Genomic DNA, 57,671 nt, shown 5'->3' on the forward strand with positions numbered 1-57,671 from the left:
GTCAGCTCGCGCTTGAGCACGCTCATGCTTTCCGGGTTGCTCAGGTCGAGCTTCTCGTCCAGACCGCAAACGCCCACTTCCAGGCCGCGCAGGGCTTTCTGCAGGGACTCCTGGAAGGTCCGGCCGATGGCCATGACTTCACCGACCGACTTCATCTGAGTGGTCAGGCGGGCGTCGGCTTTCGGGAATTTCTCGAAAGCGAAGCGTGGCAGCTTGGTGACGACGTAATCGATCGACGGCTCGAAGGAAGCCGGCGTTGCGCCGCCGGTGATTTCGTTCTGCAGCTCGTCCAAGGTGTAACCGATCGCCAGCTTGGCGGCGATGCGCGCAATCGGGAAGCCGGTAGCTTTCGATGCCAGCGCCGAAGAACGCGATACACGCGGGTTCATCTCGATCACAACCATGCGGCCAGTGTCCGGGCAGATGCCGAACTGGACGTTGGAGCCACCGGTTTCCACACCGATCTCACGCAGCACCGCCAAAGAGGCGTTACGCATGATCTGGTATTCCTTGTCCGTCAGGGTCTGTGCCGGCGCAACGGTGATCGAGTCACCGGTGTGCACGCCCATCGGGTCGAAGTTTTCGATCGAGCAGACGATGATGCAGTTGTCCTTCTTATCGCGGACAACCTCCATCTCATATTCTTTCCAGCCGATCAGGGATTCGTCGATCAGCAGCTCTTTGGTCGGAGACAGGTCCAGGCCGCGGGCGCAGATTTCTTCGAACTCTTCACGGTTGTAAGCGATACCGCCGCCGGTGCCGCCCATGGTGAAGGACGGACGGATGATGCACGGGAAGCCCAGGCGCTCCAGGACCGCGTTGGCCTCTTCCATGCTGTGGGCGATACCGGAACGCGGGCAATCAAGGCCGATGGACTTCATGGCCTTGTCGAAACGCGAACGGTCTTCAGCCTTGTCGATGGTGTCGGCATTGGCGCCGATCATCTCTACGCCGAACTTCTCCAGGACGCCTTCGCGCTCCAGGTCCAGTGCGCAGTTCAGGGCGGTCTGGCCACCCATGGTTGGCAACAGTGCGTCCGGACGCTCTTTCTCGATGATCTTGGCAACGGTCTGCCACTTGATCGGCTCGATGTAGGTGGCGTCGGCCATGTCCGGGTCGGTCATGATGGTGGCCGGGTTGGAGTTCACCAGGATGACGCGGTAGCCCTCTTCGCGCAGGGCTTTACAGGCCTGGGCGCCGGAGTAGTCGAATTCGCAGGCCTGGCCGATCACGATCGGGCCAGCGCCGAGAATCAGGATGCTTTTTATGTCTGTACGTTTTGGCATGGGTTTGTCACTCAAATCCGCAGGTCAGTCGGCAAGCCGTCTTGAACAATCTTTGAAGAGCCCGAGGGGGCCGCCGGTTTCCCGGGCCGCCCTCAGGCCGCTCAGTTAGCGTCGCTTGGCCATCTCATTGATGAAACGGTCGAACAGCGGCGCTACGTCGTTCGGGCCCGGGCTTGCTTCAGGGTGGCCCTGGAAGCTGAACGCGCTCTTGTCGGTGCGCTCGATACCTTGCAGGGAACCGTCGAACAGCGACTTGTGAATCGCCCGGACGTTGCCCGGCAGCGTCGCTTCATCCACCGCAAAACCGTGGTTCTGGCTGGTGATCATCACGACGCCAGTGTCCAGGTCCTGCACCGGGTGGTTGGCACCGTGGTGGCCGTGACCCATTTTCAGGGTCTTGGCGCCGGAAGCCAGGGCCAGCAGTTGGTGGCCGAGGCAGATGCCGAACACCGGGATCTCGGTTTCCAGCACTTCCTTGATCGCCTTGATGGCGTAGTCGCAAGGCTCCGGGTCACCCGGGCCGTTGGACAGGAACACGCCGTCCGGCTGCAGGGCCAGTACGTCGTTGGCCGGGGTCTGCGCAGGCACCACGGTCACGCGGCAACCGCGCTCGACCAGCATGCGCAGGATGTTGTGCTTGATACCGTAGTCGTAGGCCACGACGTGGTACGGCAGTTCGGAAGCTTCGATGGTCGCGTGGCTGTCGGTCTTCAAGTCCCAGACGGTGGAGCGCCACTCGTACGTTTCCTTGGTGCTGACGACTTTCGCCAGATCCATGCCTTTCAGGCCAGGGAAACCTTGGGCCGCTGCAATCGCTGCTTCTTCGGAGATGTTGTCACCGGCCATGATGCAGCCGTTCTGCGAGCCTTTTTCACGCAGGATGCGTGTCAGGCGACGCGTATCGATACCGGCGATCGCCACAACGTTGTTGGCTTTCAGGTAATCGGACAGGGACATCGTGTTACGCCAGTTGCTCGCTACCAGTGGCAGGTCACGAATGACCAGGCCAGCCGACCAGACACGATCAGACTCGGCGTCTTCCGGTGTAGTACCGGTGTTGCCGATGTGCGGATAGGTCAGGGTAACGATCTGTTGGGCGTAGGAAGGATCAGTAAGGATTTCCTGATAGCCGGTCATGGCGGTGTTGAACACCACCTCTCCAACGGTCTGACCGTCGGCTCCAATGGCTTCGCCGCGAAAAATGCTGCCATCAGCAAGGGCGAGTATGGCTGGCTTAGTCAAGAAGACCTCCCGTAAATAAAGCCTGAAAGGGCGATCGCAGGTTGTAAAAAAGCGGAGTGACGTATGGACACGTCACCCCGCTTCTTCACTGAATTATTCTGCGCGCTTTTAGTGGACACACTAAAGCTGTAGCTTACAGAAAAAGGCTTTTTTGGTCCACCGCTAATGAGCCTTAAAGGCAGGGGAATGCGACAGGACGTCGCCTAGCGGGTAAAAACGGGGCCTCAGCATATTCCTGAGACCCCGTTTTAGCTACTTCTTAATGCAGGTCCAGCACGTCGCGCATGTCGTACAGGCCCGGCGCACGACCCTCCAGCCACAGCGCCGCACGTACAGCACCCTTGGCGAACGTCATGCGGCTAGACGCCTTGTGGGTGATCTCAAGACGCTCACCCTCGGTTGCGAACAGCACGGTGTGATCGCCCACCACATCACCGCCGCGAACGGTGGCAAAACCGATGGTGTCGTGGGCGCGGGCACCGGTATGGCCTTCGCGGCCATACACCGCCACCTTCGACAGGTCACGACCCAGGGCATCGGCAATCGCCTCGCCCATACGCAATGCCGTACCGGACGGCGCATCGATCTTGTGCCGGTGATGAGTCTCGATGATCTCGATGTCAGCCTCATCACCCATCACCCGCGCCGCCATGTCGAGCAGCTTCAGCGACAGATTGACGCCGACGCTGAAATTGGCCGCGAACACGATTGGAATATCCTTGCCCGCCTCCACCAGCAGCTGCTTTTGCTCGGCGCTCAGGCCAGTTGTGCCGATCACCATGGCCTTGCCCGCCTTGCGGCAGAACGCCAGGTTTTTCAGCATCACGTCCGGCAGGGTGAAATCGATCAGCACGTCAAACTCGTCGGCAACCTGCTCCAGATTGCCGGACAACGAAACACCGATCCGCCCCAGGGACGCCAACTCACCGGCGTCCGCACCAATCAAGGTGCTGCCGGGACGAACAATCGCCGCCGTCAGCCCGGAGGCCGGCGAGCGTGCCTGCACAGCCTCGACCAGGGTCTTGCCCATGCGCCCGGCAGCGCCCATCACCGCGATACGTCGCATACTCACTTCCTTACAGGTCGCCGAAGAAGCGCTTCACGCCTTCGAACCAGCCGGTGGTTTTTGGCGAATGAGTGTCATCGCCGGCCAGGGAGCTGCGGAACTCTTCCAGCAGTTCGCGCTGACGACGCCCCAGGTTCACCGGCGTCTCTACCGCCACACGGCACATCAGGTCACCAGCACCGCCACCGCGCACGGGCGCAACGCCTTTGCCACGGATACGGAACTGCTTGCCGGTCTGCGTACCCTCAGGGATCTTCAGCTTGACCCGACCGTCCAGCGTCGGAATCTCAAGCTCGCCACCCAAGGCCGCATCGACAAAGCTGATCGGCACTTCACAGAACAGATGCTTGCCGTCGCGCTGGAAGATCGAGTGCTCGCGCACATTGATCACCACATACAGGTCGCCCGTCGGACCGCCCTGAGTGCCCGCCTCGCCTTCGCCCGACAGACGAATGCGGTCGCCGGTATCAACACCCGCCGGCACTTTCACCGAGAGGGTCTTGTACTCTTCGACACGCCCTTCGCCGTGGCACGAGTCGCACGGATCGGAAATGATCTTGCCCTGGCCGTGACAGCGCGGGCAGGTTTGCTGCACCGAGAAGAAGCCTTGCTGCATGCGTACCTGGCCGATACCGCCGCAAGTCGGGCACGTGATCGGCGAGGAGCCTTTCTTGGCGCCCGAACCGTCGCACGGCTTGCAGTTGACCAGCGTCGGAACACGGATATTGACGCTGGTGCCACGCACCGCTTCTTCCAGGTTCAGTTCCAGGGTGTAACGCAGGTCGCTGCCACGCTGGGCACCGCCACGCTGGCCACCGCGGCCGCCGCCAAAGAAGTCGCTGAACACGTCGCCGAAAATATCGGAGAAGTTCTGCCCGCCGAAACCGGCACCGCCGCCACCCATGCTTGGGTCGACACCGGCATGGCCATACTGGTCGTAAGCGGCGCGCTTGTTCGGATCACACAGACATTCGTAGGCCTCATTGGCCTCTTTGAACAGCTCTTCGGATTCTTTGCTATCCGGATTACGGTCCGGGTGGTGCTTCATTGCCAGGCGACGGTAAGCCTTTTTCAGGTCCGCCTCGCTGGAGCCGCGCTCCACACCCAACACTTCGTAATAGTCACGCTTTGCCATAAGTCTTTGCACTCTTAAGGACGTCCGGCAAAACCCTCCTGAGCCTTGCCAAACTCGTTGAGCCCCAATACAGGCCCGGACCCAACTCACGTCAATTCAACGATCCTGGTCGTTACTGCTTTCAACCGGAAACCGGCCAAAAACGCGGTGACTGTCGTCCGGAAAGCAGGAGCATTCCCGATCACACCGCCAGCATCCGAGCGTTGTCGCATGCTGTAAAAATTCGCGTACCCCAGACACGCCAACGCGGGAGCAAGCTCCCGCGCGGCGACATCCTACCAGTCACCGCTTGTGAGCGGTCAACCGGGCGACCAAGTTACTTCTGGTCTTTGACTTCTTCGAACTCGGCATCGACAACATCGTCGTGCTTGGCTTCAGGTTCTGCCTGGTGTGCAGCACCATCAGCCGGCTGGCCTTGTTCGGCGTACATTTTCTGAGCGACTGGTGCAGAGACTTTCGACAGCTCTTCAACCTTGGCTTCGATGGCGGCCTTGTCGTCGCCTTTAACGGCGGCTTCCAGGGCAACTACTGCGGCTTCGATTGCAGTTTTCTCTTCGGCAGTCACTTTGTCGCCAGCGTCAGTGATCATTTTGCGAGTCGAGTGAACCAGTGCATCACCCTGGTTACGGGCAGCGGCCAGTTCTTCGAACTTGCGGTCTTCGTCAGCGTTGGCTTCAGCGTCACGGATCATCTGCTGGATTTCTTCCTCGGACAGACCCGAGTTAGCCTTGATCACGATCGACTGAGTCTTGCCGGTGGCCTTGTCTTTGGCGCCTACGTGCAGAATGCCGTTGGCGTCGATGTCGAAGGTCACTTCAATTTGTGGCACGCCACGTGGTGCTGGTGGAATCTCGGCCAGGTCGAACTTGCCCAGGGACTTGTTCTGACCGGCTTGCTTACGCTCACCTTGCAGCACGTGAATGGTCACGGCGCCCTGGTTGTCGTCGGCAGTCGAGAACACTTGCGATTTCTTGGTAGGAATCGTGGTGTTTTTCTCGATCAGCGCAGTCATCACGCCGCCCATGGTTTCGATACCCAGGGTCAGCGGGCTTACGTCCAGCAGCAGAACGTCTTTCACGTCGCCGGCCAATACCGCGCCCTGGATGGCAGCACCCATGGCAACTGCTTCGTCCGGGTTCACGTCTTTACGCGCTTCTTTACCGAAGAACTCGGTAACCAGCTTCTGAACCAGTGGCATACGGGTCTGACCGCCCACCAGGATCACGTCGTTGATCGCGCCAACGTCGATACCCGAGTCTTTCAGCGCAATGCGGCAAGGCTCGATGGTGCGTTGAACCAGGTCTTCTACCAGCGCTTCCAGCTTGGCGCGGGAGATTTTCACGTTCAAGTGCTTAGGACCGGTAGCGTCTGCAGTGATGTACGGCAGGTTCACGTCGGTCGAATTGCTCGAAGACAGTTCGATCTTGGCTTTCTCAGCGGCTTCTTTCAGGCGCTGCATGGCCAGCGGGTCACCCTTGAGGTTCATGCCGCTTTCTTTCTTGAATTCGTCAACGAGGTAGTCGATCAGACGAATGTCAAAGTCTTCACCGCCCAGGAACGTGTCACCGTTGGTGGCCAACACTTCGAACTGGTGCTCGCCATCGACTTCAGCGATTTCGATCACGGAAACGTCGAAGGTACCGCCACCCAGGTCGTAAACGATCACAGTGTGGTCGCCCTTGGCCTTGTCCATACCGTAGGCCAGAGCGGCTGCGGTTGGTTCGTTGATGATACGTTTCACGTCCAGGCCAGCAATACGGCCGGCGTCTTTGGTCGCCTGGCGCTGGCTGTCGTTGAAGTAGGCCGGAACGGTGATCACCGCTTCAGTCACGGCTTCACCGAGGTAGTCTTCGGCGGTTTTCTTCATCTTTTTCAAGATTTCAGCCGAGATTTGTGGCGGCGACATTTTCTGGCCGTTCACTTCAACCCAGGCGTCACCGTTGTCAGCCTTGGCGATTTTGTACGGGACCATCTTGATGTCTTTCTGTACGACTTCTTCGTCGAACTTACGACCGATCAGACGCTTCACCGCGTACAGGGTGTTATGCGGATTGGTCACAGCTTGACGCTTGGCGGACTGGCCCACCAGGATTTCGCCGTCGTTGGCATAAGCCACGATGGACGGAGTGGTGCGTGCGCCTTCGGCGTTTTCAATAACTTTGGATACGCCGTTTTCCAGCACGGAGACGCAGGAGTTGGTAGTCCCCAGGTCGATACCGATAATTTTGCCCATGATTTACTCTCCCGAAACTTAGATTTTTTTGCCGCAGCAGTGGTGGCTAACTGCGGCAGTACTTAAACGCTTGACTTATAGATGGGGCCGTTACGACTTATTTCAAGCCTGCTCATCAATAGAAGGTGCAACCGGTGCAGGAGCCTTGCTCACCACAACCATTGCCGGGCGCAGCAAGCGACCGTTGAGCTGGTAACCCTTCTGGAACACCTTCAATACGCTGTTCGGCTCAAGATCAGCGTTTTCCTGCATCGCCATTGCCTGGTGATGCTCGGCATTGAACGGCTCGCCGCCTTGCGGATCGATGGCTTCCAGCTGATAACGCTTCAGGGTGTCCTGGAACATTTTCAGGGTCAGTTCGATCCCTTCGCGCATTGGGCGGATGTTTTCGTCGTCCGGATTGGACAGCTCAAGGCCACGCTCCAGGCTGTCGATGATCGGCAACAGATCACCGGCAAATTTTTCCAGGGCGAATTTGTGAGCTTTTTCTACATCCTGCTCGGCGCGGCGGCGGACGTTCTGCAGATCGGCGGCAACACGCAACGATTGATCCTGTGCGCCTGCCAATTGCTCTTCGAGCACTTGCACACGAGCGGCCAGGTCTTCACCTGCGGCCTGGTTGGCGTCTGGATTTTGCGTATCCTGCGTCTGTTCGTCAGCCATAGATTTCTCCTTTCAAAATCATGCGCGAACTCGACTCGCGCTTCTGTTCCGGTATATGGGGCCACAATTTTCAGGTTCAAGGGTTGAGGCGTTACCAAAAGTCTTTCACTTGTCCTGGATCAATTCTTATCAATCATTCCCTGTTGCGCTTAAAAAGCGATTTATTCAAGCAAATCGGACTAAGCATCAGGATTGTCACCTCCAAACAAAACACTGTATAAATAACCAGACCTAAAGCCTGGGAGCGGCCGTCATGCTGGTGCACCTGTCCGTACATAACTACGCCATCGTTGAACATCTGGATCTTGAACTGGATCGCGGGATGAGCGTAATCACAGGCGAAACCGGCGCCGGCAAGTCGATCATGCTCGACGCTCTGGGCCTGACCCTGGGTGATCGCGCCGACAGCGGGGTGGTACGCCCGGGCGCCGACAAGGCCGATATCCTCGCCACCTTTGACCTGGCCGATATCCCGGAAGCCGAGGCCTGGCTTGCCGAGCGCGACCTTAACAATGAAGGCCCGTGCATCCTGCGCCGGGTGATCACGGCCGAAGGGCGCTCCCGCGGCTATATAAATGGCACGCCCTGCCCGCTCGGCGATTTGAAAGCCCTGGGCGAACTGCTGATCGATATCCACAGCCAGCATGAACACCAGTCCCTGCTGAAAACCGACACCCATCGCCGACTCCTCGACGAGTACGCCGGCGCCACGGACCTGGCGCGCCAAGTGCAACTGGCCGCGCAACGCTGGCGCCAGACCCGCCAGGAGCTGGAGCGCCTCTCCAACTCCGGCGACGAGCAGCGCGCCCGTCACCAGTTGCTCAGCTACCAACTGGAAGAACTGGAAAGCCTGGGGCTCGGCGAGACGGAACTGGAGCAACTGGAACAGGAACACAAGAACCTGACCAACGCCGAAACCCTGCTGGGTATCTGTCGGCAAGTAGTGGAGCAGTGCAGCGAAAGTGACTCCGGCAATGTTCTCAACGCCCTGACTGCCAGCCTGAACCGGCTATCCAGCGTGAATAACGCATCAGGCTCGCTGAACGAAGCCACCACCTTGCTGACCAGCGCGCAAATCCAGGTAGAAGAAGCCGTGGGCGAGCTGAACCGCTTCCTCGATCACTTCGATGCCGACCCAGCCCGCCTGCAGGATATAGAAGAGCGCCTGGACACCATCTACACCCTGGCGCGCAAACACCGGATCCAGCCGACCGAAGTCGCAACCATGCAGCAAAAGCTGCTGGATGAAATTGAAACCCTGAACGCCAACGACGAATCCATCGAGCGGCTGGGTGAAGAGCTGGCGTCCTTTGCTCGCCATTATCAAGAGAAAGCCCGAGAACTCAGCGACCTGCGCCATCAGGCAGCGACCGGCCTGGCCAGCGCGGTGGAGCAGGAAATCCAGCGCCTGGGCATGCCCGGCGGGCGCTTCACCATCGAGTTGCACACCAACACCAGCAATGAACTGCTGCCCAACGGCCTTGAACAGGTAGAACTGCTGGTCAGCGCGAACCCAGGCCAGCCACTCAAGGCACTGGCAAAGGTAGCTTCCGGCGGCGAGCTGTCTCGGATCAGCCTGGCGATTCAGGTGATCACCGCCCAGACCTCTCGCGTGCCTACACTGGTATTCGATGAAGTGGACGTAGGGATCGGCGGCCCGACTGCCGAGATCGTGGGCCAGTTGTTGCGCCGGCTGGGCGATCGCGGCCAGGTACTGACCGTTACCCACTTGCCACAAGTAGCCGCCCAAGGGCATCAGCACTTGTTCGTGCACAAGGTGCGAGGCAGCGATGCGACCCATACCGCCGTGTCCAAGCTGAACAAGACCGAACGGGTAGAAGAAGTGGCACGGATGCTCGGCGGCATCGACCTGACCAAGGAGTCCTTGGCTCACGCGAAGAAAATGGTGGTAACCGCGAAGGTCTGAAGCCTGGCTTACTGAGTATTTTCTTTCTATAGAAAGCACGAAGGCGACCCTAGGGTCGCCTTCGATCGTTTCGCAGAGCGAATCTGCGTAGCTTTCTTACTTTTTCTTACGTATGTAGAGAACCAGATTGTGGTCCACCAAATCGAATCCATGCTGCTCAGCGATCATGTGCTGGAGCTTCTCGATTTCCGGACTGGTGAACTCGATAACCTCATTGGTATCCAGGTCAACCATGTGGTCGTGATGACCGCCGTCGGCCAATTCGAACACTGCATGACCGCCGTCGAAATTATGACGAACCACCAGTCCTGCTGCTTCAAACTGGGTCAGAACACGGTAAACCGTGGCCAGGCCGACGTCCTCGTTAGACTCCATCAGCGCCTTGTATACATCCTCGGCACTCATGTGGCGCTGCTCAGCAGAATCGAGCATTTGTAGAATCTTGACTCGTGGCAGAGTCACTTTAAGACCGGCTTTGCGTAGTTCGCTATTTTCAACCATGGTTAGCTTTCTCGCGGATGCTGCTTCGCAGCTTCTCTTAATACGGGTATGATCGGCGTTTACGTTGTCCCAGCCAAGATAGTGGAAGTCGCCCACCGATGCAAAACACCAAGCTCTTGCTAACCAGTTTCACCTTTGTGGGACTGCTCGCACTCGCCGGTTGTTCATTCCCCGGGGTTTACAAAATCGACATCCAGCAGGGCAATGTCGTCACGCAGGACATGATAGACCAGTTACGCCCGGGAATGACCCGACGGCAAGTACGGTTTATCATGGGCAATCCCCTGCTGACCGACACATTCCATGCCGATCGCTGGGATTATCTCTATAGCATCCAACCTGGTGGCGGTGAACGCCAGCAGGAGCGGGTCAGTGTCATCTTCAATGGCAATGACCAGCTCGTCAGCCTGTCGGGGGACTTCAAACCGGGCGTAAGCCGCGATGAAGCCTTGCTGGGCAAGGACAACGGCACCACCGCTCCTGCGCCCGCGCAGAACGAGGAGAAGCCGAAGTCCGAAGTACCGGCCAAGCCTGGCTCGTTGTTGGACGAGATCCAGAAAGGCGTCGACGGCGTGCAAACCGTTCCGGTGCCAACTCCAGAACCTCTGGACGCCAGCCCGCAGTAAGTTTGTAACGCTCGATAAGAAGCCCGGCATGCCGGGCTTTTTGTTGTCTGCCGTTTCTCAAGCTATGAATTCTGCTGTTTTGCCTTGGCAGCCTTGGCCGCACGCAAACGACGTATCTCCATCGGATCTGCGAGCAATGGCCGATAGATCTCGATTCGGTCTCCAGCCTGCACCACACGCACGTCAGCGTCTGCCACCACCTTGCCGAAAATCCCCAAGGGGCAATCCTGCAGATTCAGCTCCGGAAATTGCGCAGCCATCCCCGAGCCCAACGCTGCAGCCCTGAGGCTTGAACCCGGCGCTACTGCCAGGCTCATCAACACCTGGCGATCCACCGCGGCGTACACCACCTCGATTTCAACCAATGGCTCAGCCATGCATTTGCTTGGCGCGCTGGCAAAACGCGTCCACCAGAGTATTGGCCGCCTGATTGAACAGTGGCCCCAGGGTGGCACGCACGATAGGGCCGGCATAGTCGAACGACAGGTCCAGGCTGATCTTGCAGGCTTTCTCGTTCAACGCCTTGAACACCCACACACCGTGCAACTGAGTGAACGGACCTTCTTCGAGATTCATCTCGATGGACTGCCCGGGCACCAGCGTGTTGCGCGTGACAAAGTGCTGGCTCAAGCCGCCCTTTGCCACCCCCACGCTGGCAACCATGTGCTCATCACTGCTCTCCAACACCTCGGCAGTCGAACACCAAGGCAGGAACTCCGGGTAACGCGCCACGTCGTTGACCAGGTCATAGAGCGCCTGTGCCGGATAAGGCAGCAGGGCCGAACGTTGAATATGCGTCGTCATGTGAGCGTTATTTCCACAGCTGAGCGGCAAACATCGCGAAAGGACAACAGGATTCGCGAAAGAAAAAAATCAAAAACCAGCCTGCATTGTCCGGGATTCATTCAACACGCTCAAGCACGCAGGTTGACCGTAGCCGACGCGCTCGCAACTCCCTATAATGCCGCCCCTATGGCTAAACAAAAGAAACACCCAACAGGGACCATCGCGCAAAATAAAAAGGCGCGACACGATTACTTCATCGAACATCGTTTCGAGGCTGGTCTGGTCCTGGCCGGCTGGGAAGTAAAAAGTCTGCGTGCCAGCAAGCTGCAACTGGTCGACAGTTATGTGCTGCTCAAAGACGGCGAGGCATGGCTGCTCGGCAGTCATATCACGCCGCTGATGACCGCGAGCACCCACGTGATCGCCGACCCGGTGCGCACGCGCAAGCTGTTGCTCAATGCCCGCGAGCTGGAAAAGCTCCACGCCGCCGTGCAGCAAAAGGGCTACGCCTGTGTCTGCCTGTCGTGGTACTGGAGCAAGCACCTGGTCAAGTGCGAGATCGCACTGGGCAAGGGCAAGAAGGAATACGACAAGCGTGATACCGAGCGCGAGCGCGATTCCAACCGGGAATTGCAGCGTGCCGTGCGCAACAAGGGCAAGGAAGACTGACTTTCTTGTGACTTGATGTGGATGACGGAGCCCGCTCCCTCATCCACAGCATTTGCTACATCCCTTTGCGCCGCTCCGCCCGGGCCATGCGCTGAACCTCCTGCCGCACTTCCTCCAGCACTTCCTGCACGTACAGCAGGTGACGTGTTGAGACTTCCCGTGCCTGCTCGGCGCGCCCCTCGATAATCGCCAGGTACAGGTCCCGATGCTGATTGATCAGCATGTCGCGGGTCTCCGTACGCTGCTGGTACATGCCGCCAATATTGGTCACCACATTACGCTTGAGCAGGTCGAACAGGCCGCGAATGGTGTGCAGCAATACCGCGTTATGGCTGGCCTCGGCGATGGCCAGGTGAAACCTCGCATCCGCCGCGCCCTCTTCCGCCCGGCTCACTTCATCCGACCGCGTGTAGCAATCCTGCAACTCCTCGAACGCTGCCGTTAGCCGCTCGCGGTCCACCTCAGTGGCACGCAACGCTGCGTAATACGCGCACGAGGCCTCCAGGGTCTGACGAAACTCCAGAAGATCACGCTGAGCCTCCGGATTATTTTCCAGCAGATGCAGCAGCGGATCACTGAAGGTTGAACCCAGCGACTCCACCACATAATTGCCACCACCCTGGCGACTGATCAGCAAACCTTTTGCCACCAGCTTCTGGATCGCCTCACGCAACGACGGACGCGACACCCCGAACTGCTCGGCCAGTGCGCGCTCGGCCGGCAAGCGCTCGCCCGACTTCAGCGTGCCCTCAAGGATCATGCCCTCAAGCTGCTCGACGATGTCGTCAGACAAACGGCGCTGACGCACCTGATCAAACCCCATAACTCACTCTCCACCATCCCGACCACTCGCCGGGGCCCCCTATTCTGGCCTATCGCCGCGTATCCGGCACCTATCAGAACGCCCTCGTTTAAGCCAATCAGCACCCACCAATCCCGACCTACGACCAAAGATTCACAAGCGGCAAATTGACACATCCCCCAGAAGGCTTTTAACCTAGCCAACGGTGATTGTAAATTGGTAATACCAATTACCCAAATCATCCAAGCAGTGCCTGACCAACAACAATTAGGGGCCACCCCATATGCAAACCTGGCAACAGCTCTACAGCCCGCTCGGCAGCCTCGGCCTGTCCGCACTGGCCGCCGTCATTCCTATCGTATTTTTCTTCCTGGCCCTGGCGGTGTTTCGCCTCAAAGGCCACGTTGCGGGCAGCATCACCCTGGCACTGTCGATCCTGGTGGCGATATTTGCCTTCCAGATGCCGGTCGACATGGCGCTCGCCGCCGCCGGTTATGGCTTCGCCTACGGCCTGTGGCCAATCGCCTGGATCATCGTCGCCGCCGTATTCCTGTACAAACTGACGGTCAAGAGCGGCCAGTTCGAAATCATCCGCAGCTCCGTGCTGTCGATTACCGACGACCAGCGCCTGCAAGTGCTGCTGATCGGCTTCTGCTTCGGCGCGTTCCTGGAAGGCGCCGCCGGTTTCGGCGCACCGGTGGCGATTACCGCCGCACTGCTGGTAGGCCTGGGTTTCAACCCGCTGTACGCCGCCGGCCTGTGCCTGATTGCCAACACCGCCCCGGTTGCGTTCGGCGCACTGGGGATTCCGATCATCGTGGCCGGGCAAGTGACCGGGATCGACGCGTTCAAGATCGGCGCCATGGCCGGTCGCCAGCTGCCGCTGCTGTCGCTGTTCGTGCCGTTCTGGCTGGTGTTCATGATGGACGGCCTGCGCGGCGTCAAGGAAACCTGGCCAGCCGCACTGGTTGCAGGCCTGAGCTTCGCCGTTACCCAGTTCTTCACCTCGAACTACATCGGCCCGGAACTGCCGGACATCACCTCGGCCCTGGCCAGCCTGATTTCCCTGACCCTGTTCCTGAAAGTCTGGCAGCCCAAGCGCAGTGCCGGCGCGCAAATCGCTGGCGCAACGTCCGGCACTGCCGTCACTGCCAGCGCCGGTGGCTTTGGCCTGCCTCGCAACACCCTGGCTTCGCCTTACAGCCTGGGGGAAATTTTCAAGGCCTGGTCGCCGTTCCTGATCCTGACCGTGCTGGTCACCATCTGGACCCTCAAGCCGTTCAAGGCGATGTTCGCCGCCGGCGGCGCGATGTACAGCTCGGTATTCAACTTTGCGATCCCGCACCTGGATCAACTGGTGATCAAGGTTGCGCCCATCGTTGCCACCCCGACGGCCATCCCGGCGGTATTCAAGCTTGATCCGATTTCCGCCACCGGCACGGCGATTTTCTTCTCCGCCCTGGTATCGATGCTGGTGCTGAAGATTGATTTCAAAACTGGTCTGACCACCTTGAAAGAAACCTTTTATGAGCTGCGCTGGCCGATCCTGTCCATCGGCATGGTGCTGGCCTTTGCCTTCGTCACCAACTATTCGGGCATGTCATCAACCATGGCCCTGGTGCTGGCGGCTACCGGCGCGGCATTTCCGTTCTTCTCGCCATTCCTTGGCTGGCTCGGGGTATTCCTGACGGGTTCTGATACTTCATCCAATGCACTGTTCAGCTCGCTGCAAGCCACCACCGCGCACCAGATCGGCGTCAACGACACCTTGTTGGTAGCGGCGAACACCAGCGGCGGCGTGACCGGCAAGATGATCTCGCCGCAGTCGATCGCCGTGGCATGCGCCGCCACTGGCCTGGTGGGCAAGGAGTCCGACCTGTTCCGCTTTACCCTCAAGCACAGCCTGTTTTTCGCGACGATCGTCGGGCTGATCACCTTGGCCCAGGCTTACTGGTTCACCGGTATGCTGGTGCACTGAGACCTGCACGCGATAGGGTAAGAACCGACGCCGGGCAGCGATTCCGGCGTCAGCTATTTCTGGAGGACCGATGAGCCTGCCTGCTGCTTTTCTGAGCGACGCCGCACAACTGATCCCGAAAGATCGTCGTTTCGACGATCCACTTTCCACCCTCGCCTTCGGCACCGACGCCAGCTTTTACCGACTGATCCCACAACTGGTGATCCGTGTCGAGTCGGAAGATGAGGTGGTGGCCCTGCTGCAACTGGCCCAGCGCGACCGCGTGCCGGTGACCTTTCGTGCGGCGGGCACCAGCCTTTCGGGACAGGCCATCAGCGACTCGGTACTGATCGTGCTGGGGGACAATTGGAACGGGCGCGAGATTCGCGGCCAGGGCACACAAATTCGTCTGCAGCCCGGCGTGATCGGGGCGCAGGCCAACGCCTGGCTGGCACCGTTCGGGCGCAAGATCGGCCCGGACCCGGCGTCGATCAATGCCTGCAAGATTGGCGGCATCGTCGCCAACAATGCCAGCGGCATGTGCTGCGGCACGGCGCAGAATACCTATCACACCCTCGCAGGAATTCGCTTGGTGCTGGCCGACGGCAGCCGCCTGGACACGGAAGATCCGGCCAGTGTTGCGGCCTTTCGCCAACGTCACGGCGACCTGCTTGAACGCCTGGCAACCCTGGGTCGCGAAACCCGGGCAAACGCTGAGCTGGCTGCAAAAATCCGCCACAAATACCGTCTGAAAAACACCACCGGCTTGTCACTCAACGCCCTGGTGGATTTCGACGAGCCACTGGATATCCTCAGCCATTTGCTGGTCGGCTCCGAAGGCACCCTGGGCTTTATCAGCGCAGTGACCTACGACACGGTGATCGACCACCCGAACAAAGCCTCGGCCCTGATCGTGTTCCCGGATGTGGAAACCTGCTGCAACGCGGTGACCGTACTCAAAACCCAACCTGTTTCAGCGGTTGAACTACTGGACCGCCGCAGCATGCGTTCGGTGCAGGACAAACCCGGCATGCCGGCTTTCGTACAGCAGCTATCGGAAAATGCCTGCGCCCTGCTGATCGAATCCCGCGCCGCCTCGCCCTCGCTGCTGCATGAGCAACTGGCGCTGATCATGGCTTCCCTGGCCAGCTTCCCAGTGGAGAAACAAGTCGACTTCACCGAAGACCCGGTGGAAAACGCCCGCCTCTGGGCAATCCGCAAAGACACCTTCCCCGCCGTGGGCGCCGTGCGTAAAACCGGCACCACCGTGATTATCGAAGACGTGACCTTCCCGGTGGAACAACTGGCCATTGGCGTCAATCGCCTGATCGAGCTGTTCGACAAACATCACTACGACGAAGCGATCCTTTTCGGACACGCCCTGGAAGGCAATCTGCACTTCGTCTTCACCCAAGGTTTCAACAGCGCGGAAGAAGTCGCACGCTACCAGGCGTTCATGGACGACGTCGCCCAGTTGGTGGCCGTGGAGTTTGGCGGCTCGCTGAAGGCCGAGCACGGTACCGGTCGCAACATGGCGCCCTTTGTCGAACTGGAATGGGGCAGCGATGCCTACCAATTGATGTGGCAGCTCAAGCGCCTGCTTGACCCCAACGGCATTCTCAACCCGGACGTGGTGCTCAGCGAAGACCCGCAAATCCACCTCAAGCACCTCAAGCCCCTGCCTGCCGCCGACGAACTTGTGGATAAGTGCATCGAGTGCGGCTTCTGCGAACCGGTTTGCCCGTCGAAAGGACTGACCCTGAGCCCGCGCCAGCGCATTGTGATCTGGCGTGATATCCAGGCCAGGAAACGCGCCGGTATCGACACCACTGAACTGGAAGCGGCCTATCAATACCAAGGCATCGACACCTGCGCGGCCACCGGGCTTTGCGCCCAACGCTGCCCGGTAGGCATCAATACCGGCGACCTGGTGAAAAAGCTGCGCAGCCGCGACGCCGACCGTACGAAAACCGCCGAATGGTTGTCCACGCATTTCGCCACAGCACTGCAAGGTGCGCGCTTCACCCTGCACGTAGCCAACGGCGCACGCATGCTGCTGGGCGCGCCGCGACTGGCGAAGCTCTCGGCCACGGTGACCCGCCTGTCCAAGGGGCAAATCCCCCAGTGGACCAACGCCATGCCGCAACCGGAAAAGGCCATTCGCTTCAGCCCCGCCGTGAGCGATGAGCGACCCCGCGTGGTGTACCTCGCCGCCTGCGTATCACGCGCGATGGGCCCAGCAGCCGGTGACAAGGAACAGATGTCGCTGTACGACAAAACCCGTGGCCTGCTGGAAAAAGCCGGTTATCAGGTAGTCTTCCCCGACAATCAGGACAACCTCTGCTGCGGCCAACCATTCGCATCCAAGGGCTACGCCGAACAAGCCGAACACAAACGCCAGGAACTGATCGGCGCCCTGCTCCACGCCAGCCGTGGCGGCCTCGACCCGATCTACTGCGACACCAGCCCGTGCACCCTGCGCCTGGTCCAGGACCTGGCTGAAACCCGCCTCGACCTCTACGACCCGGTACGCTTTATCCGCACGCACCTGATGGACCGCCTCGACTTCACCCCCCAGGAAGCCCCGATCGCCGTGCACGTCACCTGCAGCACCCAACACCTGGGAGAGAGCCAGGCGCTGATCGACCTGGCCAGGCGTTGCAGCAAAAACGTGGTGATCCCCGAAAGCATTCATTGTTGTGGTTTTGCTGGCGACAAAGGCTTCACCACGCCCGAACTGAATGCCCACTCGCTACGCAGCCTGAAGGACGCGGTGCAGTATTGCAGCGAAGGCATCTCCACCAGCCGTACGTGTGAGATTGGCCTGACACAACATGGCGGGATTGATTACCACGGCCTGGTGTACCTGGTGGATCGAGTGACTCAGGCGCGCGCCCACTAGGGCCGCCCTCTTTGGGTGCAAAACCTAATGATTTCGGGGTTTTTCGACTAATCCAGCGACAAAACAGAACCCCTGCGCGCCGGCGTAGTCATCTGCATAGGCCTCGACAAACGAGGCTCATCAGTGACCTCGCTGGCTGCACGGAAAACCGGCAGCATCGAGCCCTATTTGCACAAGGAGATACCCATGAAGCGTTCCGCTCTTGCTGGTTTGTTCATTACCGCTGCGATGCTGGCGTCCCCCGCGTTTGCGGCCGGAACAAAAGACGATCTGTGCCAAATCAACCTGGACAAAATCAACAACGGTAAAGCGTTGCTCGCCACCGACACCAGCGGCAAATCTGGCGAAATCGACACCGCCGTTTCCCAAGCCAAGGCAGCCCATGCGGCAGGCGATGACAAGAAATGCATCGAGATCACCTCCAAGGCCCTGCAAAGCCTGCAAGACTCGGACAAAGGCGGCAATCAGTAACTCGCTGATTGCCCGAGGCCAACCTTCGGGTTGGCCTTCTGTGACCGATTGACGTACACTGCACAGGCTTGTCACTCACCAAGAAACAACGAGTTACAAGCACGGGGCCGTTTAGGATTCGACGCCGGTTGCGAAACTTTAGGTGCATGCCGAGTTGGTAACAGAACTCGTAAATCCACTGTTGCAACTTCTTATAGTTGCCAATGACGAAACCTACGGGGAATACGCTCTCGCTGCGTAAGCAGCCTTAGCCCTTCCCTCCTGGTACCTTCGGGTCCAGCAATCATCAGGGGATGTCTGTAAACCCAAAGTGATTGTCATATAGAACAGAATCGCCGTGCAGTACGTTGTGGACGAAGCGGCTAAAACTTACACAACTCGCCCAAAGCACCCTGCCCTTCGGGTCGCTGAGGGTTAACTTAATAGAAACGGCTACGCATGTAGTACCGACAGCGGAGTACTGGCGGACGGGGGTTCAAATCCCCCCGGCTCCACCAATTTGTCTTCCCAGGAAGACCCAGAAAAGCCGTAAAGCCTAGAGAAATCAAAGCTTTACGGCTTTTTTCTTGCCCGCGTTTTCCCACCTGCTCCCAGGGCATCCCACGGTTGACGGGGGCATATATGGGGGCATAAAACGCTCATCAGCTCGCTCGGAGAGGATGTGCCCCCAATGCCCCTGAAAGACACCAACTGCCGCAACGCCAAGCCCCAGGACAAGCCCTATCGGCTATACGACGAACAGGGTCTGTACCTTGAAGTGCAGCCCAACGGAGGCCGCTACTGGCGCTTGAAATACCGTTTTCTGGGAAAGGAAAAACGTCTGGCGCTTGGTGTTTATCCTGAGGTCGGCCTACAGGAGGCCCGTCGCAAACGTGATAACGCTCGTGTCCAGCTTGCAAACGGACAAGATCCTTCGCTGCAAAGACGCATGGCCAAGGTGGTCAGCCAACTCGATCACCAACACACCTTTGAATCGGTCGCTAAGCAATGGCTCACCATTCGCGAATCATCCTGGGATCCGGAGTACACCCGCACGGTGTGGCAGCGCCTTGAGCTCAATGCCTACCCCTGGCTGGGAAAACTTCCGATCAGCAGCATCAGCACACCCATGCTGGTCGAAAACCTGCAGCGCATCATCAAGCGCGGTGCTCGCGAGACGGCGCGTCGTGTCGCCCAGATCTACAAACAGATTTTCGAGTTCGCCGAAGCTGCCGGTATCACCCCACCCAACCAAATCGGGAATCTCTCTCGTACGCTCCCAGCCAAACGGGTGAAGCACTTTGCTGCCGTGACCGATCCTGAAAAGCTCGGCGCACTGCTTAAAGCACTGGATAGCTACAGCGGAACGATGCCTGTCTGTTGTGCGTTGAAGTTGGCCCCGTTGCTGTTTTGCCGACCTGGAGACCTTCGACACATGGAATGGTCGGAGGTAAATCTGGATGCGGGCGAATGGTTGATTCCTGGTCACAAGATGAAAGGGCTCACTGTCACCAAACAGGATCGGCCGGATCATTTGGTTCCTCTCAGCCAGCAAGCAATCGCTGTTCTGCGCGAGCTGAAACCACTCACCGGCAGACATCGATACACCTTCCCCTCGGCACGAGGAGGCGACCGGCCGATGTCCAACAATGCCGTACTCAGTGCATTACGCCGCATGGACATCAGCGGCGACGAAATGACTGGGCACGGCTTTCGTGCGACAGCGAGAACCATAGGTGCTGAGGTGTTGGGGTTTCGCCCCGATCTCTTGGAGCATCAGCTTGCTCACACGGTAAAAAATCCACTGGGGCGCGCATACGACCGAACATCATTTCTGCCTGAGCGCCGCGACATGATGCAGCGCTGGTCAGATTACCTAGATGCCCTCAAGGCCTGAGCTCACAACTTGGGCTTGCAATACCAATCTCCGCTCGGTAAAAATCTGGCATTCCCTGGACGCTCCTAGGACTCCGTGGGATCGTCACGCTGCTCCGGTTACGGCGTTAAAAATCCGAAGTCCATCTGCTGTTAGCAAATGGACTTCCCAGCTGCCTCATCGGGGTATCTGTAGCATCTTGCAGGGCCTACCGCGCCTATGCATCTGCAGCAACGCTGCTAAAAACGTGCGGACTCCTATTCCGTACCAGCAGGGTCTCTCCTCTCCCCCACGCCAACGACTCAGCTCCAGCTGTCATCCATCAGCTGTCGCCGGCAATAAAACTCGGAAGCCCTTTGCATGACGGCCTGGCTAACGCCATCTGCATTGCAGCAGGAAAATTCCGAGCGCCATCCCCACACATATGCGTATTGCAGCACCTGAGGATCGCTGCAATGCCACCGCTTGAGCATTGATAAATGTCAGCACGCACTATTACAACTAGCTCTGAGGAGCCGCGCTTCCTTCGCCTGCCCGAGGTTGAGCTCGCGGTCGGGAAAAAGCGATCCACAATCTATCGCGACATAGCAGCGGGAAAATTCCCTGCTCCATATGATCTAGGCAGCAGCAGATCGGTTGGCTGGCTCAGCACGGAGATATCTGCCTGGATCCTGAGCCGCCCGCGTGTGCAGCTCCGCGCCTCTATTTCGACGGAGTGGGAGCAATGAGCAACGAAATAACGCGCGCCATCTGGAAACTCCACGGGATTCCCGCCACTACCAAATTCGTGTTCATCTCACTGGGCGACCAGGCAGATAAAAACGGGCGTTGCTGGCCATCTGTACGTCACACAGCTACACGTACGGGCCTCTCTGAGCGAACCGTTCAGAACGCGATTGCGTGGTTAGTAGATGCGGGGCTAGTCACCAGAAAACTCCGACATGGCCGCTCCTCAATGCTGAGCGTGCACCCTGCAGGATATTCACCACGCAGCACTAACGACTACGCAGCTGAGGACAAACCAGCTGCCAATCCTCTCACCCGCCCCACGCAGGCAGTGCACCCGCACCCCGCAGCAGCTTCACTCATAACCCCCATAGAACCATCAGGTAACCCCCAAACAGCTACAGCGCTCTCCGTCACGGCAATACAGGAGAACACCAATACGACAGTAGCCAGACCCGGGCCGAGACCCACAAATAGCAAAACCTATCTCACCTGGCGTCAGTACGCTGAGGCCTATATCGGGCGCTATGGGGTGTGGCCTGTCTGGAATGGCAAAGCGGCTGGGCAGATTAGTCACCTGATCGACCGACTTGGCCCCGATGAGGCCCCGCCAGTCGCTGCGTTCTACATCGCGATCAATGACGCACGGATTCTGAACAACTGCCACAGCCTGAGCGACCTGCTGGCACGAGCGGAGTCCTACCGAACACAGTGGGCAACTGGACAGCAGATAAATTCGACTACAGCTAGGCAAATGGAGGCAACCCAGGCAAACCTCAATTCAGCGGAGATGGCCAGCCGTATATTCCAAGGGGGAGATCAAAATGCTTTCCTCTGAACAGCAAGCAGCGCTGGCATCCGCCATCTGCGCAACCGCTGAGGCGCTTGGTCAGACGATCAGCCCGACTACCGCGAGAATTTTCGCTCAGGATCTCGTCAAATATCCTGCCGAGGAAATTCGAAGTGCTCTGCTCGCGTGCCGCCGCACATTGACGGGTAGACTGACTCTTGCGGCAATACAACAACAGCTCCACGAACTGGACGGTAGGCCTGAGCCGAACGAGGCATGGGCAATAGCTGTGACGGCGGCGGATGAGGACAACAGCGTTGTCCTCACAGAGGAAGTTCTGCTCGCACTGGGTGCAGCCCGCCCAGTGCTCAACGCAGGGGATGCGGTAGGTGCGAGAATGGCGTTCCTGAACGCCTATCAACGCCTAGTAGCTGACAGCCGCAGTCAGGTAGTTCCTGTCAAATGGCTACTCAGTCAAGGACACGCCGCAGATCGTAGACAGACGGCCATCTCAGATGCTGTGCGTCTAGGACGTATAAGGCCGGCGATAGCCAGCCGTTTGGCTCTGCAGCTAGCGCACACCCCGGAGCCAGGAGGAGCGCTTATGGGCCCTAATACGGCGTCAGAGTCATCACAATCACTACCGCCCAACCACGAGGTCAGAAAACGCCTGGAGTCTCTTCTCAAAATACTGAAGCGGTCTAAATCGCTATCAGTTGCTCCGTGATAGTGCCCGCTCTCCCAACAAACGGGAGGGTAAGTGTCTTGAAGGGTTTGGGGTAAGACGCGTTTTGGCGCATGGCGATCCTTGCGATAAGGCTAATGGTGTCCACGTCATTTCTGTTGGATACCATTGCCTTATTGCAGGGATACTGAAGGTGGGATTGCGGACGGCTACTACTCACTGCATACAATGTCCATATCACACCCTATCGTCTCCTTGAGGTACGCCACAGCAGCTGCCAGCACAAGATTTTGATCAGCGGTACGACTACCCGCAGATAGGCCCGGTTGAACAATGAGAATTTCGGCCTCAATGGGCTTGAAGCGCGCTGTCTTGATCAAATCATTTAGCCTCACCCCATTACCAGCAAGGTAGCGCGTTGGACGGCTTAGAGAGCGCAACCGATCCTCGCGCCCTTGCATGTGCTTGCCGAGCTCAGAAAAGCGCCATTTCCACTTGGCTGACCTAATCGCTTGGGAACAGACCTCCACGACATCCTTCACGCGCTCGCCGGCGGTATCTCCTCCGGAATATTTGCAGTGAATCAGCGCAAGTCGGATACGATCCGACTCCTCCTTGAGACAGACAAGATCCGCAGCCTCACCGGCGCCGTCGTCGTCGAAGACGATATCGAAATCACCCTGAATGAAATGTTGTGCAGCTTTCCACTGGATAGCATCAGCGCGCGCAATGCCGTCCTTCCAGTACGATTCTTTTGTGATGTCGACCCCTGCCCAGTCCCAAGCCTCGAATCGCTCTTCTCCGATTTCAAGATGCCTGGGGTCTTTGGGCTCGATCAGCATATTGCCGTCCAGCTCGCTTAGGTCAACAAACCGCACTAGCGGTGGGTATGAGCTCAGGTATTGGCTGAGCGTTCCTGACGTTCTCCCGATGGTAAGCTCGATTGCGTAACCGCTTGTCTGTGCGACGACGAAGCCTGCCTCTCCACCTACCGTTAAGGTGAATTCGGCAAATTGGCCGTTCTCGTCACAGCTCAGGGCGAACCTCATGCTATCCCCTTGCACATCAAGATATTTCAGGTCGACGAACGTGATAGGAAGGCCGTTTGGTAACGCCGGCGCGGTAAGTACGACCCTGTCTTCTGCAATACCCATAATTTCGGCCGGCCACTCGACCGCAAGTACCCGCCTGTCGCTTGGAAAGGCTGTCACATCTTTTGGAATGAGGACGTTTGCAATGATGTCATCGACAACGATGCTGTCATCGAGAAGTTTGGCACCAGCCGCCGCGCACCAACGAACAAATGCGGGTATGGAACCTTGCTCCCTCGACCAGACCCGCCCTTTATACGAGCAGCCAACAGAAACGCGCTCCCCATTTTCCCAACCGGTGCCACTAACATTGTTCTTAACGGAGCCGCTACGTTCGGCAACACCGAGTGCGATCGCGACGTCGGCCCCTGTGTACATCGCGTAGCTGAGATTACGTCGCCCGTGTTTTTTGACCCCCATATTCTGGAACACAAGGCGGTTTATATGGCCGAGTATTCGAAACATCTGCTCGCCTTGGATCAGATCAGCTTGCCCTGTGACCTGCTCCGCTAGATCGGGGAACAGCGAGCTGTGATCGGTTGAGGAAAGGAAAAGCAATTCGAGTTCCGGATTGTGGTGCAGGACAAAGAGTGTCCACTCACGATCAAGTACACCTTTGGTATTCGTCCAGCGAACCTTGCTTTCAGCACGGGTCACGAAGTAAAGCGTACGCATTTCCCGGTTTAGCCAGACCCCTTCAATGTGAAGATGTTGAGAAAGTCCGTGATGAAAGCGCTCTGGGAAAAACTGTTGGGCCCTGTAAGTTGCCGTACTGAAGACCGGACGAAGCAATTGGGGCGACAGCGATATCTGGGAGTCGCCTTCCTCATCCAGACGTTCGGATGCTTGCAAGAACGCGATCAATTCCCGGTGCTCCCGAACTGCATTGGAGCTAAGCTCGCTCAGCACCTGGTTCCAGTCGGCGTCTTCGCTGTACAGGCGCTCCAGTGAGTGGGCAACGTCCTGGTCGCCAATGTTGGCCACTACCGTCGCCTCACCGATGTCACTCCCCGCCACACGGGTGAACCGCCCGATGAACTGCAGCATGATCGCCAAACTTCGATGACTGTCATGGAGCGCAGCCACTTTGAGCTGAGGCAGATCAAACCCTTCGCCCAACATGTCGACGCAAATCACTACCCTAGACGTCCCTGATCGCAGGTCGGCCAGCCGCGCTTCAGCGTCGCTGATTTTTGAATGAATCAGGATTGGCCGCAACTCAGGCGCGAGCTGTTGGTAAAGACGCTCTACGAAGGTCGCACGGGCGATACTACTGCATCGAGCCATGAGCAGATGATTAAGTCCTGCGTCCAAGTCACGTCGCAGCTTAGCTAACGCTGCCACGGCGATAGCCTGGTCCGCCTGGGTACCACCGCTTGGTTGGTGGACAGGTTCAAAATGTATTGGTTTGAAGTAATCGTCGTGCTGCGCGGCGGCAAGGGGATAGTTGAAAATCACTTTCCCGTCGACGAGTTCGCCATCCCTCCGAAAAGGCGTCGCGGTAAACTGCAAGATGGGCAGCGAGTGAAAGGCTGCTCTCAGCCCACTCCAGGTTTTGGCAGGGACGTGGTGGGCTTCATCCAGTATCAGCGATTTACACCGCTGGGCAATCCCAGCAGCGAGCGGACTATCGGCTTCCACTGCCAGTGAACTGATGGTGGAAACCACCACGTTGCATTGGGTGAATATGTCCAAATCCGCTAGTGTCTTGGGCTTGGATGTGATTAGCCCGACTACCGGATTCATGACGCCGTTTGGCAACACCCCCAAAGCGCGAAGTAGCCCCAGACTCTGAAACTTGTTTGCAGTTTGCTGGCGTAGGAGATCCCAAGGAACGACCACAAGGGTGGGCGATTTACCGTACGCCGTCAGCGTAGCCAGCATAGTTTCTGTTTTGCCCGTGCCGGTAGGCATAACAATCGTTGCGGGCTGTATATCAAGGCTCCAGTGGGCCCCGATAGCAAAGAGCGCGCCCAACTGAGGCGGTCGTAGCCCCTCCTGTCCAATTGGCACTTCACCATTGGAGTCGCGTCGTTCAGCTCGATATGAAAGTTGACTCTGCCAGCTCTCCACCGCGTCAGAGGCGACAGCGGCCCAACTGGATTCGAGAATTCTGGCCTTGAGGTCGATGAGGAGACGATGAGTCCTCCAGACGGCTTTGCCCTCCCGTAGCTGAATGATCCCATCCACGCCGTCGGGCAAAGCGACATTGGGCCGGTCGGTCAGTAGGACACGGCTACCACATTCGAGTAACCACAAGCGTTCCCTGACACGAGGCGAGACATTCACCAAGGTCTCATTGACGACGCGAGTAGTGATGGCTGGCTGTAGCTGATGCCGAATCTTTCCTATAGAACAGCGTTGCTCATAAACCACTGGTGGGAGCACAACCATCAGAATCCTCCTTGAATTACCTTTAGCTGGGTACTGCATAGGGAAAGATTGTAAGCCAGATGGCCTAATGATGGCGCAGCTGACGAATATTCGTATTGATAAGGCTCACTACGCCATCTTGAACAGATAATGCGGACTTTTCCCAAAATAAGGAGCCGTTGGCACCCGACTCATAGTTTGCTTGTCGACATATCAATACAATGACGGGCTGCCACCTGCGGCAGTCGAAGAACTTACCCCACTGTCCGGGATGGGTTGGCCACTACAAGATGATTTCGACGAACCGACGTAGCGGTAAAGCGTTGTTCGAGAAACGCCATACCGTCGAGCTACATCGGTTACCTGTATCTCAGGATCTCTGAGAAGAGCTCGTATCTCACGTACCTGACGATCATCCAGCACAGGCTTGCGCCCACCTTTTCTCCCACGGGCACGAGCCGCAGCCAGTCCTGCACGGGTTCGCTCTCGAATGAGGTTGCGCTCGAACTCAGCCAGGGCAGCGAATACATGAAATATCAGCTTGCCGGCAGCGCTGGTGGTTTCAATTCGTTCGGTTATGGACTCGAAGGCCACCTCTTCCCGCTCCAAGCTACTGACAATCCCAACCAAGTCAGGCAAAGAACGACCGAGGCGGTCCAGTCGCCAGACAACCAGAGTGTCACCACTACGCAGAGCTTTGAGGCAATGCTCCAGCTCCGGCCTATCCGCTGACTTCCCGCTAATGGTCTCTTCGTAAACCACGGAGCACCCAGCCAGGGCAAGTGCATCTCGCTGCAGGTCGAGATTCTGATCATCAGTCGAAACTCGGGCGTACCCAATCCGCTTTCCCATACGTTTTTCTCACACTGATTTTGGTACGGGAAAAATGACAGGAAAGTGGTGAATCCCAAGCCCAAAAGATCATCTGAAATAGACGTGCCATAAACGACCGTTTACGGGATGGATGCGCTCGTCAATTTCAGGCGCTAAATGCGACCGAAAACGAAGCCCAGGATATTTTTTCTCGCTCAACATTTCCTTTAGCAGCTCAGCACCTGAGCTGAATGGAGAAATGACCCATGAAGCAGAGTTTCCACTCACATTTTGATCGGGACTTGACCAAGGCCGGCTCGGCGGTACTCGGGGAGGCAGTCCGACGCGGGCTACTTGGGCAACACGAGGCCATGATCCACGACCAGCAATGGGCGCAGTTCTGTGTTTATGCCAGGGACTCTCATGAGGTGGATATCCTGGAATTCGTCAATAAAAAACTTGTGAGGGAGTACGGGGAAGAGCTGTACATCCAGGCATACCAAGGGAATCTTCCGCAGCAAAACGTAATCGCTCTGCTTGAGACTGTACATTCAGTAATGAGCTTCGCAAGTGATGGACGCTGGAAGGGCTCAGCGGCTGATGCTGGTAGCCGGCTTGGCTTTCCAAGCCATGCACGGATTACGGTACCTCGCGGTCTTGACCGAACTAGGTTTGAAGCCGCGATGGTAGATATTCAGGCTCTCCACTCAGAGCAGCTAGCAACATTGATCAGATTGGTTCGATACCTCGGCATGTCAATGCTAGACGCTTTTTTCTTCGACGCAGAAGATGCTCATAAAGAAGCCGAGGCGGAAAACATCTTTTATGCGTTCAGCAAAGATAAGCGTGAGCATCGGATCATTAATATTTCTGATCCTGAGCAAATTGTCATTCTGGATAAGGCCGCAGCATTTCAAAAACGACATGGCAGCAGGCGCCCGAAGCCTGCAGCTTGGGGTACATGGGAATCAAAGAACCTACCTGCAGCGCAAGAGCTTTTACTTTCTCACGGACTGAACATTGATGACTGTCGCGCAGCATATGCCTGCGAGCTCTACCAGCGGTCGTCTGGTCACCACGCCCCGATTCTTGGAGGAAAAGCACCCGACGATGAGGATCTGGAGGCTCGGAATGACGTCGCCTACGAGTTAGGGCATTTGCATATTTGGGAAACTGATGCGTACGTCGGTGCCAGGGCCTACATGCGGAAAGAGCCTGCAGGCATCGGGCGCAAAGCCGTCACACAGTAGATTTGGGATTCGATCAAAAGCCCCTAACCTTTAGACCTCAAATAAAAGGAGTAAGGGCATGGATCGTTTTGAGCTGCTTGTATATGCCGTGCTTGCCGTCGTCAGTGCGCTGACCATCGCAGGCGCTATTGGCTACATGGTCGCAGCGCGTCTGGACAAAAAGCGTGGCGACGACTGAGTCTTCAGCGGTACGGCCAGCTACCTGCAGCAAACTGCCCGCTGCCTCTTTTGGCAGCGGGCGCTGATCCAAATCCATCGGCAGGGGACCCTACCGCTGCGATACGCAGTATTTTCCCAAGCCTGTGAGGTCATGGGATGACTTCGGAAGGGCTGTCAGTTTCGGCACCCTAGCGAAAGTGAGCAAAACGCCGAAGCGTTTAGATCAGCTACATGCACGCACGCCATGTGGCGAGCTAGCTTGCCCAGCAAGATAAGCTCGTGCGCCGACTCGCTGACAACAGCTGACCTTGGGTTTTCAGGAAGCTACCGGAGAGTGTCTAGCGACCTCATCTATCCGGAGCACCACCATGGAATTTCGTCACCTCGGTAACGGGCAATACTTCCCACCTATTGCACCAAACGGTCGGGTTTACGCTGTACCTCTTGGGCAGGAAACCCAGGTAGAAATTTTTTGCCTGACCCCAGTAGGCATCATGGGCGCGGGCATCCAATCGCACTGGTCAGAAATCGTTGGCTGTTACTACGACGACGAAACATGGGAGATCATCCCGCGCAATTACTCGGGACGAGGAATGCGCTTCCGCAGAGGCCTATCCTGCATCATGGTGATCGCAGGCAATGAGGCCCTCACGACACACATCCAGGGCTACACCATCCCCATGTGCGTAATTAACCGCATTGCATTCGAGCAGCAGCGTGGCAGTGAGAGATAGCGCGTTACCGCCACCACCCGCTACGCGACACAGGTACCAGCTGGAACGGCACCTACCAATGTTTATTTTATGAAAGTGAAGCCTTTCACTACTAATACAAACGAAAGCTGGCCGGCTGACTAGGTCGTAAGCGTCGCTGCTAATAGCAAATACGGCCTCCGCCCCCGCCGCATGGGCCTGCTGGCTGACAACGAGTAGATTTAGCGCCCTACACTGCTTATAGCCCGAACCCGTCGCCTTCCCTGATCAAGCGCAGCAATATATCTCGCCATAGTTCACTGCTGATACGAGAAAGCCCCGCCAGACCAAGCTGCACGGGGCTTTCGGGATTTACAATCGGGTCAAATCTGTTCGGCACTGCTTATAGGTACTCAGCCGCTACCCTGCCGAATAGAGGTCGCCATGATTAAGCGCTTGGTATCTAGACAGCTTCTTCTCATAAGCGACCAACGTCCGACGTAGCTGACGATTCTCGCTCGCAACGCGGCGAATCTCCGCAAGCCGCCCCTCAACTTGCAGAACGAGGTGACGGTATGGATATTCAACAAACTCAAACGAGGAAGCCGGGTATTTATGTTTGCCATTCCCCTTGGCAATAGTCAGGGGCGCGAATTTGTTTTTTTGTCCTTGCAGCGGCACCAGTTTGCACCAGTAGATCGAATACGCATTCGGGCTCACCTGCTTGATTGATACGCCGGCCACAACAGATTTGACCCCGGTCTTTTTGTACAGCTTCATGGACGTATCCACATAGCTTGCTACCAAGCATCTCGCGTCCGTAAGCAGCTGCTCGTACTGCTGATCCAGCAGGGTGACTATCGTTTGTGCTTCTTTGCTCATGACGAAGGCTCTCTTCTTTGTAAGAGCCAAATGGTGACCGATCGCTGAGCACCCGGGATTCGATTTCAGACCGTTCTACCGTCGGAAATCTACGGAAAGTGGGCGGACTGGCTCAGGCTGTGACCCAGCTTCGCATCAGATGACCGACGGATGACGACATGTCAGTCGCAGAAAAACATAACGTGCAAAGGATGCACGATAGATGACGACGGCAGCCTTGACCCTGTGCGAAACAAGGTCGACATGTTAGAAGCAGATGACAGCGAGCGGGCGTGTATCCCTACCAAGCTGCAACTGGCCAATTTCTGCCAGTTACGAAAGGCAGAAATCGGCCAGAAGCGGTCGCTCATACGCATATGATTTCGCTGTGCCTTACGGTAAGGTTTTGTATATTTTATTAAACTAATAAATTGATTTTCAATCTTCGCTGAGACGAACATGCCAGACAAACTCAAGTGGCGTCTTCTATTTTTGAATAAATGGGGGCCAGATCAGAAATTAGTGATGACTGCCTAACTCTATCCCCAATGCCAAATTGTGTAGCAACTGCTTTAGTCGCCTTGACATAAGATCCGCTGCAGTATGGGGAAACAACAATCTCATCGATCATAGAAGAGAAGTCTATAAGAGCCAAGTGCGGCTTATAAGTGTCAGGCTCGTCTATTTTAGCATCTTTAATTTGCATATATGCTCTGATTTCTCTTTCATGTGCATATGAGTGTCTCTTGTAAATTGGGTCAAGTAGTACATTTTGAGCCTGAGCCCCCATTACGGCTTTATAATCCTCCGGCGTAACCCTAGTGTAATTTACGTATAATACCCTTGCTATTCTTCCATCAAATTCGTTACCAAGTGCTTTTGCGAGCTTGCCCACAGTTGTGCGGATTGCTATCGCCTTCCCAGCATCACCATATATCCTCCACATCGCTTCTGATTCTTCATCACCTTGATACCAGCAGGACACAACTCGCGAGTGAAATAGTCTTTCAGCAAATACTTTGAAGTTGTTGATATCTTTCGACTTGCTGGTGTCATGGGAAAAATACATAGAAGGTGGACATTGATTCTTGACTTGCCTGAGTACGACGGGTGGGGGGTACCCCTCATATGGATCGCTTTTACTGTATGCACCCAAGCCAGTCATAAATAACGCTTTATCATCGAATATATTAATAAGCCTATCCAGGGTCATGTAGCGCCAGATGGTTTCTTTACCCGATAAATTGCCCACTAGAGTCGCTGGCATTTCCCCTCCTAAAGATTTTTTTGATTGTTCTAATAGATCAAACTACGGAGTTTTGTGCAAGCCTCTTACCCATAGTGATCTGCCAATGATTTTCTAAGCGAACTCGAGTGACTGCTTTTGGCCATGCCGGTGGCGACGGGCGGCTTTCGGTTGAATGCGAGCGCCTACAGGGTATGGCCGACGACTACACCCTGATCCCCTGGCGCGGCAAGCCTGCCAGCGAATGCCCCGACGGCCCCCGCTATAAGGCGATCGACAACAGCAAGGCCGTTACCGTGGTTCGCTGGATCGGCCGGCGCCTTCTACAACAACTCGGGGTCAACTAGAAAAAAGCTGGTGGTAGGCGATTTCAGCCTTGGAAATTACTGCAGGCAATTCTGCTGCGATGAAGCCATTAATGCACGCCCTGGTTTTTGGCACGTTGAATCGACTACCTCGATCCCTCATCTCGGCCAGCACAGTTACTGAAATTAGATACTTCCCACAGTCCGGGCATTCGACATCCCTGAACTCGCCTACTGAATACCGCTCGTTGCCCTTACCGCCGCAGATAACACATACGTAATTATCCATCACCACCTCCGTTTGGCTGATCGCTGAACTGTAGCTGATCCCTTCCGAAACTCCACCGCCCGGGCATGGCCCGGCAAGGAACCCGCTGTGTCCGCAAAACAGAAGATCCCGGTCGCCTAAGTGGCTGGCCCTTACCGCGCAGCAACCCGCGAACTGATCGCCGAGAACATTGCTGAGGCCAGGTCGGTAGCCGTCGCCAGCGCCCGCATCGGCTGGCTCCCGCTCTGCCCCCACACCAATACCGCGCACTTCGATGACGACCTGCCCGGTCAAGACCAGTTCTTCCTCGACGGCACCCTAGCGCTGATGGAGCGTTGCGACGCGGTTGTCCTGGTCAATGGCTGGCGTTACAGCGCCGGCACACTGGGCGAGGTCCACCGCGCACGAGAGCTGGGCATGCCGATCTTCGCCTGCCTGGAGGATTTGCCAACAGCCGAAGAGTTCTCCGGCATGACGGTTGTGAATGCCAATGATCTGGTAACGAGGGAGGCTGCATGAGCCGATTCTGTTTTTGTAACTGCCCTGCAGGCTTCTCCGCTGATCCTGAAAGCCACGCACAGGATTGTCCCGGGCGATCCGGCGCGGGCAACGCACGAACTCCAGTGCCGGCCACACTTACCGCTTCGCAGCCGGTGGACAGTGGCGTGGATTTCGGAATTGAAGGGCGATCGGTGCGCGTATCTCAGGAGGTTTACTCGATCTTCCTGGCGCGTGAAGCGGCCGGACGAGAAAAGATCGCAGCCCTGCAACAGCGCCTGACCGCAGCGGATGATAAAATCGACATATTGTCCGGCGGACTGCGGCTAATTATGTCGTTCGGATCAGGTACAAATATCGCCGCGGGTGAAGACCGTTGCCAAGCAACCCCTCAACAGAGCCGATGGTCTCGCCAACACACCGACTCGTTGAAAATTTTGCTCTCTACAGGGCTTGCCAAATATGCTTCAGAAAGGTGAATGATAGGAGCCTCTACGGTATAGAATATAGAAAATCTATTCGCTCGCATCATGTCAAAAACCTGCGGCCCCCATTGTGCAACCTGCAAAATATGGAGCGCGGCTGCCGCGTCCAAGACTGAACGATAAGTACTACTGGAAAAACATCCTTCTCGATCATGTTTAACTTTATTGTAAGCGTCATACCAATTGATTGAAGCGGTCGGAAGTAGAACATTCCAGTATTTGAATGGCTGGAAAACTCTACCAGGGTAGTCTTTCAGCTCCACCTTCCATTCTGTCAATCGCAGAGGGTTGCCAACTCTGACGTAGTGCTTTGTGGAATACCGCCCCTTGGCCTCCTCTGCTAACTGGTTTGATCGAAGGACTCCAGCCCAGCAGGCTTCCACCTCAGTACAGAGCAAAATTAGAAGTTCGCGCAATCGGTGTCCATAACAGAGGTCATTAGCACGATTAGGCTCAACAACCCGAAATAAATCTTTAACCTCAAGCAATAAACTTTCAGTCGCAACAACGGACTCCAAGTAAGTCCTACCATAAATATTGCGTGGACTTAACTGATCGTAGTTATTCGACCAACCATCATCGAGAGATATTCCGCGCCATATTCTAGGATAGTACTGACCTGGCTTAAGATGCAGCTTATGAAATTCGTCAGGCAAATGGCGGGCATTCTGCCTAAGAACCTGCCGAATAGCGTCAAGGCCGACCTCTTCGGAAACATCAGCCTCTCCGGTTGCATTCTGAACTTGTACTGTTGCGGTTTGATACCAACCACCATACTGACTAAACCAACAACGCGCCTCTTGGCGATCATAGGAGGCAAAGGCCAAACTACCATCAATCGAAATAAAGCCGTAATAATGAGCCATAACAATCCGTGTCTTATGAAATTGTTTAGCATTCTAGCTCGAGTCTGATCTAGAACAAGGCCTTTAACTCGGCCACCTCTACCCCAAAAAATCATCATTGCCCCCTTGATTAGGCGGGCGAGGAATTCCTATGTCCGCAATTCTTGAGCATTTACACCAGGCCGCGAACGACGCACTGGTCAGTATCAGCGAACACCTGTGGCCAGGCGCCAAGCTGGCTCTCGTGGTTTACGAACCAGGAAAACCCAAGCTGGATATCGTGCTCAAGGATAAAGGTATTGATCTAAACGAAGTGGTCAGCGCCCTGCGCCGTCGCGGCAGCATCGACGGCGACAACGCCTACAAGCGCGATCTGTGCGACGCGATTGTCGGGGCGCTGGCACTGGGCGCCCAGAGCACCAACCCGCCACCGGCGGATCACTGGGGTCAGCGCTTCTGGGATATCGGCCGGGAGGAGCGCGCCAGCAGCGAGCAACTGCTGAAAGCACTGACGGCGCTCACCCAGATACCAGGCGAAAGCCGCCAGCGAAATCCTTGATCTGGGGGATGCAAGTCGACTGCTGGGGCACACGGACAAGCGGATAACCGAGACTGTTTATCGACGGGTCGGGGAGATCGTGAAGCCCACCCGATGACTCCGAAATTTGGAAGAGTTGCGGAAACCGCCCGAAATGATGCGGAAACGATCAGGCGCTTAACTGAAAGCATCGCCAGAGGCCAGAAACACAAAAGCCCCGCAATCGCGGGGCTTTCGTTTGAATCTTGGCGGGAAACCAGGGATTCGAACCCTGGAGACGCTATTAACGTCCGCCGGTTTTCAAGACCGCGATGCAAACTCAAGCGGGCCGGTACCTTGGCGGCCTTAGGCGCTCCATTACTCGCAACCACCAACCAAGCTACAGGCGGCATTCAGCAAGGGGGGCGGTTTTGGTTTGGGAACTGTTTTTGCCCTTCTCTGGGTTCTGCCGTTCTAAGTCAAGTACCTTCGTTTCACCAGCTGCTACGCTTCTCTCCATACGGAGAATCAGCTATGCCAAAATCAGACCTACTTCCCTCCCTTCTCTCAAAACTTTATGAAAACCAGCTGGCCCTCGAAGCTTCTATTATGGAGCTATCGAGTTGGATTGAGCAGCGCGGCTCCGCCGAGGTGGCTGAGAATGTGCGTGGTGCTCTGCACACCCTTGACGAGAACGAAGAGTTCATAAAGCTCACTCTGGCCGTCCTTATGACATCAGAATGATCGAAGCTCAAATCTAACACGTAGCCTCAACCGCCTTTATCAGAAACCGGTAAAGATTTGATGCTCAGGGTGTGTGGGTTTTAAGCCCTTCCGCAAACCAAAATCCCGAAGACGTGCACCGCTTCTTGAAGGAGATGAAACAAGTAAAAATGGCGACCTTCCGCTAGGTAGCGCCCAAACCTTCTCATTCAATTGATCCACGGATCAATCTCCCGTACCCTTGCTTCAACCGAATTTAAACATGAATGGACCTCATAAAATGAAGATTTTGGACGACATACTTTCGTCTATCTCAGGGAATACAAAAACCAGGATAAGCGACCCATTGCTTGGGGCCTTTATCATATCCTGGATCACTTGCAACTGGAATCATCTAGGAGTCTTAATATGGGGCGAAGGAAGTACTTCTGACAAAATCCATAATTTCTATATTTTCTTAACTGAAACTAAATTCATAGCTTTCAATACATTGTTTACGATACCCGCACTACTAACAATATTTTATCTTTTTCTTCTACCGTGGATATCACTTGTTGCAAAATTGATTTTAGAGTTCGCCAACAACAAACTACATCACCAAGCTGTCACAACCGAATTAAACCAAATAAACTCACAAAAAGATTTAAACAAAGCAAGATTACTATCAAACCCCGACAAACCTTTTCTAGAAGAAAGCATTAAGCTTGAATTAAATCGGAGAGAAGAAATTCTCGAGCATTTAAAGCTGCGAACCAAAAGACTTATGGCGAGAGCGCTTGAGGCAGAATCCGCATCAAAAGAGGCCGCCACTAAGGCTGAAGAGGCTTTAGCTAGAGCTAAAATAATTCTAATTGAAAGATCCAATAAAAATCATCAAGCGAGGCTAGAGCGAAATCGATTCCAAATAGAGAGCAAGCGACTCAGGGCACTACAGGAGTCTAATCGCTTCCCCTCTGCTTATCTTTATATGTCAATGATTGAAAATGGCATGAACAAGGATTACATACACATATCAATGACGACAGCAGCGGAAATCGTTGCTGCAGTATTTGGATATGATAGTTTCAAGGACCTCATCAAAGACCAAAACTTTAATAACGACGAGCTTTCTAAAGTCGAGTACATATACTACGACCAAAAAATACTTGCTCAAAAATTAGAGACCATCGTGGACGAGTCCTCTATAAAAAACGAAAGCTTTACTTCTGACATTATTTTTGACCATGTGACAGCCATGTTTGAATCTCTCAGCATGGAGCTGATAACGCTTGATGAGATCGTAGAAAAAAGCAATGATTTTTTTGAATCATCCAAATACGAACTATTTGAACTTGAAGAGCTTTCTTCTGAAATGGCCATTTCAAATACTACTTATGAGGAAATTGACTTTGAAGACATGGATTACATAAAACACTCCGGAGGCTTCACCTCCCGAATTAAAGCAATGGCAAGTGGCACTCACTATAAATTTGAACGTGCGCCTGGACAGAAAATGAGAATTTTTGCAGAAGTTAAAAGCGATGCAATTGTTGGTGAAAACGCTTTAGGCCCAATGGTATTCGGGGATATAAGCGGCAAAATCGTTGATACGCATACAGAAGAGGAATATGGTCGATAAGTTTCTATTACGTAAAAAACGAGAACTTAAGTCTTCCTTGGTTTTAATAGCCCTCGTTACTAGCTTCTCAAGCTAACACGAGGGTTTACTCCCTTCTGCCCCTGCAGGGGAATTAGACCCCTCACCCTGCGCCTGTAGGCAGCACCAGGCCGGAAAACACTAAGTTCTCCTCGCTTGTATCCTGCGCCAAGCGACCAGAAACGGCCCCAATAATGTCCAATTTTTCCCTAAACTACGCAGACCGTTAAACGCAGCGGCTCATTAGCGGCAGTCGCGTAGCCGCTACAGGCAGCTATCGGCCATGAGCCGCCGTTCGTCGATGAGCGCCGCAAGCGGTCAATCGATCAGTTTGAAATGTCTCCGACTACGCTAACCCGAACTGATAAAAACGAGAGTGGCTGAATGACCAAAGAAGAACTGAGACAACAGCTGCGGGAGCAGTTTGAGCAGCACTTGCAAGCGTGCCCCGATGCTGTAACGCTGTACGCTGCGGAGCCGCAGCCCGAAACAAGGCCGTGGAAAAAGAAACCGAGCGCTCTTGATCAGGCGTTTGCACAAGACCTGGCGGATATCGAAAAAACACTGCTGGCCAAGGGCTAACAGAGCAGAGCCTTATGCCAACTACAAGGAAAAATCCATGAATGAAGAGACGCGCATGACCCTGGAAGACATTGACTTCAGCAGGGTGGAAATCAACCCACCTAAACCAACGCAAGATCAGGCACAGATTTTATTGCGTACTGTCGAAGGCGCTGGTATTGCGTTATGGCGTGAATCACCGACTCAGCATGCTGAAATGCTACCCGCTCGGCGCGACTTGTTTAAGTACGAAGGTGGCTATAGTTGGGGCTACAGGGGCGAAGGCTGCAAAAATCTGGCATTTGCTATTGTTGGTCGTGTGTATGAATTCGACGATCTGTCGCAAGACGATATGTACGAGAAAGCAATCAAACTGGTGGAAACACTGATTCCAACCCTTAAACAGAATGTCGACCATGATTTGAGTGTCAACGCTATTCGCGAAAGTATTGGTGATGGAAAGCGTCCGATTTTCGACTGATTTATCTACAAAGCCTCGATGATCTGGGGCTTTTCCTTTATGGGAATCCGGCAGAATTCGGACAAAATCGTAGGCTCGATTTTCCGAGCTGTGAATCGCCCCTAATTTAGTAGTCAATCGATGACTGCGATTGGCCGTTTGCTGCCTGTGGTGATCGGCCGAAAACGGACAAAACGAGCCAAGGGGCAAGCCTATGAGGTCAGGGCGGCTCATGAATTAAGCACCTTGAAACAGCATTGCGCGATCTAGATTCTGCTAACGTTGACCACTTTAATCCGCCCATTCATTTTCTGTGAGGAATAACATTTGAGCTCAGCATATGCCTTTGATCTTAAGTTGGTCTGTGGCGGCTATGGTTACTTTTCAACACTAACATTAGGTAGCGCACCGGACTCAACCGGCGTTGAGGTTCGCAAGCCATCATTGGTCAACAGCGAAGTGTTTCCTGCCGCCCTTGAGGAATTAGGAGTAAGTTACATCATAGTTAATAACGAAAATAGCTACTACGACTGGACTTGTATTCAAGGGTGGGCGATTGCAGATGAGAAGTTTGTAAGGGAATGCATACCTCACTGGATAAAAAAAAGAAAGTGCTTGATTTCTCCTTACGGGTCTTTCACAGATATCGAGCTGGCATCAGCATCTATTCGAAAAAGAAGTTTTCGAGGCAAGTTCAAAAAAAGAATATTAGATAGAGATGGGAACAAGTGCATTAATTGCCCAGAAACGGATGGGCTAACTTTGCAGCATGTAAGACCATACTCGCAGGGTGGGGAAACCAGCTTTAGGAATTTAGTGACGCTGTGTGAACGTTGCAATCAGGATATGGGGGCCGGAACTTATAGGGAGCTATACGATCTCGCAAGTTTACGTTATTCGTATGAGCCTTCTTTGCTGAGAAACTCTGAGGTGAATGAGCGAGCAATTATCCGTGCAGCTCAGTTTTCTACAAATATTATGCATACCCGGTGTGAGCTTTACTAGGTAGTTCTAGAAAGGGCGCGTTGTAGGGGCAAGTCACATCTGGATCCTGACGTCCTCATGTGGCCGATCGCGAAAGACCTGAACCGGCGAAAAGCAGCATTCAACGTTTCCTAACCCTACAACCAAAGTAATAATAGGTAGCTAAAAGCAGTGGCGTCGGGCTCTGATGCGCATCCCCCTTCAATCTAAACAGCGCCAAATTGCATATCGTTACAAAGTACGATCTAGCCCGAGACGATTTGCAGGCAGAAATCCTTTTGTTTCGGATTGGGTTGCGAATTCCCATTGAGTGGGAGATGCGTTGCGGCGGCGGATTTCTAGCTCTACACATCAACTCTAACTGGGAGTGAGGTACACCACTCTTACGGAGCTTTGGATAATTGGCTGATTTTTCAGGCTATTCAAAGATTATCGATAGCTAAATGGATGTCAGAGCTCCAAAGCTACAAACAGATAGCATACAGCCTGCATGACCGAATGCTATAGACAAAAGAAGGTATTTAGTGTCAAGCTGAAACTATTTGCCCGTAGGCAATTTTCGATCGCTCGTTTTGCAGGGAGGCAAGATGTTAACATCTATTGAATTGAAGCGTTTTAAATCAATCTGTAACGATTCGCCAATACCGCTTGAGAACTTTTCTATTCTATGCGGCTCAAACAGCAGCGGGAAAAGCTCGCTTATTCAGGCGATATTGTTTTTGAGCCAAAGTTTTGCCTCTAGGTATGACAGAACATCTTTTGTCCTTAACGGGAACTTGGCAAAGCTCGGATCGTTTGCTGATATAAAAAGCTACTTTACAGAGGATGAGGATTTTGAAATATCATTCAGTCTAGGTCTAAATCATAATACTTGGTATTCAGATGGGCTTGAGCATGCAAAGATAATAGAAGCAAAGTTTTTGTTAGGCAAGCGCAATGGTAAAGGTGCGAGCCTTGAGGATGAGCTACATCCAGTTATCATAGAATCTGATATTAAGATTCTGATAGTTAAAGATGGTCAAGAAAGTTGGGAACGACTACGAATTAGAGATGCGGCATCTTTTGAGGCAGAAGCCCAGAATACAAATGATCAGCTTTATGATATAGTAGAAATTGAATCAAGCGAATTCGCCGAGATGAAAAGTAAGTATCCTGGCTTCAAACCGAAAGGAATGAAGAAAGACGGCTTCCTTCCCACTTCTCTGGTTTTTGAGTACGACCTTACTAGTCGAATTAGTCGTGAATCTGTTCGGGCGATGTCGATCCCGCCTTATGAATATACAGTGCTTACTAAAATGGCTGCTGAAAGTCAGGATTCCGTGACTATACCTGCAGCGGTATTCGTAAAAATCAAACAGTTGATTTCGGAAGAGCAACTCAGGATAAAGTTGGACTATAAAGTTCCTGACGCCCTTCTTAAAGTTTTAAAGTCTAACGCGCAGTTAAAGAAAAACATTAATCTCGAAGATTTCATTAAGCAAGATATTCACTCAAAATTTCCGCTAAATCCTGATTTATTAGATCATGCTTTATTAAAAGAGCAGAAAGTGAATGTGCGGACTTGGCATACATTCGTAAGAACTCTACCAGATGCGACTAGAGCGGAGCTATATCAGTTTATCAAAAAAAATCTCAACCCCCTTAGCGTTGCATGGTACGAGAGTTCAGCAAAAGTAAAATCTACCGACTCTTCAACTCTAAAGTCTTTTAGAATGCTAGAGCGCTACGTGAATTATTACTTCTCCCGATCTGTGAAATACTTAGGGCCATTACGAAACGAGCCTCAAGCGATTTATCCAACCATTGGAATGGCAAATCCACGCAGTATTGGTCTTAAAGGAGAGAATACTGCTGCAGTGTTGCATATCAACGAAAAGCGGATGATCACTTATTACTCGCCGCAACAACAAGAGGGCGGCGGCATATCCTTAGTTAGATTAGATGCGCAACTAATTGATGCCTGTAAAGACTGGTTGTCCTTCTTAGGAGTTGTAGACGACTACCAGACTGCCGACACAGGGAAACTGGGATACGAGCTTAAGGTAAAAACCAATCCAAGCGATACAGTCTGGCAAGACCTAACGCATGTCGGTGTAGGTGTTAGCCAGGTTTTACCAATTGTTCTAATGGCTTTGCTCTCAGACAATGATGACCTCTTGATTTTTGAACAGCCAGAATTGCACCTGCATCCAAAAGTTCAATCTAGACTCTGCGACTTTTTCATAGCTATGTCGATGGACAATAGACAGTGCCTAATAGAGACGCACAGTGAATACATTATTACAAGATTGCGCTCGCGAATTGCCCAAGCTGAGAATACAAAGCTTAAAGATATAAGTAGTATTTTTTTTGTAGATAAACTCAATGGTATATCCACCTTCTCGAAAGTCGACGTAAGTAGATTTGGTGCTATCGAAAATTGGCCCAAAGACTTTTTTGATGATTCCAATAGAGAGGTTGAAATAATAATACGAGAGGCCGCTAAAAAGAGAAAGAAAGAGCAGGTTGAGAAAATGCGGATGCTAAAAGACAAGGGGGGCGAATAATATGCAAGCAATTGCTACTTGCGAGTTCCTACTGTCGCCAGCACTTTGTGAATCGAATGTAGTAGATGATTTTTTTCTAAGTCTTACCCAGCTACATTCCGACATTTTACACTCGTCGGCGCCTCCTTTGATTGAAGAAGACGCATATTACAAATTGGTCGCATCAGATCGTTTCCCGACTGACAAAGTATTCTCTCAAAACATAAAGGAAAACGGGGTTTCCATTTTTACCGCCCAAGATATTACAACGCTTGTAAATAAAATTTTGGTAGATGCAAAAAGTTTATCTGATTCTGACCAGTACTGGGTTCAAGAGTGGAAAAACCTCCTTATTACCCCCCCTATAGGGGCTGTTTCTGAGCAACGAAGGGAGGAGCTAATTGAGTTTTTTTCCACCCTTGCCATCTATTCTTTATCGAACGATAAAGCTACATGCGCTCTACACTTTGAAAATGAAGCTTCAAATGAAACGAGCCTTCAAGGCGAGCTCGTGGATGCATTTCCGCTGGACGTAGTTTACCCGTTAAATGTTTCAAAAGTTATTAATGTATTTCCCGTGTATAAGAATTTTCTATGTGTTATAGGTCATGAGTTTTTCTTAAGTGATGTGAAGAGTGAATATGACTTTAAGCTCGCAATGTTCGCGGGAGCTCTTAAAGTGATGTCACAATCTAATTACTCCACTGATCAGTTTGAGTTGGATTCATTTTTTATTGGGCGCGATTTCATTGATTCGCTTAAGCGCAATCAATCATATATATCCTGCACCTACTTTGGCGTGGTTTTTGATACGGTCATTAACTTATTGGCGGGTACGCCGAAAAATGAACTTTCGCCATTCCGGGTGGGAGTAAACTCTACCGTTCAACGACTAAGCTCAGATAAGAGCATGAAAGCGTTCCGCACCCATATAACCAGTTCCGGACTAGCACTGCGTCTCATGTACTGGCAAAGTAACGATGGAAAAATTCTCCTCGCAAACGTAGGCCCAAAAAATGAGTGTAAAATTTCAGAGTGACGCTCGTTAGTATCCTATCGGGAGCGCCTGCTGATTGTGTGAATGTAGGATAAATCGCAAGTATTGAGGAGCTATCAATCCAATTCCGGCGTCTATCGCTGTATTGGGTGTTGGCTATTAGGCTGAATTCTCAATGGAAGATTCGCGGTGCTCCTGATGATTGATGCCGGACTTTTGCAACCCTGCCCGGATACCCTAGGCGTGCACCAAAAACCTGCGCGCCGAACTCGGACGAGGTTGAAGGTGTGTATGAATCGTCGCTGCTTCTGTAGACGACTTCAAGCGTCAAGGTAGGGCTGTTTACCCTGCGTAACTGCCCGCTTTTGGCCGATTGCTGCCTTCCACAGCGCGATCACCGGTCAGCAATCAACAAACCAGTTGTAAAAATGGTATCCCGCGGTAACCGACACAGCACATGTGCCAAGCGTCAATAGATACCACTGTCCTTCGACACCAAGCCACCACTGCACCTTGAACAGAAGAGCCCCCACCAATACGCAGGCCAGAACACCAAGAGCTAGGCCTACCAACGCGAACAGCCGAGCCCCTAACGCTGGATTTCCGCCGTGCCAGTTCTCACTCAGGCAAAAGGGGCAATGATTGGACGAAGGCGAATACCCCCAGAAACCACGGCTATATGACGCTCTCGGAACCATCGCTTTGCCACAGTTGTGGCAGGTAACCATCGAGTGTCTCATACCGCACCTCAGCTCAAATCGTCTTAGATGAGCCCATGGTGCGCTGCCGCTGAAAAAACCCAACTGCGTGACCTGACATCTACCCAGCAACCGGTCTGAGCTGGGCATCAAACCCTTCTGGCCAGCTAACCGAGGTTGTGCTGTACACGACCGACTCTATTAAATGCTCCCGGTGGTTGACTGGCCTCGCCCGGTCGCTAACGAGATTCAGGACGCCAGTTCAACTCCTTAAATAGCCGCTCATCGGAAATACGTGCAAGGGGGGCACTTATGGGGGCACTTAATAATGAAATTTTAAATAAATCCATTTAAAACAATATCTTATGTATAAATCTTTAATTCCCCCGGCTCCACCAAATAATCATCTAAAGACGTCCACGGACGTCTTTTTTTGTGCCTGAAACCCAGCAAAATCAAGGCTTTTTGGTCTGCCGGCGTCCATGGACGTCCGGCACAATCCACGACATCGGGTATTCCAGATGGTATTCCAAGCCCTTCAGTGGTAATTTTTGGAATACCAATTGATGTCATGGAACACCTCATGTGCGCCCAAGCCACCCGCCTCTCTGACCGCCAACTCAAAGCGGTAAAGCCGAAAGACAAGGACTACGTCCTCAGTGATGGAGACGGTCTACAGCTGCGTGTGAGGGTCAATGGCTCTACGCTATGGAACTTCAACTACCGGCAGCCGATTACCAAAAACCGCATCAATATGGGCCTCGGCACCTACCCAGAACTCTCGCTCGCTCAAGCCAGGAAGAAAACGGTCGAAGCCAGAGAACTTCTCGCTCAGGGCATCGACCCGAAAGAACAACGTAGCGAGCTGGCGCAGACAAAAAGGCAGGCAACCGAGCACACATTCGAGAACGTGGCGTCTGCCTGGTTTGAACTGAAAAAGGATTCTGTAACTCAGGCTTATGCCGAGGACATCTGGCGCTCGCTCACGCTGCATGTTTTTCCAACGCTAGGAACAACACCTATCTCGCAGATCAATGCCCCGACGGTCATAGAGCTGCTGCGCCCTATAGAAACCAAAGGCAGTCTGGAGACAGTGAAGCGACTGACCCAACGGCTCAACGAGATCATGACCTACGGCGTGAACTCGGGAATGATCTTTGCCAACCCGCTCAGCGGCATCCGGGCTGTTTTCAAAAAGCCGAAAAAACAGAACATGGCTGCCCTCCGCCCCGAAGAGTTGCCAGAGCTGATGGTAGCCATCGCCAATGCGAGCATAAAAAGAACCACACGCTGCCTGATCGAATGGCAGCTCCACACCATGACCCGTCCTGCGGAAGCCGCCACGACCTCCTGGACTGACATTGATCTCGACAAGAAAACCTGGACGATCCCGGCGGAGCGTATGAAGAAGCGACGCGCTCACGTCATACCGCTGACCGAACACGCACTTGCTCTGCTGGAAACGATTAAACCCTACAGTGGCCACAGAGAGTACGTGTTCCCTGCTGACAGAGACCCACGGACTCACTGCAATAGCCAGACAGCAAACATGGCCCTGAAACGAATGGGCTTTGAGGGTCGATTGGTGAGCCACGGCATGCGCTCCATGGCCAGTACCATCCTGAACGAACAGGGATGGGACGCTGAACTGATCGAGGTCGCACTTGCGCACGTGGACAAAGACGAGGTACGCAGCGCTTACAACCGAGCAGATTACATTGAGAGAAGACGCCCCATGATGATCTGGTGGAGTGAGCACATTCAGCATGCGGCTACCGGCAGTTTGTCAGTGTCAGCTATCAAGGAAAATCGGGATAAAAAAGTCGTTGCTATACGGTGAGCAAGGGCTACACAGTTGGAATATACCGGCTTCGATGGTGCAACCGTCCCTACTTGCATCTTTACGTTGAAAAATGCCCACAACCCAGACTTTAAGGGTGGTTAGGTACGACTTTCAGATTTCAGAGGTGCAGCCCAGCAAGGGCAGCGCGATTTGGAGATCATCCAGGCTACACGCGAGATCGAAAAATAAATGTCCAGGAAAATGAGCATCATCGTGACTCGGCTCGACACTTTTATGCAGCTGGTGAATGGCAAGCCGGAAACGGAGAAGAACAGCACGTTGTTGGTGGTTATCCGGTGACCGCCTCGACTCCAGAACTACAACGATGCCTTGATGCCTACCATAAGTATCGACTGCAAGCCGTCGCCTTGTCGGTTGCGGCGCTGCTCATGATGGTTGCCATGCAGCAATTGCCGGCTGAGTCCGTCCTGCTTGTCGGCAGGAAAGTGGGCTATCACGACCTCTTTACCGTATTACTGGCAACCCTATTCCTTGCCGGCGCGCTGGCATGGGCGGGTTATACCTTTCATCGCCTGCGCCAGCGTAGCTACGCAAACACGCTCGATAAACTCAATAACACCTTGCAAAACCAGCAACTGTCCGCTGTCCAGAACACCATTGCCACAGTCCGCGAACAGGCAAAGAGACAGCCACTGATTGCTGAGGCGCTGCAATCGCTGCAACTCCCGCTGAACCAACACCTCGACAACCTGACTCGGCGTCAGTTGCACAGCGAGCTTGCAGCTGAGTGCGCCAAGGCAACCAGACAATGTGACCAGCGTCTGAAAAATATCAAAAACCGAATTCCGCTAGTCATGGCCGAAAACAGCGTTCGCAATACACTAAGCGGTCTGCAACAGCGGCGCGAACAGCTTCATCGTCAATGGCAGCAGGCTTATCCGACACTGTCCTGGTGGAACAAGCTGAAATACGGCGGGGAACTGGACTTCAGCGAGATGGATAAAACCATCCATGAGCTGGAGAAAATGCAGAAAAAGATGCTATGCAAACATGCCGAGGACTTTGCCCTACTCGATACGCACTTTGCGGAGCTGAGCAACAGGGCAAAAAATAGAATCATATCCAGCCAGCAACAGATCCAGCACTTCATTGCCACCGAGGTGACGCGCGAACAGGTAGAGAACCTACCGCTGACTGCGGCACTCTGGTTCTCAGCCCTTTCGGTGCCGATTTCCGCCTGGGCGGATATGGCCACAGCAGGAGATATCTACGATGCCCTGCGAGAAGTAAACGGCAATTATGCGGGTATGAGCGATGCCGAAGTCTGGTGGCAAACCCTGTTCATGCCCAGTGAACAGCTCGCCGGGCTGGCCTCCTTGACCAAAGGTGCTTATTTCGAGCAGCTGGTTGCTGCGGATACAAGCGGAACTCTTTTTGAGCATTTCAACAACCCTGGCACCGACATCATCATTGATGGTCAGGCATACCAACTCAAAGCCACCGCCAGCGCCGTCTACGTCAACAGCGTCGAAGAGGATATTCCGGTCATCGCCACTTCAGAAGTGGCAGAACAGACCCGAGCCATCAACTCTGGCTACAGCAATGAAGAACTCGAACGCTCGGTAGAGCTTGCACTCGGCGACTCAGTTATTGACGTCAAAGATACGGCTGCTGATGCGTTACTGAGCGGCATCGGTGGGCTGGGACTGTTTGCCACCATACAGGGCATCAACCATGCAGCAGAGCGTCACAAGAACGGTGGCGATGGGGTTGAATCGATATTTGAAGGCGTCGGCGTTGCGATCGAAGGTACCGCACGAGCGCTGGTTGGCACTGCCGAACTGGGCTACAAGGTGCTCGCATCAAGACCGAGCCGCTTTGTAGGCCGCGTCCTTTTGACCGGGCTGAAAAAACTAGATAAGAAAATGATGGGCCAATAATCGAGAAACGGTCACCGACCAAAGAATTCAGACCCATCCGGGACGGGTTCAATCAGCGTATTGGGCACGCGCGCAAGGTATTCCCCGATGGAAGCTGGAATGAGCCAGCAATAATACAAGGATTGGAGCCAGTGTGTTCGATACCTGCGTTGCTCGCCTCTCGCTGCTTCCCTGTCTGTTTAGCAAATCCGTTTACATAAAAATAGCGCAATGCCAGCATCCCCCTTACCCTACAGCCTCATGCAAGGACGTTGAGTGAGCACCCAATTCAAATTCCTGACACTTCCCCAGCGCTCGGGAACCGTTGCAAACGTATTCATCCACGGCTACTCGGCCGGCCACGACATGGAAGACCGCTCCTCCCTGCGCAAGTACATTCCTTCGTCATTACACAACTGCATCAACATCTTCGCCTTCTGGCCATCGGGTCATTGGAGCCAGTTCGACGAATTGTCCACCAAAGGGATTCTGGCGGCCGGCCGATTCAACCTCCTTGCCGGCGCTGGTGCCGCAGTCGCCGATCGCGCTCTTCATTTCAACATCAGCCGCAAACGCGCCACCGCCATGGGCAAGACACTGCTCAAGCAGCTCGAAGCCTACATTCTCAAGCATCACTCCTACGTGGGGACTGTGAACTTGGTCGGGCACTCGCTCGGTGGACGCGTGGTGATCAGCGCACTGCGCGAGCTGCTAAGCAACCAGGCTCCTGACGGCCTCGAAGTCGGTGACGTACTGTTGATGGCTGCCGCCTCTGAACTCTCGGGGGAAGAAGCCTCTGCAATCGGCAAACGCATCAAGGGCAGCCTGTGCAATGCCTTTTCGAGCGCCGACAATATCCTGCTGTTGAACCTTGGCGAAACCAGTGCAGGTCGCAACCCAGTTGATAACTGTAAGAACGTCGAGATGCCCGAATTTGGCCATACGGACTATTGGCCGCGTTTGGAGAGGGTACTGCGAGCTTCACGTTTCCATGGTTATCAAGGCGGCCTACCAGCGTCAACTCAGGCACAGGCAATCGTAAAGAATCCCGATCCGGTTGTGTCCGACCATCTGCTCTACGACCTGCTCGAGCTGACCAGCGACCGAATCCGTAGCCAGGTTGTCAAGCACCTGCGTACCAGTAGTTGGACGAGCTTTGAAACCGACAATTCGTTGTATCTGCTGACCAAGGAGCTGCAATTGCTCGGCGGGCACTGCCTGGTCAATCTGGCCAGGGGTAGCGGGCTCAAGTACGTGCAGATCCTGCTTATGCTCGCAGAGCATTATGACCTGGTGAATGAGTTACACGATTGTGCGCAAGTGATCGAACTGGAGGCACTGCTGATCAGCCAGTTCTTCCAGTCTTCTTTTGGCGAGGGCCACGCGTTCGCTTCGAAGAAGGAAATTCTCCAGCAAGTTGGCGCCATGCCCGAGAAAGGCTACTTCGAACAGGTGGATGCCTTGGCAGCCAGCCTGACGATAACGTCATACTTCTCGACACCTGAAGCGCCTGCGCCCGTGTATCGGGAGACAGGCTCGGCGCTGTCCAAGGCGAACAAAGAACTGGTATTGGCATCCGCATCGATACTGCCATCGCTCAGCGCACTGATACCAACTGTGCGCATGAAGACGGCGATCACCAATTTGAAAAGTGCGGTCAAACCAGGCTACTCGGCATTGATTCCGGCCGTTGCCATACTCTTCTATGCGCGCGTGAAGCTGAATAACGAAGGACTGCTCTAACGCCCACGCTAGTAGGCCTGGCCAGCAACGCTGGCCAGGCTCACGCGATCAAACCACCCGATACTCCCCTTCAATCACCGCTTGCGAACTAAACGCCTGGCTCAATTGGGTCTCCAGCTCCGCCAGCTGCGTTTGCCGGTTGCGCAGGTTGTCCAGGCTTTCCTCCTGCTCGACCAGGATCTTCTCAAACGCTTTGATCTGCGGCGCGAAAATTTCCATCACTTTGTCGTGATCTTTGAGCAGCTTCATTGGCTCGGCAAAGTGGCTCTTGACCACTTCGGCGAGGTCATTCTGCAGCTGTTTGAGCTCCGCCTCCGCACGCTGCTGCTGAGCAACGCTGATGACGTCGGTCAGCACCTGGATACCAGCGCCGATCGGCCCGGCCCAGCGGCTGATATTGGCGGCCAGTTTGGTGGCTTCCCAAGGCTTGAACTTATAAACGTAGCCGGTGAGGTTTTTCAGGGTCTCTCGGGCCAGGAACACGCCACTCTTGATGCTTTCGACGGGAATCTTCGACACCGCACTCAACGCCCTGCTCGAGGCCGACAAGGCCGAGGCAGTGATGCTGTCGGCAAAGTCTGACGAGGTATCCAACTGATGCTCGATGCTGGCGCTGATGCCATTCATGATGGTGGAGGACTGGTTGAACGCCGTGCTGAACAGATGGTCGATGCGAAACCGCAATTTCTCGCCGATGTCGTTCTTCGTGAAACCGATTTCCGCCTCAAGAAAGGCGTGAACCTGATCACGGGGCAAGGTGCGAATGCTGTTAAGCAGGTCTTTTTCCAGGTTGCTAAGCTCCTGGTAAAGGTTGCCGACGGTGGCAAGGACTTTGCGCTTGCCCTCATCAATGTCTTCCTGGATGCGCGCCGAGTCACGACGCTGGTTAGCAGCCAGCAGCTCGAACTTGATCAGTTCATCCTTGGCCATGGCGATCTTCTTGCCCAGCACGTCGCGCACGACGTCGATACCAGTCTTCTTGATAAGGGTTTCACGACCGCTGCCGTCCAGTACCCGTTGGGTGACCTGCTTGAGCTCGCTGATGCGCGAACGCTGGTCATACAGGTCCTTTTGCTCAAGCCAGAACTCCAGCCCGCGGCTGTTGGGGTTGGAAGCAACGCAGACCACGTTGATCGCTTCGCGCTCGGCCGGCGACAGGTCAACAAAACGCTGTAGTTTATCCAGCAGGTTGTTCTTCTTGATGCTGCTCTGTTGCTGAAATTCTTCGGCGTCACGCAGGTCTGCCACTTCATCCATCTTGTTGATAACGAAAATAGTCGAGCTGAGCTTATTGAGATCGCGCAATACCCAGCGAACGATGTCCTGATGGCTTTCCTTGAGCGGGTTGGTGGCGTCGACCACGTAGAAAATCAGGTGCGCTTCGGATATGTAGTTCTTGGTGATATCGCCGTACTGGACCAAGGCGCCATTTTCAGCGGCTTTTTCCTTATCACCGAAAAGACCGGGGGTATCGACGATTTCGCAGCGGTCCTGGAGGTTATCAGGACGGTAGATCGCCAGAGCGTCCGAAGACTCGTTGGTGTCGATTTTCATGTCCTTCATGACCTGGCCCAGCCAGCCGGCAACCACGCTGGTCTTGCCGTCAGAGAACGCACCCAGAAGGGCAATGCGCAAGGCATCGGTCTGGACATCACCAATAGCCTTTTTGATCTTGTCGATGTCCTGGGTCACGTCCAGCCCCAGTTTTTCAAGCGCACCAACAAGGCTCTGGAGGTTGTCGAGCGACTTGATGACCTCGGTCTTGCTGGCGTTGAACTGCTTAAATTGTTCCATAGGGTTTGGCTTCCACTTCGTTTTTCAGCGCCTGGATAGAGGCAATTTTTTCATCGAACAAGGCACCGACGTCGGCCATCTTGCGACGTTCGTCATCCAACTGGTTCAGGGTCGAGCCCTCAATCTGCGCCTTGATTTTCGCCAGCATGGCCTGGGTGTCCTGATCGAATGTCTTCTCGCTGGCAACGCGTTCTTTCTTGATGGCCTCGGTGACATTGGCTTGCGCCTCGGCGATCTTCTTACTGCGCCCGCCAAAGAAGTAGCTCAGGCCTGCGGCAATTACTCCAACGATACCGCCAATAACCGCGCCGACAATGTTACCCACGACGGGGAAGAACGAGCCGAGCGCGAAACCACTCATGGCATAACCACCGACACTCAGCAGCAAGCCACCGACATCGGAAAAACTGAAGCTGATTGCATCCATAGCGCTGGAAAGCGAGAGTGAATTGCTGGCCGCGGCACTCAAGCGCTGTTGAAAGCTGACCCGCTCGGCGTTTTCCTGCAGACGCTTGAGCGCCCGTTCAATACTTTGCGACAGTTGCTCAAGCAGTTGCTCCTGGCTCTTTGCCAGGTTTTTGGCAAGCTGCTGCTGGCCAGCACTGACGTGCTCCTGGATCACCCGCTCCACATCATCTTTATCACTGAAGTGCTCTTCGACAGCTGCCCGTGCCGCACTTGTCAGTTCATTGAAAAAGATACCGAGGGCGTTGCTGCGCTGTTTGGTGAAACTGCTTTTCAGCTCTTCAAAACTGAGCCGAATAGCTTTCTGGCACTCCAAAATCTCTGCACCGATCTTGTCGGTAAACGCCTGGTGTTCTTCCCGTTGCTTCTTCAGATCGTTGACGGTGTCTTGCAGTAGGCGCAGCACTTTGCGCTTGTTGCTTTCGACGATGTCGACTTCGAAGTTGGCGCAGCCATCACCAATGACCTGGTGCAACTGGTCCAGCTGGCTGAAGCTGCGCATGGCTTGTTGGTTGACAAAGTCCTGCTTATAGGCACGTTGCGATTTAAGCAGGTCAGCCCGGCCGGAGTGGATACTGGTCAGGCCTCGCTCGTCGAACGCTACGCCGGTAAAGCCCAGCAACCCTTGCAGGCTTTGGCAACCACTAACCAGTTCAGCACCGAGAATATCTTCCAGCACTCCCCGGGTCTGTTCGCGAATGGCGTTCGCGTCTTTATGGGTTCGATCAAGCGACTCGCGGTCCCTATCGAACTCATAGGAGTCCGCCTTGCCGCGCAAATTGCAGATGGCGTAAACCTTGGCATCACGGTTGAGGTAATGCTTGATCTTCTGAGCGGTCTCGGCCTCCGGTTTCTTATTGGTGCCGTTTACATAAAACACCAGGTGGGCCTTGGCAATGGCGGCCTGGACCATCGATTCATACTTGGATTCGTTACCCTCGATACCGGGCACGTCTATCAGGTGGAAGTTCTTGCCCTGGTGGCTGAACTCATAGATCACATTGTCCTGGGTGAAATCCGCCTGGCCGGTACCGACGATTTCGCCGTCGACCTGTCCTGCACAGCGCTGCAGGCGCTCCAGTTCTTTCTGTTGTTTCAGCAGGGTTGGCAGCCTGTCGCTGACCAACTCGCTCAAGGAATGTTGTTCGCGCATGGGTGGGTCCGGATTCGACTAAAGAGAGATAAGTGCTGAGCGAAAAAGCCTTGGCCTCACAGCAACTGGGCATAGCCCAGCGCTCCCGCGATGACACCGATCGCCGCCCCCACTACCAACCCGAGCACCAATTTCACCTTCGCACGCTGCTCCAGCGAAATGCGCGTTGCCTCGCCCTCACTTTGGCATTCAATCAATTTCGATTGGCAAGCCTGCAGCTGAGTGCCCTGCTCCGTCAGCTGTTGCTGACTACGTTGGAAGTCGCTGCGCACACCTTGTAGCTGCAGTCCGACTTGCTGCAGTTCACCCTGCACCTGGCCGAGGGTCATCTGGCTTTCACCCAGACGCGCTTCGGTTCCCTGCAGCGCCTGACGAGTGCTATCGAGGTCTATCAGGGTATGGCTCAGCCGCTCCTTGCCGTAGTTGTACTCCTGCTGAGTATGTTCGAGCTGCTGGCGAGTGCTTTGCAGGTCGCGCTGGGTCTGGTTGACCAAGGCGCCGATGTCGTCTCCCAGCGCTGCAATGTCCTCGCAGAAGCTGACATAACGAGTGCTGAGTTCGTCGATTAGCGCGTCGCTTTTCTCCGAGAACACCGCCTGGATATCGCTGACAGTGGCCTGGTTTCTCTCGATAAGTGCCTGACGCTTCTTTTCTTCAAACAGAATTCGCAGACTTTCGATGATCGTGCTTTTCCCTGCGTTGGTTTCGCCGAAGAAAGCAATGGTGAAGTTGTCCCATTCGGCATGCTTCTCGAGATAAGAAATCTCGGAGTCAAACCGAGACTTCATTTCGCCGAGCTTACCCTTGACGTTGGCGAGGTGCGCATTTCCCTTGTCATTGCTCACATCCAGCCTGGAGACATCATCCAGTGCCGTGGCAATATCACTCGCCACCCGAGCGTACAGCTTGGAGAAATCCTGTGCCTTACTCATATCGTTCCTTATTAGTTCCCAACTGCACTGAACAGCAATAGTGGCTAAATTGCATTTAGCCACTATTGCTGTCAAGTTCATCGACGGTGTAGTACACGATCAATCTGGCAATCGCCTGCCGAGCAATTCCTTTGCAGGATCTAGCCTCCAGCTCCTGACTGGTTTCTGCCGCATTGGCAAAATCACCCACCAGATAGATACGGTTCGAATCTCAGCTCTGCATATGGGCGAGACTCCCTATCCGTGGTATGAACTTCATCCACGATTCAGAATCGCCGCCGCGCCAGAAACTCTGCTATCGCTCCCTCAAACCATCCTGCAGCCCGCATCCTCGGTGCCTTGCTCCCACACTTCGGACACCGGTCAAACCACTCCCCCGGCCTCAATGCGTCACTGCGCGGCGCCACTGTTTTCGTCCAACCGCACTCTTCACACTCATACGTAAAGGGCCTGGGTTTCATTGGCATTTCTGCTCTCCTAAGTACTTGTCCGGATTCAGTACCATCAGCTCTCTCAGCTACCGGGATATGCCAGCTCGATCTGCTGATCAAACTCTCCGCCATACCCACAATACTCACGAGGAATGCGCTCAATATCCTCGGCAATTTGCACAATCACCTCACGCAGCTCCAATTGCTCGAACCACCGAGCAGGAATCGCCGCAGCACCATACTGAACACCCAACAAATGCCCGGCGATGAGCCCGGTACTGTCGCTGTCGCCACTGTGATTCACCGCCGTGATCACGCCTTCCTCGAACGAAGGCGCTGCCAGGGCGCTCCACAATCCAATAGCCAGCGCCTCTTCGGCGACCCAACCGCCACCGAGTTTGCCTATGCGTTGCGGAGTGGGCTGGTAGCCCTCGTAAAAGAAGAAAAGCACACGTTCAATGAGGCTCCGTGTTTCTTCCATACCGGGCACTTGTCCATATTTGGCCAGGCTCTGAGTGACTGCGTGTTCCAGGCTGTCTTGCCGATCGACAATGCGCTGGAGAATATCGGCGAACAGCCCGGCCGCCAGGTAGCCCGTAGGATTCCCGTGAGTCAGGCGCCCTGACTGGGCAGCGTAGTCAAAGGCGTTAGCAAAGAATGCGCATGGTGCAACGCGCATCAGGGCGCCACAACCTTTGCTGTGGTTCTCGGCAACTGCGCCTAGCCGCGGACTGGCCTTGAGTGCACCGAGGCAGGTAGTGCCAGGGGCGCGGCGAGACCAGAGCTCTGGTTGATTGATCAGCCAGCCGTCCCCGCTGATCGGCATCGCCGTAGGGTAGTCCTGGGTTTTCAGCCAGCGCAGCAACGAATGATGAATCATGCTGGGGACGTGGCAAGTACCCAGTGAGCTGCCGCGCACATACGCCCGCAGCAAGCCTTCTGCGGTGAAAAGCATCATCTGCGTGTCGTCAGTGATGGCACCGGTGATACCGAAAGCAGGGGCAAAATCAACAATACCTTGTGGGCCGAATTTAGCTTCGATTGCAGACCACTCGAGAAACTCCACTGGAGCACCTAGCGCATCGCCGACGGCGCCTCCCAGCAGGCAGCCTTTAATCCGTTCAAGTCTGTTCATGTCCATTTCCTTATCGCTCTGCCGGGATCAATTCCTGCAAAATCACCAGCTTTCTCTGCAACTGCATGACGTGCTCTTTCTCAGCTCGCAACGCCGAACGCAGTTCGCGGTTTTCCATTTCCCAGATCCGCGCCCAGCGAAGATTCTTTTGGCAGCCCATAGCCATCTGCCAGAGTTCACGCAACCTCAGGCATTGATGCAGAAGCACCAGCAGGATTGCCCCCATCATCACCAATGCCCCTGTCGAAACCGCTTCCGACACACTCATGTCCACTTCCTTTCGTGACTTCAATTAATTTCGAAGACAGACACACGATATGTAGTGATTTACGACAGGTCTAGAATGTAGACTTATACAGGTAAAGTATTCGCGCATATGGAGAGGGTATGAAACGCAAGCAGTCCATCGAACAGGTCCGCTGGGATCTGGCACTTCGCTATCGTTTGATTGAGACCGTTGCCTGGTGGGAGGGCCGGCTGACTACGGGACACTTGATGCAGAGCTTCGGCATCAGCCGTCAGCAGGCGTCCAAGGACATCAACACCTACATCACAGAACATGCGCCTAAAAATCTTACATATGACAGAAAAATAAAAGGCTACGTGCCCAGCAAGACGTTCAAGCCGCTGTTCATCGACGACAGCGCCAGCGCCTATTTGCACCTGCTTTACCAGAACAACGAACGCGCCCCGCACATCGATGGGCTCGCCCTGGCCTACGCCCACACCAAGGTACTGGAAGTCCCGGATCGTCCGATTCGGCCGGAAGTCCTGCGCCCATTACTCAAGGCCTGTCGCGATGGCCTGCGCCTGGAAACCGAGTACGTGTCGCTCAATACTCCGAACGTGGAGATTCGCCTCATAGCCCCTCACACGCTGGTTTACACCGGTATGCGCTGGCATGTTCGGGCTTACTGCGAGAAGAATGGCCAGTACCGCGACTTTGTACTCAGCCGCCTGCGCGGTCAGCCGGATTTGCTCGACGAATCGCAGAACACTCGTGAGCTGGATGAAGACTGGAATACTGAGATACCCGTCATCTTTGCCGCCGATGGGCGATTGAACGCGGCGCAGAAGTCAATCATCGAAACCGACTTCGGCATGATTGATGGCCAGCTCGTGGTACCCAGTCGCAGGGCGCTGGTGAAGTACGTATTGCAACGCTATCAGATCGACCCGAGAAACCAGGCCACTAACCCCGAGGCCCAGCAAATCGTGGCAACCAACCTCAAGGAGCTGCGCCCCTGGCTCATGCATGACTGATCCTCAATCCTTTGGGCGAAGGTGTGTTGCCCCGAGTCGATCGCTGTCTGTCAGGCGTTTCGACTCGGCAACATCCATGTCCACCCGGCCGACATCTCGTGCCAGATACGCGCAGCGCTGATGCAGTTGTTGATCTCCCGGATCAGCAGTTGCTCAGCGATGTCGTTATGGCCATAGAGGATGGCCAGATTTCGAGCGGTATTGCCCTCGTTGTTCTTCGCGTTCATATCAAGTTCGAACATATTGTAGTTATCAGTGAAGTACTTGACGGCCTTAAAGTGGCCGTTTATAGCGAGCCAATGAATAGGCGTATTTCCGCCCACATCCCGATGGTTGAGACTCCCGCCTAGCCGGAAACGCGTTTCAAGAGTTTTTATTTTTCCCTGCCTGGCGGGAAGATGCATGTATTTATCGTGCGGCATGAAGCTGCCGAGACCTTTCCAGCCCCGCAGTTGCTTGTCCCCCAAGGCACCGAGTGCCTCCAGCTTCTCGATCAGGGCGATTCGGTTCAGCCGATAGGCGATGTCCAGTGGGGTGTCCCCCACAAGATTCCGGTCATTGAACGCCAGCGGATCAAACGACGACAGATACTGCGTATTGTCGAGAAGCACTGAAGCGTGCCAGTCCCCCAAGCCGAGCCCCTCCATGTCATCAACGCAAAAGCTTGTCGAGGCCAAAGCCTTCTGCAGCAGAGGAAGCAAAGCGGGCGTGTATGGCATTACTGTCTTCCCTGTTGCGGATAAATGACAAAACCCTTGATGGCACTACTCACACCGGGCGAGAGCATTGGCAGCCGTCCCGTACCTGACAGCCATGCACAAACCGTTGACTAGGCTCATGTCGTGCGGAGTCAGGCAGCGTATGGCAGTTAGATCGGGGCTGGCGACGATACAGGCCAGCGATTTCGCCCGGCTGACTGCTACATTCAAGCGATTTTTCGAGTACAGGAAGCCAATGTCTCTGGGCAAATAGTCTTCATTCGAGGTCGCCATCGATACGATAACAATCTCCGCTTCCTGCCCCTGAAACTTATCCACAGTACCGACACGAGCGCCCGCTGGCAGCACCTGTTTCAACAACTGTACTTGGAGGTTATACGGGGCTACTACAAGGATGTTTTCGATGCAGATCGCGTGCTCTACGCCCTTGTTATCCACATAACGCTGGCGCAGGAAGTATGCGTAAAGCTCTTGGACTTGCGCCGCTTCTTCGTCCGAACTCTGGCTGTTGCCATCGTGCTCCACAGGGCAAAACATCAGCCCGCTGTTCGGCACTTCCGGTCGCTGACCATCCAGTAACAACACCCGCTTCTCAGTACCGGGCGCCGAAGAAAGTTGCCCTTCGTACACTGCTTGCGAAATGAACGAGCAAACGTTGGGGTGCATCCGCCAGGTTTGCGCCAGGAACACCCCACGATCAGGTGCGATTGTGGGCGTGCCATCCAACAGATAGTCGAGGATGGAATCGCCGGAGCGGCCCGGATGCACGCCTTGCACTGGCTGCGACAATTGCATCTGGTCGCCCATCAGGACGATGTTTCGCGCAGCCAAGCCCATCGTGACCAGATTCGCCACACTCACCTGACCAGCCTCGTCGATGAAGAGGTAATCCAGTTGCTCGGCGAAGACGGGGTCGGCAAACAGCCAGGCGGTGCCGGCCGTCAAGTTAATGTTCGGTCCCCAGGCATCGAGGAACTCCTTTTTTTCCTCGATGGAACGGATGCAGCGGCCGGTGAACTCCGTGCCTTCGCCCTCCGAGGACTTTTTCAATCCCGTGAAAGTGAATCCCTCTTCTTGCGCACGAAATTCAACCGCCGCCAGCAGGTTATTGATGGCGTGGTGCGAATTGGAAGTTACGCCGATGCGCTTGCCCGCCTTGAGCAAGTCAACGATGACGTGCGAGCCTGTGTAGGTCTTGCCTGCACCTGGCGGCCCCTGAATAAACAGCACGCTGTGCTCGAGGTTTCGCACCACCTGCTTGATGGCATCAATCGTCGGCAGGCTTGAATCAAGCAGTGGTGCACCCTGCTTGATGCCCTTCACCCGCGGAGCGCGTCGATGCAGAAAGTCTGCAATCGCCTGGAAGCGCTGTTCGCCGGCCAAGAGGTTGTCGGCATAACGGAACAACGCCTTGCGCAGCGAAGTAGACGGGATCGGCCTCCCGGGAATCATGTCGAAGTAATCAGGCGGCGCATTTCTCTCGGTAGCCTTGAATGTCGCCAGACCGTTGTCATGGTCCAGATTAACCAGCTGTACGCTGGCCAGGGACTCGGTGATGACGCCCTGAGAGCCGGTACGCATTTTGGTTTCTTGAGGTTCGAAACTGTACTCATACTGATAAGACCGATTGATCGGTTCCGGCGGTGTTTTTGTACGCTGCAAACCGGCCAGACTCTCGATATCTTCCAGCAGCTCTTCGGTTGTCATGTCCTGACGGCTGAACAGCTGCCACCACGTCGGCTTATCTGCGCGGCGGTGGAAGTCGAGTAACTGGAAGGTGAGCAACGTGACCTGATCCTCGTTACTCATGGCCTCTTCGTCGGCTCGCAGACCACCCAGCAGACGAACGCGATAATTCTCCAGAAGATTCTCGATTTCCTTTTGCTCCACGACTGACTTCTCGCTTTCGGCTTCAGTCCCGAGAAAAGCGCCTGCATTTGACGGCTTGATTTCCAGCAGCCAGTTGCGCAAAAGGTAAGTGGACAGTACGTCGTCTTCGTTATA

Annotated in this window: 48 protein-coding genes, 1 other RNA gene and 2 pseudogenes (2 of these 51 cut by a window edge); 27 read left to right on the forward strand and 24 right to left on the reverse strand. The window is 54.6% G+C overall.

The genetic code is table 11. The features are described 5' to 3' along the window. The 6 genes from carB to grpE form a co-directional block, all read right to left on the reverse strand. Nucleotides 1-1,286, reverse strand: the 5' end (the start) of a protein-coding gene (gene carB, locus ACW9I6_RS00260) for a carbamoyl-phosphate synthase large subunit (protein ID WP_003212212.1). The gene continues 1,936 nt to the left of window position 1, outside the view; only the first 1,286 of its 3,222 coding nucleotides appear in the window; it begins with the start codon at nucleotides 1,284-1,286; its stop codon lies off the left edge, out of view. 105 nt (nucleotides 1,287-1,391) lie between these two features. After that, the gene (gene carA, locus ACW9I6_RS00265; protein WP_003212214.1) at nucleotides 1,392-2,528 is read right to left on the reverse strand and encodes a glutamine-hydrolyzing carbamoyl-phosphate synthase small subunit; all 1,137 of its coding nucleotides are present in this window, start codon (nucleotides 2,526-2,528) and stop codon (nucleotides 1,392-1,394) included. 259 nt (nucleotides 2,529-2,787) lie between these two features. Then, nucleotides 2,788-3,594 carry a 4-hydroxy-tetrahydrodipicolinate reductase gene (gene dapB / locus ACW9I6_RS00270; protein ID WP_087693401.1) on the reverse strand — a complete coding sequence of 269 codons (807 nt, stop codon included), beginning with the start codon at nucleotides 3,592-3,594 and terminating at the stop codon, nucleotides 2,788-2,790. Between the two features lie 10 nt (nucleotides 3,595-3,604). Continuing rightward, on the reverse strand, nucleotides 3,605-4,729 hold the full coding sequence (gene dnaJ, locus ACW9I6_RS00275) for a molecular chaperone DnaJ (protein ID WP_003212219.1): 1,125 nt from the start codon (nucleotides 4,727-4,729) through the stop codon (nucleotides 3,605-3,607). 316 nt (nucleotides 4,730-5,045) lie between these two features. Beyond that, nucleotides 5,046-6,962, reverse strand: a complete 1,917-nt coding sequence (dnaK, locus tag ACW9I6_RS00280) for a molecular chaperone DnaK (RefSeq protein WP_177054705.1) — start codon at nucleotides 6,960-6,962, stop codon at nucleotides 5,046-5,048. A gap of 102 nt (nucleotides 6,963-7,064) precedes the next feature. Further along, nucleotides 7,065-7,625, reverse strand: a complete 561-nt coding sequence (grpE, locus tag ACW9I6_RS00285) for a nucleotide exchange factor GrpE (protein ID WP_003212224.1) — start codon at nucleotides 7,623-7,625, stop codon at nucleotides 7,065-7,067. Between the two features lie 253 nt (nucleotides 7,626-7,878). Between grpE and recN the strand changes: the two genes are divergently transcribed. Next, the gene (gene recN / locus ACW9I6_RS00290) at nucleotides 7,879-9,552 is read left to right on the forward strand and encodes a DNA repair protein RecN (RefSeq protein ID WP_017478557.1); all 1,674 of its coding nucleotides are present in this window, start codon (nucleotides 7,879-7,881) and stop codon (nucleotides 9,550-9,552) included. 96 nt (nucleotides 9,553-9,648) lie between these two features. On the opposite strand, the gene fur is transcribed toward recN, so the two are convergent. After that, the gene (fur, locus tag ACW9I6_RS00295) at nucleotides 9,649-10,053 is read right to left on the reverse strand and encodes a ferric iron uptake transcriptional regulator (protein WP_003212228.1); all 405 of its coding nucleotides are present in this window, start codon (nucleotides 10,051-10,053) and stop codon (nucleotides 9,649-9,651) included. Between the two features lie 98 nt (nucleotides 10,054-10,151). Between fur and ACW9I6_RS00300 the strand changes: the two genes are divergently transcribed. Then, a complete protein-coding gene (locus tag ACW9I6_RS00300) occupies nucleotides 10,152-10,679 on the forward strand; it encodes an outer membrane protein assembly factor BamE (protein ID WP_003212232.1) in 528 nt (175 codons plus the stop codon). A 62-nt stretch (nucleotides 10,680-10,741) separates the two neighbouring features. On the opposite strand, the gene ACW9I6_RS00305 is transcribed toward ACW9I6_RS00300, so the two are convergent. Beyond that, complete coding sequence (locus ACW9I6_RS00305) at nucleotides 10,742-11,056, reverse strand: RnfH family protein (RefSeq protein ID WP_457338635.1); 315 nt, start codon at nucleotides 11,054-11,056, stop codon at nucleotides 10,742-10,744. After that, nucleotides 11,049-11,483 carry a type II toxin-antitoxin system RatA family toxin gene (locus ACW9I6_RS00310; RefSeq protein ID WP_003212236.1) on the reverse strand — a complete coding sequence of 145 codons (435 nt, stop codon included), beginning with the start codon at nucleotides 11,481-11,483 and terminating at the stop codon, nucleotides 11,049-11,051. The genes ACW9I6_RS00305 and ACW9I6_RS00310 overlap by 8 nt, the downstream gene beginning before the upstream one ends. Before the next feature lie 168 nt (nucleotides 11,484-11,651). Here ACW9I6_RS00310 and smpB point away from each other — a divergent pair, with 168 nt between their 5' ends. Continuing rightward, nucleotides 11,652-12,134: an SsrA-binding protein SmpB gene (smpB, locus tag ACW9I6_RS00315; RefSeq protein WP_003212238.1), complete on the forward strand. Its 483-nt coding sequence runs from the start codon at nucleotides 11,652-11,654 to the stop codon at nucleotides 12,132-12,134. Nucleotides 12,135-12,189: 55 nt separating this feature from the next. Here the strand turns inward: smpB and ACW9I6_RS00320 are convergent, their stop codons facing one another. Next, a complete protein-coding gene (locus tag ACW9I6_RS00320; RefSeq protein ID WP_003212240.1) occupies nucleotides 12,190-12,957 on the reverse strand; it encodes an FCD domain-containing protein in 768 nt (255 codons plus the stop codon). A 262-nt stretch (nucleotides 12,958-13,219) separates the two neighbouring features. Between ACW9I6_RS00320 and ACW9I6_RS00325 the strand changes: the two genes are divergently transcribed. From ACW9I6_RS00325 to ACW9I6_RS00355, 7 genes are all read left to right on the forward strand, one after another. Further along, on the forward strand, nucleotides 13,220-14,914 hold the full coding sequence (locus ACW9I6_RS00325; protein ID WP_102604506.1) for a lactate permease LctP family transporter: 1,695 nt from the start codon (nucleotides 13,220-13,222) through the stop codon (nucleotides 14,912-14,914). 70 nt (nucleotides 14,915-14,984) lie between these two features. After that, a complete protein-coding gene (locus ACW9I6_RS00330) occupies nucleotides 14,985-17,795 on the forward strand; it encodes an FAD-binding and (Fe-S)-binding domain-containing protein (RefSeq protein ID WP_457338636.1) in 2,811 nt (936 codons plus the stop codon). 186 nt (nucleotides 17,796-17,981) lie between these two features. Then, nucleotides 17,982-18,266: a hypothetical protein gene (locus tag ACW9I6_RS00335; RefSeq protein ID WP_008436825.1), complete on the forward strand. Its 285-nt coding sequence runs from the start codon at nucleotides 17,982-17,984 to the stop codon at nucleotides 18,264-18,266. A 103-nt stretch (nucleotides 18,267-18,369) separates the two neighbouring features. Next, nucleotides 18,370-18,763, forward strand: a transfer-messenger RNA (tmRNA) gene (gene ssrA, locus ACW9I6_RS00340). A gap of 173 nt (nucleotides 18,764-18,936) precedes the next feature. Beyond that, entirely contained in the window at nucleotides 18,937-20,142 is a 1,206-nt protein-coding gene (locus ACW9I6_RS00345; protein WP_313629910.1) for a tyrosine-type recombinase/integrase, read from the forward strand. Nucleotides 20,143-20,600: 458 nt separating this feature from the next. Beyond that, on the forward strand, nucleotides 20,601-20,849 hold the full coding sequence (locus ACW9I6_RS00350; protein WP_094989019.1) for a helix-turn-helix transcriptional regulator: 249 nt from the start codon (nucleotides 20,601-20,603) through the stop codon (nucleotides 20,847-20,849). After that, the gene (locus tag ACW9I6_RS00355) at nucleotides 20,846-21,685 is read left to right on the forward strand and encodes a helix-turn-helix domain-containing protein (RefSeq protein ID WP_457338637.1); all 840 of its coding nucleotides are present in this window, start codon (nucleotides 20,846-20,848) and stop codon (nucleotides 21,683-21,685) included. Before ACW9I6_RS00350 ends, ACW9I6_RS00355 begins: the two co-directional genes overlap by 4 nt. Before the next feature lie 849 nt (nucleotides 21,686-22,534). Here ACW9I6_RS00355 and ACW9I6_RS00360 read toward each other — a convergent pair. After that, complete coding sequence (locus ACW9I6_RS00360) at nucleotides 22,535-25,807, reverse strand: DEAD/DEAH box helicase (protein WP_457338638.1); 3,273 nt, start codon at nucleotides 25,805-25,807, stop codon at nucleotides 22,535-22,537. 192 nt (nucleotides 25,808-25,999) lie between these two features. After that, the gene (locus ACW9I6_RS00365) at nucleotides 26,000-26,638 is read right to left on the reverse strand and encodes a recombinase family protein (RefSeq protein WP_248089660.1); all 639 of its coding nucleotides are present in this window, start codon (nucleotides 26,636-26,638) and stop codon (nucleotides 26,000-26,002) included. A 227-nt stretch (nucleotides 26,639-26,865) separates the two neighbouring features. On the opposite strand from ACW9I6_RS00365, the gene ACW9I6_RS00370 reads away from it, so the two are divergent. Beyond that, the gene (locus ACW9I6_RS00370) at nucleotides 26,866-27,849 is read left to right on the forward strand and encodes an integrase (protein WP_457338639.1); all 984 of its coding nucleotides are present in this window, start codon (nucleotides 26,866-26,868) and stop codon (nucleotides 27,847-27,849) included. Between the two features lie 527 nt (nucleotides 27,850-28,376). Next, nucleotides 28,377-28,742 carry a hypothetical protein gene (locus ACW9I6_RS00375; protein ID WP_457338640.1) on the forward strand — a complete coding sequence of 122 codons (366 nt, stop codon included), beginning with the start codon at nucleotides 28,377-28,379 and terminating at the stop codon, nucleotides 28,740-28,742. Nucleotides 28,743-29,120: 378 nt separating this feature from the next. Here the strand turns inward: ACW9I6_RS00375 and mobI are convergent, their stop codons facing one another. Next, the gene (gene mobI / locus ACW9I6_RS00380; RefSeq protein WP_045429914.1) at nucleotides 29,121-29,582 is read right to left on the reverse strand and encodes a conjugative transfer protein MobI(A/C); all 462 of its coding nucleotides are present in this window, start codon (nucleotides 29,580-29,582) and stop codon (nucleotides 29,121-29,123) included. Between the two features lie 451 nt (nucleotides 29,583-30,033). Further along, nucleotides 30,034-30,828, reverse strand: a complete 795-nt coding sequence (locus ACW9I6_RS00385) for a DUF2971 domain-containing protein (RefSeq protein ID WP_457338641.1) — start codon at nucleotides 30,826-30,828, stop codon at nucleotides 30,034-30,036. A gap of 152 nt (nucleotides 30,829-30,980) precedes the next feature. Between ACW9I6_RS00385 and ACW9I6_RS00390 the strand changes: the two are divergent. Continuing rightward, nucleotides 30,981-31,154 (forward strand): annotated as a pseudogene (locus tag ACW9I6_RS00390) (DNA cytosine methyltransferase); the annotation flags it as partial. Here the strand turns inward: ACW9I6_RS00390 and ACW9I6_RS00395 are convergent. Next, complete coding sequence (locus ACW9I6_RS00395) at nucleotides 31,147-31,401, reverse strand: hypothetical protein (protein WP_457338642.1); 255 nt, start codon at nucleotides 31,399-31,401, stop codon at nucleotides 31,147-31,149. The pseudogene ACW9I6_RS00390 and the gene ACW9I6_RS00395 overlap by 8 nt on opposite strands. 120 nt (nucleotides 31,402-31,521) lie before the next feature. Here ACW9I6_RS00395 and ACW9I6_RS00400 point away from each other — a divergent pair, with 120 nt between their 5' ends. Then, on the forward strand, nucleotides 31,522-31,899 hold the full coding sequence (locus ACW9I6_RS00400) for a DUF7768 domain-containing protein (protein ID WP_457338643.1): 378 nt from the start codon (nucleotides 31,522-31,524) through the stop codon (nucleotides 31,897-31,899). Nucleotides 31,900-32,269: 370 nt separating this feature from the next. Here the strand turns inward: ACW9I6_RS00400 and ACW9I6_RS00405 are convergent, their stop codons facing one another. Continuing rightward, entirely contained in the window at nucleotides 32,270-33,229 is a 960-nt protein-coding gene (locus tag ACW9I6_RS00405; protein WP_457338644.1) for a hypothetical protein, read from the reverse strand. Nucleotides 33,230-33,359: 130 nt separating this feature from the next. On the opposite strand from ACW9I6_RS00405, the gene ACW9I6_RS00410 reads away from it, so the two are divergent. From ACW9I6_RS00410 to ACW9I6_RS00450, 9 genes and pseudogenes are all read left to right on the forward strand, one after another. Continuing rightward, a complete protein-coding gene (locus tag ACW9I6_RS00410; protein WP_457338645.1) occupies nucleotides 33,360-33,767 on the forward strand; it encodes a hypothetical protein in 408 nt (135 codons plus the stop codon). Next, nucleotides 33,745-33,864, forward strand: a pseudogene (locus tag ACW9I6_RS00415) (integrase); the annotation flags it as partial. The gene ACW9I6_RS00410 and the pseudogene ACW9I6_RS00415, both read left to right, overlap by 23 nt. 395 nt (nucleotides 33,865-34,259) lie before the next feature. Next, the gene (locus ACW9I6_RS00420; protein ID WP_457338646.1) at nucleotides 34,260-34,469 is read left to right on the forward strand and encodes a hypothetical protein; all 210 of its coding nucleotides are present in this window, start codon (nucleotides 34,260-34,262) and stop codon (nucleotides 34,467-34,469) included. A 259-nt stretch (nucleotides 34,470-34,728) separates the two neighbouring features. Further along, nucleotides 34,729-36,066, forward strand: coding sequence for a hypothetical protein (locus tag ACW9I6_RS00425; RefSeq protein ID WP_457338647.1), 1,338 nt, complete (start codon nucleotides 34,729-34,731; stop codon nucleotides 36,064-36,066). 402 nt (nucleotides 36,067-36,468) lie between these two features. Next, on the forward strand, nucleotides 36,469-36,666 hold the full coding sequence (locus ACW9I6_RS00430) for a hypothetical protein (RefSeq protein WP_457338648.1): 198 nt from the start codon (nucleotides 36,469-36,471) through the stop codon (nucleotides 36,664-36,666). Nucleotides 36,667-36,703: 37 nt separating this feature from the next. Then, on the forward strand, nucleotides 36,704-37,126 hold the full coding sequence (locus ACW9I6_RS00435; RefSeq protein WP_457338649.1) for a DUF6166 domain-containing protein: 423 nt from the start codon (nucleotides 36,704-36,706) through the stop codon (nucleotides 37,124-37,126). Between the two features lie 306 nt (nucleotides 37,127-37,432). Then, complete coding sequence (locus tag ACW9I6_RS00440) at nucleotides 37,433-38,110, forward strand: HNH endonuclease (RefSeq protein WP_457338650.1); 678 nt, start codon at nucleotides 37,433-37,435, stop codon at nucleotides 38,108-38,110. Between the two features lie 566 nt (nucleotides 38,111-38,676). Beyond that, on the forward strand, nucleotides 38,677-40,635 hold the full coding sequence (locus tag ACW9I6_RS00445) for a DUF3696 domain-containing protein (protein ID WP_457338651.1): 1,959 nt from the start codon (nucleotides 38,677-38,679) through the stop codon (nucleotides 40,633-40,635). 1 nt (nucleotide 40,636) lies between these two features. After that, entirely contained in the window at nucleotides 40,637-41,653 is a 1,017-nt protein-coding gene (locus ACW9I6_RS00450) for a hypothetical protein (protein ID WP_457338652.1), read from the forward strand. A 1,019-nt stretch (nucleotides 41,654-42,672) separates the two neighbouring features. Here the strand turns inward: ACW9I6_RS00450 and ACW9I6_RS00455 are convergent. Beyond that, the gene (locus ACW9I6_RS00455) at nucleotides 42,673-42,882 is read right to left on the reverse strand and encodes a hypothetical protein (protein ID WP_457338653.1); all 210 of its coding nucleotides are present in this window, start codon (nucleotides 42,880-42,882) and stop codon (nucleotides 42,673-42,675) included. A gap of 10 nt (nucleotides 42,883-42,892) precedes the next feature. Between ACW9I6_RS00455 and ACW9I6_RS00460 the strand changes: the two genes are divergently transcribed. The 3 genes from ACW9I6_RS00460 (at nucleotide 42,893) to ACW9I6_RS00470 (ending at nucleotide 47,775) form a co-directional block, all read left to right on the forward strand. After that, nucleotides 42,893-44,149: an integrase domain-containing protein gene (locus ACW9I6_RS00460; RefSeq protein ID WP_457338654.1), complete on the forward strand. Its 1,257-nt coding sequence runs from the start codon at nucleotides 42,893-42,895 to the stop codon at nucleotides 44,147-44,149. A gap of 299 nt (nucleotides 44,150-44,448) precedes the next feature. Continuing rightward, nucleotides 44,449-46,053, forward strand: coding sequence for a hypothetical protein (locus ACW9I6_RS00465; protein WP_457338655.1), 1,605 nt, complete (start codon nucleotides 44,449-44,451; stop codon nucleotides 46,051-46,053). A gap of 255 nt (nucleotides 46,054-46,308) precedes the next feature. Further along, a complete protein-coding gene (locus ACW9I6_RS00470) occupies nucleotides 46,309-47,775 on the forward strand; it encodes a DUF726 domain-containing protein (protein WP_457338656.1) in 1,467 nt (488 codons plus the stop codon). Between the two features lie 48 nt (nucleotides 47,776-47,823). Here ACW9I6_RS00470 and ACW9I6_RS00475 read toward each other — a convergent pair whose 3' ends face one another. The 5 genes from ACW9I6_RS00475 to ACW9I6_RS00495 form a co-directional block, all read right to left on the reverse strand. Further along, the gene (locus tag ACW9I6_RS00475) at nucleotides 47,824-49,569 is read right to left on the reverse strand and encodes a LeoA/HP0731 family dynamin-like GTPase (RefSeq protein ID WP_457338657.1); all 1,746 of its coding nucleotides are present in this window, start codon (nucleotides 49,567-49,569) and stop codon (nucleotides 47,824-47,826) included. Next, entirely contained in the window at nucleotides 49,556-51,187 is a 1,632-nt protein-coding gene (locus ACW9I6_RS00480) for a GTPase (protein ID WP_457338658.1), read from the reverse strand. Before ACW9I6_RS00480 ends, ACW9I6_RS00475 begins: the two co-directional genes overlap by 14 nt. 56 nt (nucleotides 51,188-51,243) lie before the next feature. Next, nucleotides 51,244-52,119: a hypothetical protein gene (locus tag ACW9I6_RS00485; RefSeq protein ID WP_457338659.1), complete on the reverse strand. Its 876-nt coding sequence runs from the start codon at nucleotides 52,117-52,119 to the stop codon at nucleotides 51,244-51,246. A gap of 513 nt (nucleotides 52,120-52,632) precedes the next feature. Then, nucleotides 52,633-53,685 (reverse strand): ADP-ribosylglycohydrolase family protein, encoded by a 1,053-nt coding sequence (locus ACW9I6_RS00490; RefSeq protein WP_457338660.1) that lies wholly within the window; start codon nucleotides 53,683-53,685, stop codon nucleotides 52,633-52,635. Nucleotides 53,686-53,695: 10 nt separating this feature from the next. Further along, nucleotides 53,696-53,953, reverse strand: a complete 258-nt coding sequence (locus ACW9I6_RS00495) for a hypothetical protein (RefSeq protein ID WP_457338661.1) — start codon at nucleotides 53,951-53,953, stop codon at nucleotides 53,696-53,698. 119 nt (nucleotides 53,954-54,072) lie between these two features. Between ACW9I6_RS00495 and ACW9I6_RS00500 the strand changes: the two genes are divergently transcribed. Next, complete coding sequence (locus tag ACW9I6_RS00500) at nucleotides 54,073-54,948, forward strand: WYL domain-containing protein (RefSeq protein WP_457338662.1); 876 nt, start codon at nucleotides 54,073-54,075, stop codon at nucleotides 54,946-54,948. 50 nt (nucleotides 54,949-54,998) lie between these two features. Here the strand turns inward: ACW9I6_RS00500 and ACW9I6_RS00505 are convergent, their stop codons facing one another. Together ACW9I6_RS00505 and ACW9I6_RS00510 are read right to left on the reverse strand one after the other, a co-directional pair. Next, a complete protein-coding gene (locus tag ACW9I6_RS00505) occupies nucleotides 54,999-55,667 on the reverse strand; it encodes an ankyrin repeat domain-containing protein (protein WP_433738596.1) in 669 nt (222 codons plus the stop codon). Between the two features lie 45 nt (nucleotides 55,668-55,712). Next, nucleotides 55,713-57,671 carry the 3' portion of a TM0106 family RecB-like putative nuclease gene (locus ACW9I6_RS00510; protein WP_457338663.1) on the reverse strand. The gene runs 1,443 nt beyond the window's last position, so only the last 1,959 of its 3,402 coding nucleotides appear in the window; the start codon falls outside the window, past its right edge; it ends in the stop codon at nucleotides 55,713-55,715.

The organism is Pseudomonas sp. SDO5522_S412, from assembly GCF_054071215.1.

Bases quoted from the DNA above. Each gene is read 5' to 3' on its own strand.
- dapB (WP_087693401.1), bottom strand. From the start codon at position 3,594: ATGCGACGTATCGCGGTGATGGGCGCTGCCGGGCGCATGGGCAAGACC.
- dnaJ (WP_003212219.1), bottom strand. From the start codon at position 4,729: ATGGCAAAGCGTGACTATTACGAAGTGTTGGGTGTGGAGCGCGGCTCC.
- dnaK (WP_177054705.1), bottom strand. From the start codon at position 6,962: ATGGGCAAAATTATCGGTATCGACCTGGGGACTACCAACTCCTGCGTC.
- grpE (WP_003212224.1), bottom strand. From the start codon at position 7,625: ATGGCTGACGAACAGACGCAGGATACGCAAAATCCAGACGCCAACCAG.
- recN (WP_017478557.1), top strand. From the start codon at position 7,879: ATGCTGGTGCACCTGTCCGTACATAACTACGCCATCGTTGAACATCTG.
- fur (WP_003212228.1), bottom strand. From the start codon at position 10,053: ATGGTTGAAAATAGCGAACTACGCAAAGCCGGTCTTAAAGTGACTCTG.
- ACW9I6_RS00300 (WP_003212232.1), top strand. From the start codon at position 10,152: ATGCAAAACACCAAGCTCTTGCTAACCAGTTTCACCTTTGTGGGACTG.
- ACW9I6_RS00305 (WP_457338635.1), bottom strand. From the start codon at position 11,056: ATGGCTGAGCCATTGGTTGAAATCGAGGTGGTGTACGCCGCGGTGGAT.
- ACW9I6_RS00310 (WP_003212236.1), bottom strand. From the start codon at position 11,483: ATGACGACGCATATTCAACGTTCGGCCCTGCTGCCTTATCCGGCACAG.
- smpB (WP_003212238.1), top strand. From the start codon at position 11,652: ATGGCTAAACAAAAGAAACACCCAACAGGGACCATCGCGCAAAATAAA.
- ACW9I6_RS00320 (WP_003212240.1), bottom strand. From the start codon at position 12,957: ATGGGGTTTGATCAGGTGCGTCAGCGCCGTTTGTCTGACGACATCGTC.
- ACW9I6_RS00325 (WP_102604506.1), top strand. From the start codon at position 13,220: ATGCAAACCTGGCAACAGCTCTACAGCCCGCTCGGCAGCCTCGGCCTG.
- ACW9I6_RS00330 (WP_457338636.1), top strand. From the start codon at position 14,985: ATGAGCCTGCCTGCTGCTTTTCTGAGCGACGCCGCACAACTGATCCCG.
- ACW9I6_RS00335 (WP_008436825.1), top strand. From the start codon at position 17,982: ATGAAGCGTTCCGCTCTTGCTGGTTTGTTCATTACCGCTGCGATGCTG.
- ACW9I6_RS00345 (WP_313629910.1), top strand. From the start codon at position 18,937: ATGCCCCTGAAAGACACCAACTGCCGCAACGCCAAGCCCCAGGACAAG.
- ACW9I6_RS00350 (WP_094989019.1), top strand. From the start codon at position 20,601: ATGTCAGCACGCACTATTACAACTAGCTCTGAGGAGCCGCGCTTCCTT.
- ACW9I6_RS00355 (WP_457338637.1), top strand. From the start codon at position 20,846: ATGAGCAACGAAATAACGCGCGCCATCTGGAAACTCCACGGGATTCCC.
- ACW9I6_RS00360 (WP_457338638.1), bottom strand. From the start codon at position 25,807: ATGGTTGTGCTCCCACCAGTGGTTTATGAGCAACGCTGTTCTATAGGA.
- ACW9I6_RS00365 (WP_248089660.1), bottom strand. From the start codon at position 26,638: ATGGGAAAGCGGATTGGGTACGCCCGAGTTTCGACTGATGATCAGAAT.
- ACW9I6_RS00370 (WP_457338639.1), top strand. From the start codon at position 26,866: ATGAAGCAGAGTTTCCACTCACATTTTGATCGGGACTTGACCAAGGCC.
- ACW9I6_RS00375 (WP_457338640.1), top strand. From the start codon at position 28,377: ATGGAATTTCGTCACCTCGGTAACGGGCAATACTTCCCACCTATTGCA.
- mobI (WP_045429914.1), bottom strand. From the start codon at position 29,582: ATGAGCAAAGAAGCACAAACGATAGTCACCCTGCTGGATCAGCAGTAC.
- ACW9I6_RS00385 (WP_457338641.1), bottom strand. From the start codon at position 30,828: ATGCCAGCGACTCTAGTGGGCAATTTATCGGGTAAAGAAACCATCTGG.
- ACW9I6_RS00395 (WP_457338642.1), bottom strand. From the start codon at position 31,401: ATGGATAATTACGTATGTGTTATCTGCGGCGGTAAGGGCAACGAGCGG.
- ACW9I6_RS00405 (WP_457338644.1), bottom strand. From the start codon at position 33,229: ATGGCTCATTATTACGGCTTTATTTCGATTGATGGTAGTTTGGCCTTT.
- ACW9I6_RS00410 (WP_457338645.1), top strand. From the start codon at position 33,360: ATGTCCGCAATTCTTGAGCATTTACACCAGGCCGCGAACGACGCACTG.
- ACW9I6_RS00420 (WP_457338646.1), top strand. From the start codon at position 34,260: ATGCCAAAATCAGACCTACTTCCCTCCCTTCTCTCAAAACTTTATGAA.
- ACW9I6_RS00425 (WP_457338647.1), top strand. From the start codon at position 34,729: ATGAAGATTTTGGACGACATACTTTCGTCTATCTCAGGGAATACAAAA.
- ACW9I6_RS00430 (WP_457338648.1), top strand. From the start codon at position 36,469: ATGACCAAAGAAGAACTGAGACAACAGCTGCGGGAGCAGTTTGAGCAG.
- ACW9I6_RS00435 (WP_457338649.1), top strand. From the start codon at position 36,704: ATGAATGAAGAGACGCGCATGACCCTGGAAGACATTGACTTCAGCAGG.
- ACW9I6_RS00445 (WP_457338651.1), top strand. From the start codon at position 38,677: ATGTTAACATCTATTGAATTGAAGCGTTTTAAATCAATCTGTAACGAT.
- ACW9I6_RS00450 (WP_457338652.1), top strand. From the start codon at position 40,637: ATGCAAGCAATTGCTACTTGCGAGTTCCTACTGTCGCCAGCACTTTGT.
- ACW9I6_RS00455 (WP_457338653.1), bottom strand. From the start codon at position 42,882: ATGACATCAATTGGTATTCCAAAAATTACCACTGAAGGGCTTGGAATA.
- ACW9I6_RS00460 (WP_457338654.1), top strand. From the start codon at position 42,893: ATGTGCGCCCAAGCCACCCGCCTCTCTGACCGCCAACTCAAAGCGGTA.
- ACW9I6_RS00475 (WP_457338657.1), bottom strand. From the start codon at position 49,569: ATGGAACAATTTAAGCAGTTCAACGCCAGCAAGACCGAGGTCATCAAG.
- ACW9I6_RS00480 (WP_457338658.1), bottom strand. From the start codon at position 51,187: ATGCGCGAACAACATTCCTTGAGCGAGTTGGTCAGCGACAGGCTGCCA.
- ACW9I6_RS00485 (WP_457338659.1), bottom strand. From the start codon at position 52,119: ATGAGTAAGGCACAGGATTTCTCCAAGCTGTACGCTCGGGTGGCGAGT.
- ACW9I6_RS00490 (WP_457338660.1), bottom strand. From the start codon at position 53,685: ATGAACAGACTTGAACGGATTAAAGGCTGCCTGCTGGGAGGCGCCGTC.
- ACW9I6_RS00495 (WP_457338661.1), bottom strand. From the start codon at position 53,953: ATGAGTGTGTCGGAAGCGGTTTCGACAGGGGCATTGGTGATGATGGGG.
- ACW9I6_RS00500 (WP_457338662.1), top strand. From the start codon at position 54,073: ATGAAACGCAAGCAGTCCATCGAACAGGTCCGCTGGGATCTGGCACTT.
- ACW9I6_RS00505 (WP_433738596.1), bottom strand. From the start codon at position 55,667: ATGCCATACACGCCCGCTTTGCTTCCTCTGCTGCAGAAGGCTTTGGCC.